Raw genomic sequence first — 51,025 nt, forward strand, 5'->3', positions numbered from 1 at the left:
TGTTTCTTGAAGCTGAAGCTATTATTTCCTCCACCTGCATAGCAGGTGGTTTATTTGTTTCAAATGTGCCATTTGAAACGCACTAAAGTGACCAACAAAAAATCGCCGAGGCATTCTTTATGAATGACTCAGCGATTTAAATTAAACCAGACAAAATCCGAAATCTTTATTGTGGTCAGGTCAGACTTGTAAGATCAGGTCTGGCAGGGTCAGGCATAGATGGTACTTTTTCTTTAAGCTGCTGTCTTCAGATTCATTTTTGCCTTCATGGAATTGAATACTCCAACAAGCTTTCCGACAAAAAGGGCAGAAAGCACAGTGCCTTCCCTTACTCCCAGTATATGTCCAGCAAAAATCAGGCCTACGGCAACAGAAATCATGACCACGGCAGTGTCGAAAATCATCTTCACCTTATGGAACGATATCCCTGTCAGTTGGGTTATCGCAAGCATGACACCTTCAGCTGGCATAGGCATGAGGTCAGCGCCCATGTACAATGTTACGCCTAAGGCTACCAATATTATGCTCACTACAAGGTAAGCCAGCTGGAGCGGATAGAAGTCCGCAACCGGGAATGTTAGCATTGAGTTGCTGAAGCTGACAAAATAGCCGAATATGGACGAGAATGCTATCTGCAGCAGGTATTGCGGCTTGAACTTCCTTCGAAGAAGCACCAGCTGAAGCAGTACATAAACAGAGAATATTACGGTTATTACCTTACCCTGGTCGATTCCCATTATAACGCTGAGCACATAGCCGATTGAATTTACAGGCGATATGCCAAGGTTCGATTTTATCGAAAATGTTACTCCAACAGCAAGGAATAGTAGTCCCAGGCAATACTTCGGGATTTTAACTAACAGCTTCATGAACATTGTTTGTCGAGCTCATCGATTATCGCCGGGATTACCTTGAACAGGTCTCCAACTATGCCATAATCTGCAACTTCAAATATCGGTGCATTTTCAGCTGAGTTTATCGCGATGATCTGCTCTGAATTCTGCATCCCGGCGATATGCTGTATCGCTCCTGAGATTCCGCAGGCAATGTATATCTTTGGCTTAACGGTGGTTCCTGTCTGTCCTACCTGGTAGGCATGGTCCATCCAGCCGGCATCGACTGCAGCTCTTGATGCTGCTACGACTCCGCCAAGCCTGTGTGAAAGCTGTCTCAGGAGTTCGAAGCCCTCAGGCCCCTTCATTCCCTTGCCGCCTGAAACGATTATTTCCGCATCAGTCAGGGATACCATTTCCTTAAGGTGCTTCACTACATCTACAACCTTAGTCCTTATTTCTCCTTCAGAGAATGAAACTGACAGCTTTACTGTCTCTCCCTTTCTTCCGGAAACTTTCGCAGCCTTGTCCATTACACCAGGCCTTACGGTCGACATCTGTGGTCTATGGTTCGGGCAGACTATGGTTGCCATAAGGTTTCCGCCGAATGCCGGACGGGTCTGCTTTATCTTCTTGTCATCAGGATCAATCTCAAGCTTTGTGCAGTCTGCAGTTAGGCCAGTATTGGCTTTTACTGCGAGGCATGGTCCAAGATCCCTTCCTATATGTGTTGCGCCAAGAAGCACGATTTCAGGCTTGTATTTGCCTATGGCTTCGAATATCACTTTTGTATATCCATCCGTAGTGTATTTTTCAAGCTCCGGTGAATCTGCAACATAAACCTTGTCAGCACCATACTCGAAAAGCTCGTCAGCAAGGTTTCCTATGCCAGATCCGCAAACAACCGCTGACAGCTCGCATCCGATCTCTGCAGCAAGCTTTTTTCCCTCGCCAAGCAGCTCGATGACAACTGGCATTATCTTCTTATCCCTCTGCTCTGCGAATACCCAGATACCGCTATATTCAGACAGATCGGTAGTTTCTTTCTTCTCTTCAATCTTCTCTATTGCCTTGAACGGGCATTTGTCTACACATACGCCACAGCTGGTGCAGGCCACGCCGATTACGGCAAGCTTGCCTGACATTGTTATCGCACCAAAAGGACAACTCTTTACACATATGGTGCAGCCCTTGCATTTTTCGTTAATTATATTTACAGACATGTTATCTCAGTCCTTTCAATTTAGATGTAATGTTTCTGCTTAAGCTTAGTTACGAGATTCCCCGCCATGACCTGTATGGTTCCGTCGAGCATCTCTCCCTTTCCCTTAGGAGGAGGAGTGAATGAACGGAATACCTGTGTCGGTGAAGCACTGAGTCCGCAGCAGGATGGGTCTAGCTCAACATCCTTGTGTCCCCAGACCTCTATCTGCTTCTGGTATGCGTTCATGACTCCACCTATGGACATGTACCTTGGTACGTTGAGTTCCTTGACTGCAGTCAGAACGCAAGGAGTTTTGACTTCAACAACCTCGTAGCCGTCCTCCATCTGTCTGTGTACGACCGCCTTGTCCTTATCTATGCTTACAAGCTTCTCCACATAGGTTACCACTGGAAGGTCCAGCCTCTGTGCAAGCTGAGGTCCAACCTGTGCAGTGTCTCCGTCTATGGCCTGCCTTCCGGCGAATATGATGTCAACATCCTTGACCTTCCTGACTCCTGCCGCAAGTGTAGTCGATGTGGCACATGTGTCGGCTCCGCCGAATGCCCTGTCGCTCAGAAGATATGCTTCATCGGCACCCATTGCGAGGCACTCCCTGAGCATGTATGTTGCCTGAGGTGGTCCCATCGTAAGTACTGCAACAGTCGTGTCAGCCATAGTATCCTTCAGGGCAAGCGCTGCCTCAAGTGCATTGGCATCATCCGGATTAAGGATACTTGGGACTCCGTCCCTTATCAGCGTACCCTTGACCGGGTCTATCTTTACTTCGTTTGTATCAGGAACCTGTTTTACGCAAACTAGAATCTTCATTGTAAATTACCTCCCGTTACTTCTTCAGCAGGGTGCCAGCTATTACCATCTGCTGTACCTGCGAAGTGCCTTCATATATTGTGAATATCCTTGCATCCCTGTAGAATCTCTCTACCTTGTACTCCTTGATGTAGCCGTATCCACCATGGATCTGAACGGCCTTGGCGCAAATTTCGTTGCATACCTCTGACGCGTAGTACTTGGCCATGGAAGCGCTCTGGCCGGATGGCTGTTTTGTATCCATCAGGTATGCTGTCTTGTAGACAAGCTGCTTGGCTGCCTCGAGCTTTGTCGCCATGTCAGCGATCATGAAGCTTATGGACTGGAAATCAGCTATCCTTCTACCGAACTGCTTTCTCTCTTTGGCGTACTTTATCGCCTCATCGAGAGCTCCCTGGGCAACTCCTATCGATTGTGCCGCAACCCCCATTCTTCCTGTGTCGAGGGTCTTCATGGCGTTCGTGAAGCCCTTGCCTTCTTCACCGAGAAGGTCGTCCTTGTGCACCCTTACGTTCTCAAGTATGATGTCGCTTGTTGCGCAGCCTACGAGGCCCATCTTGTGCTCGGCTTTTCCGCAGGAAACGCCTTCAAGAGTCATGTCAACTATGAAAGCTGATATTCCTTTTGTGCCCTTTGTCAGGTCTGTCTTCGCGTAGATTATGGCGTAATCGGCCAGCGGCGCCATTGTGATGAAGGTCTTCCTGCCGTTAAGGATATAGTAGTCGCCATCCTTCACTGCAGTGCTTGTCATTCCGCCAGCATCAGATCCTGCACCTGGCTCGGTCAGTCCGAAGGCAAGTATCTTCTCTCCTGTCACTACAGGTCTTAGATATTTCTCCTTCTGCTCGTCAGTACCCGCAAGAAGCAAAGGGCCGCCTGACAGAGAGTTCGGTGATGATACATAAAGGCTGGCAACAGCGCTTACCTTTGCTACCTCCTCCATGACTATGGCGTAGGACCTGGCGTCTGCACCCTGACCTCCGACTTCCCTGGGGATCTTTATACCGAAAAATCCGGCTTTTCCCATCTTATCCAGGATTTCCTTTGGAAACACACCGGACTCCTCAACCTTGTCAAGTACGTCGTTTGTAAGCTCCTTCTCGGCGAAATCCTTCGCAAGCTTTCTTATGAGCTCATGCTGTTCAGTAAAAAACATTTCATTTCCTCCTCAATCTCTTTTCAATATGTATTGCTCTGTTTGCTAGTGTCTTTATGATCTAATACTTTAGTGTTTTTATAGCCTCAGCCCGCCCCAGTCTTCACAAAACAGGCTGCTGTCCATAAGCTTAAGGTCCTCTGCTATTTCCGGAATGAATTCCATCTGTCCTATGATGTCCTTTTCAAGGTCCACACCGGGAGCAATCTCGATTACTGTCATCTTTCCTTCGATCAGCCTGAAGACGCAGCGCTCGGTAACATACAGAATCTCCTGCCCGCTCCTAGCACCATACTCCCCGCTGAACGTGACCTGCTCCACTTCCTTGAGAAACTTCATCCCCTTGCCAGCTTCATGGATCACAAGTGCTCCGCCTGAAATCTCCATCCTGCATTTTGCTGAGAAGGTACCAGCGAATATAACCTTCTTGGAGCTCTGTGAGATGTTGATGAACCCACCCGGGCCAGTCAGCCTGTCCCCGAATCCCGGTATGAAGAACTTACTCACATTGATGTTTCCATGCTGGTCAGCCTGTGCAAGGCCAAGCACCGCAACATCTATACCACCACCGTCGTAGAAATCGAACATGTAGCCATGGTCGATGTTTGCTTCAGCATTATAGGAGCTTCCAAAGTTCGGCTGGCTTGCTGGAACTCCGCCGAAGGCACCGCTCTCTGTCGTCAGGATGATGTCTTCGATGTGCCCTTCTTCAGCAGCCACACTTGCAACATCAGCTGGTATCCCGACTCCAAGGTTGACTATATCGCCTTTCCTCAGCTCAGCTGCGCACCTTCTGGCAATTACCTTTCTTTCAGAGAGTGGAACTACCGGAATACCGTCCAGAGGCTTCTTTATGTTTCCTGCAAACGCAGGCTCATAATAAGTTCCCTCTGTCTGCCAGCAGGCTCTCTTATCAGTTGCAATCACCACATAATCCACAAGGGCTCCGGGTATCTTTACATTCTTCGGGTGAAGGGTTCCCTTGGCTGCTTCGTACTCTACCTGGACGATTACGATTCCACCACTGTTCTTAGCAGCCTGAGCCACTACCAGGCCTTCATTTATCGGACCTTCGTTCTCAAATGTTATGTTCCCGTTCCTGTCTGCTGTTGTTCCCCTTAAGATGGCGACATCGAGAGGGAAGGATTTGTAGAACAGGTACTCTTCTCCATGCAGATTTACAACCTCAACAATGTCTTCATTTGTGACCTTGTTCATCTTTCCGCCTTCGATGCGGGGATCAACGAAGGTCCCGAGTCCAATCTTTGTCAAAAGGCCCGGTCTGTGCGCCGCTATTTCACGCCACAGGTTGACGATCACTCCCTGCGGAAGGCAATGGCATGCGATCTTGTTTGCCCTGACAAGGTCATTCATTGCAAAGGCAGACCCGATATGTGCAGCCGACCATTTTGATACAAGGCCTTCTACGCCAAACCTTGTCATACCTCTCTCTTTCCAGTCTCCCAGTGCGCTGCCCTGCTTCATCGAGAGGTCCCGGGGATGGCCTGTGGCTTTATAGTTTTCTGCAATTGCCACTGCAATTTCCTCAGGCCACCCTGAGAGACCCATGCCTGCGACTCCTACAGTCGCATTGTCTGGAATGAGTCCTGCAGCTTCTTTCGCCGTGATGAATTCAACCATGACTTTGATCACCCCTACATGTTTTCTTACTCGTTAATTTCATAACAATAGTATAACATGTTAATTTAATCACGTAAATATTTACATGTTTGAATTTACGTCTTTTTCTAAAATTTTCACAAACATATTTTTACTTATCCTGATTTTTTTCTGTTTGCTTAGATGTTCAGTTTTAGAAGATGTTATGGTATGATTGCATCAATATGTAGGAGGTAACATGTATGCGAACACTTAAATATGCCATACTTGGGCTTATCAACCGCGAACCGATGACAGGTTACGATATAACCAAGGAATTCAACTCAAATGTTCTGGCCAACTTCTGGTATGCAAACCACAGTCAGGTATACCCCGAGCTCAGCAAGCTGATCGATGAGGGCTCCATAAGCTTTGAGGTCGTGATCCAGGGTGAAAAGCTCGAAAAGAAACTGTACACCATCACCGAAAAGGGCAGGAAGGACCTCATGAAGTGGCTTGTCAAGGATGATCCGCTGGAAGCTACTCCCAAGGATATATTCAGGTTAAGGGCTTACTTTTCAGATTTTCTGGACCTTGATGAGCTTTCTGACCTTGTGAAACAGCAGAAGCTGAAGCATGTTCAGAAGCTTGAATCCCTTCAGAGGATCATGGACCGAACCTATCCTGTACCACCTTCTGTGAAAACCAGGGAATTCGGCGACTTCATCGTCCTTGAGAGTGCCATCATGCGCGAGAAATACTACATCAACTGGCTTGATGATTATCTCTCCCATATTTCACGGGCTTGATTTGAAAAAAGAAGGTACGGTCATACCGTGCCTTCTTTTCATTGTCAAACGGTCAGGGGTTATTTTACTTGAGTATCTTTACAGTAGCCTCTCCATCGATGACAATTGTTCCATCCTGGTTTACTGCATAGTTGTGTACCTTGAGTATCTTCTTCTCTTCTATCTTCTCAGCGACTTCAACATAAGCTGTTATAGTATCGCCCATCCTTGTAGGTGCCTTGAATTTCTGAGTGTGTCCCATATATACTGAAGCTCCTCCGAAGAATGGTGCTCCTGCTGGTCCGAAAAGGCTCTCAACAAGCATTCCATGGCAGATCCTCGACTTGAATACAGTAGTCTTTGCATATTCCTCGTTCATGTGGAGAGGATTGAAATCCCCGCTTATTCCTGCGAACAATATTACGTCTGTCTCTGTTATTGTCTTTGTGAAGGAGTTCTTGTCTCCTACCTTGAAATCGTCAAAGCTCTTCATTTCATATGCCATTTTTTTATTCCTCCAAATTTTGATTTATTCTTGTATCATGGATTAGCTGCAGTAGGTTCCGCCATTGATGTTGAGTGTAGCTCCGTTTATGAATCCGGCTTCACCAGATGCAAGGAATGCTACTGCTCCAGCGAGCTCCTTAGGATCTCCGCCTCTTCCAACTGGTATCTGTGAGATGAGGTTATCGATTATTTCCTGCTTCATTGTAAGTGTCATTTCAGTCATCATGAATCCAGGTGCGATTGCATTGCAGGTTACACCCTTTCTTCCGAACTCCTTGCTCCAGGTCTTTGTCATTCCGATTACTCCGGCCTTTGCTGCGCCGTAGTTAGTCTGACCGAAGTTTCCTGCTACTCCTGTAAGTGAGCTTATGTTTATGACTCTTCCGTACTTTCTCTCGAACATGTACTTAACAGCTTCCTGTGTGCAGATGAACATGGACTTCATGTTGGTGTTGATTACTAAGTCGAACTGGTCGTCAGTCATCTTCATGAAGGATGCATCCCTTGTTATTCCTGCGTTGTTGACTAGTACATCTATCTGTCCGTAAGTCTCGATGACAGTCTTCATCATGTCTGCAACCTGCGCCCTGTTTGTTACGTCGCATGCGATTGCTATGGCTTCTCCGCCTGCAGCTATGATTTCATCTCTGACTACGATGCAAGCCTCTTCATTGATGTCTGTAACGACAACCTTGGCACCTTCCTGTGCGAACCTTTCAACGAAAGCCTTTCCAAGGCCTCTTCCTGATCCGGTTACAACTGCTACCTGATTTTCAAAACGTCTCATTTTCATATCTCCTTTATTCCTAAGCTTTTTTAGTATATCTATTTGATTAGCCGACCTTTATTACTATGGAGGCTCCAATGTCACCTGCTGCACAGCCTGTGAATGCTCCATATCCGCCACCCTGCTTCGCAAGCAGCTCTACAAGCTCCATTATTGACCTTCCTGCTGTAGGACCCTGTGGATGTCCGTAGATCATTGATGATCCGCAGTTGTTTATTATTTTCTGGTCGATGTTCAGCATCCTGCCAAGGTTTGCATCGTTAACTGCAAAAGGATTGTGTGTCTTTACCTGGCTGAGGTCGCTGATCTTTATTCCTGCCCTCTTGGCTGCAAGCTCAAGAGCTGGTACTGGCGCAGCTGCCATACGGCCTGCTCCGATCCTCACTATTCCATATGACAGGACCTGAACTGTTATGTTCTTGTCTGTGCTTAGTTCCTTTGCCTTGTCCTTGGTAGTGACTATAAGTCCGCAGTTTCCGTCAGCTGGGTGAGTCTGGCTTCCGTAGGAAAGTACTCCGCCCGCTTCGATTGGCTTGAGTTTTGCAAGTTCCTCTGCTGTTACAGGCCTTACTCCCTCATCCTCTGAAATGTATTTGACTTCTCTTTTGCTTTCTCTAACTTCAACAGGGAACATGTACTTCTTCTGGAACTCCCTGTCATTTGCAAGTGCATCAAGGTACTGCTGGTATCTTAGGAGCGCAATTTCGTCACATTCCTGTTTGGTGATTCCAACTTCCCTGGCTACTGCCTCGGCTGTCTGGTACATCTGCAGTCCTGCTCCCGGCGACGGATCCCTTTTGAAATTGTCAAGGACCACGTTCTCTATATCAAGGCTGCCTGTCCTTGGGTTTGGTGCTACAACGATAGGAGTGCTAGAGCACCTGTCGGTCGAGAGGCAGAATACAGAATCAAAATTTCCAAGCTCGATGTCATTTGCCGCGAGTCCGAGTGTAGTGGTTGAAGTCGCGCAAACCTGGTTCATCGAAAGTGCAGGTATCTCCTTTTTCCTGTCGAGGATAACTGCAGCCGCATATGCATGTCCGTAGAATGACAAAGGATTTACAACTGTTGATCCCATGTACAGGAAGTCCAGTACTGTCGGGTCAAGCTTCTTGTCAGCGAACCAGCGTTTTGCTGTTTCTGCGCTGAGGACTATCGGATTTTCAGACTTTAGTGATCCGTTCCATCTTACGAATGGTGTCGAGTAATATCCTCCGTAAGGTATGTATGCTTTGGTATATGCCATTTCTTTGTCTCCTTTTCTTTGTTTTATATATGATTCTTTTACCTACCTGTTAAACCCTTAAAGTGACTTCTATGGTTCTCTATAATCATTCTTTTCTTTTCTGGCAGCTATACTATGCTCTTCAGGCTGCCCCAGGTCTCTTTGAAAATCTCTTCATCCATGGTCTTAAGGTCCTTGCTCACAAGCGGCTTGAATTCCATGTTTGCCAGTATATCCTTTTCAACGTCAATTCCTGGTGCAACTTCAATCAGCTCCATTCCATCCTTTGTAAGCTGGAATACGCATCTTTCTGTCACATAGAGGACTGTCTTGTTGTTTGCCGCAGCAGTCTTTCCGCTGAAGGTGATCTGGTCGACCTTCTTCATGAATTTCTTTTCTGTGCCTTCCTCGACGATGATGAGTTTACCATCCTCGACTTTAGTCTTGGCACCGACCATGAAGCTTCCGCAGAATACAACCTTCTTCGATGCCTGCGATATGTTTATGAATCCGCCGGGTCCCATGAATTTCGGACCGAACTTGCTCACATTCAGGTTACCGTCTTCATCGACCTGTGCCAGTCCAAGGACTGCAAGATCCAATCCGCCGCCATCGTAGAAATCAAACATCTGGTTATGAGGAATGATGGCCTCCGAATTGTATACCGCACCGAAATCGGGCTTTGCTGCAGCTACTCCGCCAAAGCTTCCACCTTCCACAGTCAGAGTGATCTTATCTATACAATCTTCCTCTGCTGCTATGGAAGCCACGTTGGCGGGCATCCCCACTCCAAGGTTTACTATCATGCCGCTCTTGAGCTCCCTGGCGCATCTTCTTGCGACGATCTTCTTTTCATCCAAAGCGAGTACGGGCATGGATCCTGTCGGAACCCTATGCTCACCTGAAAATGCAGGACTATAGTATCTTCCTTCAGTCTGCCATGATGCCTCCTCTTTAGTCGCTACGACAACGTAGTCGACAAGAGCTCCTGGGATAATGACATCCTTTGGCTTGATTGCTCCATTCTTGACCTTGTATTCAACCTGGACTATGACGATTCCTCCGGTGTTTCTCGTAGCTGCTGCCAGCGAGTAGCCTTCGTTTAGGAACATCTCCCTTTCCATGCTGACATTTCCATTTTCATCAGCTGTGGTTCCCCTCAATATACATACGTTCACAGGGAAAGTTGGAAAGAAAAGGTAGTCTTCATTGTCGATATTGAGTATCCTTACTATGTCTTCAGACTTTCTGGCTGCCTCATTCATCTTTCCGCCTTCAATTCTCGGATCGATGTAAGTTCCAATACCGACCTTTGTTATCAGTCCTGGTCTGTGAGCTGCGATCTCTCTCCAAAGGTTGATTATTACTCCCTGGGGAAGAGCGTATGTAGCAATCTCCTCTTCAAGTGCCAGCTGGCACATTTTCGTAGAACCGCCTATATGTGCACCTGTCCAGCTTCTTACCATGCCCTTGATGCCGAACCTTGTGGTTCCTCTCTGTTTCCAGTCTCCGGTATGGCATGCCTGCTTGATCTTCAGGTTTGCAGGATGACCTTCCTCTTTGTATCTGTCTGCCATCGCTTCCCCGATTTCATCAGGCCAGCCGGCGAGACCCTGTGCTGCTATACCTACTGTATCGAAGTCGTTTACCAGAAGCGCAGCTTCCTTTGCCGTAATATACTTAGCCAACTATGTTTCCCCCCCTTTAATCTTGTCTTCATCATATATCCACTTTGAGTTCATGTATAATACCGGTGTCTTATTGCCAGCTATCAGAAAAATCTATACCTTAGCGAGTGTCCCGGTGACCATTTTCTTAAGCTCTCCTGTGTTAACCTTGCCAGTCCGTCCGATTGGAAATTCGCTGAAATACTCGATACTCTCAGGTATCTTGAATTGCGCCAGATGTTTCCTCATATGGTTTATGAGAAGCTGCTCGTTGATCCGCCAGCCCTTCTTGAGAATGATGCAGGCTACAACCTTTTCCTGAATGACTTCTGCAGGCACACCTATCACCTTCACGTCCTCAATCCCCGGATAGTTCCGTATGCAGGCCTCCACCTCAACTGGCGATATGTTCTCACCGCATCTTATGATGAGCTCCTTCACACGTCCGGTGATATGGAGATTTCCGTCTTCATCCAGCATCCCAAGGTCTCCTGTCTTCATCCAGCCATCATCAGTGAATGTCTTTTCACTCTCATCCTTCATCCTGTAGTAACCCTTCATGACATTGAAACCTTTGATCTCAATCTCCCCGGAAATCCCAGGCAGCCCTTCAGCTCCGCTGATCCTAAGGCTAGTTCCCTCGATTGGCTTCCCTACATGGTGCGATTTGCTTTCAAGGCTTTCATCGAAACCTGAGAAGGTTATGCCGGCTGTCGCTTCCGTCTGGCCATATGACATCTGCAGGTGAGGTATTGAAAAGTTCCTGCTTATCTCCATAAATTCATTTGGGGATACATAAGACCCAGCAACCGTCCCTGTAATCAGCGAGCTGATCTTGTAGTTCATCCGGTTTTCGTGCCTCATCATGGCGAGGAACATTGTCGTGACTCCGTTGAACACGGTGCATCTGTTCTTTTCAATGCATTCAAGAACATCTGCCGACCTGAAGGCTTCAAGGATATAAATAGTCCCTCCTGCTGTCAGCCCCGCAAGCAGGTCAACTGAAAGTCCGTAGCAATGATAAAGGGGAAGCACAGAGCATATCCTTGTATCCGGTCCCAGCCTCATGTGCCTCGCAGCCTCAGCGGCCGCTGTCAGCATCTGGTATCCGCTTGTAAGGACACCCTTTGGCTTGGCTATAGTCCCCGACGTGAAAATGAGGTTCACAGGGTCCGCCGGATCAACTGACGCCTTCCTGCCTCTGAGGTATTCAGCCTCCAACTCGCTTGGCTCCTTGTAACTCATTAGCAGAGGTCCAAGCTCATGGCCAATGTGGAATATCCGCTTCAGCATAGGGGCTGACTCCCTGTTTATCTTATCCAGGCATACCTTGAATTCTGCCTTTTCAGCTCTATCCCCGCACGTGAGATATGTTACATCAGCATAATTAAGTGCATTTGCCAGCTCTTCGCCTGTCAGGTGGGTATTGAACAATACTGCTACTGCACCAATCTTGCAGAGTGCCAGATAATGTATTATCCATTCAGCTGAATTTGATGCCAGAAGACCCACATGAGTACCTTTGCTTATTCCGTTGCCAAGGTAGAAAAGCATTATTCTGTCCGAAAAGTTGTCAAGGTCCCGGTATGTCAGCTCTTCGCCCCTGAATACTATTGCAGTCTTGTCGCCATATTTACTTGCAAGCTTTTCTGTGAATCCACTAAATGTAGTTCCCATTTTTCACCTTCACCAATCGTCATATTGACTTCTCAGGTCCCATTCTATTGATGAAGGCATGGTCTGTCTAATACGGAAAATCTATTACCACGTATAACCATTTTTTATTTTACATGTGAATGTTTACATGTTATAATTGACATGTCTACATGTATGCCTACATGGATTTCAGGTGGTGTAAAAAATGGAAATAAGGCAATTGAAGTATTTTTTGGAGATCGCACAGGTCAGGAACTATTCCATGGCCGCTGAAAGACTGTATGTTTCCCAACCTGCACTTAGCAGCTCTATTAAGCAGCTCGAGCGTGAAATCGGCGAACCGGTATTCGTGTACAAGAACAAGACACTTTCCCTGACTCCCGCAGGAATGGACCTGCTTGGAAAGACAAAGGAGTTCATGGAGAGCTATCACCATTTTCTGGATTCGTTCCAGAAGACCGGGGAAACCCTGTCCGGAAGGATCCGGCTTGGCATAACTCAGCTTCTGGCAAATAGCGAATATATACCGAATCTCGTGAACTTCATCCAGGATTATCCAAACATAAACCTGGCACTCAGGGAAGAAGGTTCAAGCGAGGTACATAACCTGCTTATAAATAACAAGATAGATATCGGCCTGGTAGTCAATCCAACCGAAACACCGGTTATAGGAGTGACATACCTTCCATCAATAAGAAGCAAGAAGGTACTTGTCTGCAGGAAAAACCATCCAATAGCCACCCTGAGCAGGATAACCTTCGATTCGATACGGGCAGAACGTTTCGTTGAGCTGTCCGAGCGTTTCAGCTTCACATCATCGTTAATTCAGGAGTGCCTTAACTACCACTTCACGCCCAACATACTCCTGAAGTGCACATCCAAGGAGCTTATCCGTTCAGTTCTAATGCACTCTGACCTCGTTGCGATCCTTCCGGAGATGTTCCTTTCGCCTGACGACTACGCCAGCTTCCACGTAATTCATATCGAAGATAGCGTGGAAGAAGAGATAAAGATTGGCCTGATCTACAAGAAGGGCTACAACTACAAGCCAGGAACATTATTCGTGAATTACCTGGAAGAGAGGATGCTTCCTTCAGAAGCAACCTTATAGCCGCTTGCCTGGATGCCGACTGTAGAGGGAGTCTCTTAATTGGGGGGTTATTATGCAAAATATACATTTGCTTACAAATAATCCGAAATTGTCCTTTTTTGACACGCATACAAATTTGCGGGAATTCGAATCAATTCAGAAGATAGAGTTCATGACAGCAAGTACAAAAATGCAGGAAAGGACCCTTTACATAGTCACCTCTCAGAGGGATATCGACAGTATGAACATTTTCAAGCTGCCGTTTCCTTCAATACTTGTGCTTACCAGTGAGGTGAAGCTTCAAGAGACATCGGTCCGGCAGTTCAATGGCACCGTCCTTCATTCAGCCATGGACCCCTTCTGCCTGTATAATAATCTTAGCGAGATCCTCAGCTGCTATTCCAGCTGGGAAAACAGGTTCAGGATCCTTGAACTCGAGTCGGCAAGCTGCCAGCAGCTCATCGACAAAGGAGCTGAAATGCTGGGCTGTCAGCTTGCATTTGTCTCCTCTGGCTACTCAGTGAGAAGCTTCAGTGCAAAAGGAGAGAAATCCAGCTCCTTCATGGATGAACTGACTAAGGTCGGATATCTGGCAAGTCCGTACATGGACATGGTGCTTGAAGCAAGGAAGGCTGCCGAATTCGAGGATTCGACGCTTACAATTCCCTGCATGGACGGCACATCAATAGTCGTCTCATCAATCAGCTATCATCTGAAGAATATCGGGTATCTCTTATTTGTATCCCATGATGTTGAGAGCATGTATAGGATCCTTAATTTCAGCTCGATCCTTGGCTCAGCCTTAAGGAATCAGTTGACCACCGGCACCAGCATCATAAATTACAGCGGAAACTCGGCTTTTCAGAGTATGGTATCGGACCTTATCGAGCTTAAGATCGAGAACATGGATGAAATAAAAACAAGGCTTGAGATCATGAATCTCAAGCTGAAGAAGATATATCTCATATTGCTGGTCGAATTTGATTCAGTCCCCCTCTCACCGGCTCCTATAAACTTTATAGTAAACCAGCTCGAGAGGCTCATACCCAATTCGATAGTAACTACTTATCTTGACGACATAGTAATATGGTGTCAGCAAGCTCAGTTCGACAGATGCTCCTTCGACCAGGAGGCAGTCACAGGTCTTCTCAGAAAATATGGTGCACGTATCGGAATATCCAATCCTTCAAAGCACTATCTCTTCATGAACACCTTCTACCTCCAGTGCAAGAGTGCAATCAAGTTCGGAAAGAACTTCACAGCTGACAGCAACAAGCTCATTTATTACTACGAAGAGTTCCGGCTAATGGACATCATAGACATGTGCAGCGTAAACTTCAGGACGAAATACAACCATGGAAACCTGATTTATCTATGCGACCCTGCCATACTTTGGCTGGTACACTATGACCGAAAGCACAATACGAATCTTGCCGATGTTCTGTATGCATACCTGATGAATGACTGCAACTCAACAAAGACAGCAAAGCAGCTGAACCTTCACAGGAATACCATGCTCTACAAGATCGACAAGATAGAGTCGCTAGTTAACCATAGCCTGAGTGACGGAACCTTCAGACTTAACCTCATGTTTTCATATCTTGCGATAAAGTACCTTCAGGATTACAAGAAGATAGACCCCTGGGAAATCAAGTTCAACTAGAAAAGACAAAGCAAAGGATTCGGGCGAGCCCGGATCCTTTGCTTTTCAAATTCACTGGTTAAGTTTTCAGACTGATAATATAAGGAGAATCTGCTTCCTATATTATATGCTTCGCCTTGAGTGCCTCGTAGTCCTCGTCGGAAAGACCAGCATATTCCTTGAATACCTTCTCGCTGTAACTTCCAAGCTCGGGAGACAACCTGTACTCCACATGGTTCTCTGACATTCTCGGTGCAAATCCTGGTATTACAAGCTTGCCTCTCTTCGAATGCTCGATTTCAACCATTGTGCCTCTTCTTCTCAGATACTCATCCTTCGTTATATCGTCGCAGTCGAAGACTGCTCCGGCCGGGATATCCGCCCTGCACAGTATGTCCATGGCATCCTGCTTCGTATGTTCCCTTGTCCATCCCTCTATGATTGGATTAAGGATGTCCTTGTAGAGATATCTGGACCTTGGCGTCTTGAATCTGGTATCCTCGATCAGGTCGCTTCTTCCGATCACATTGCAAAGGTTCTCGAACTGCTTGCTGCCAGGATGCCTGGAGCAGTATATGTGAACATAATCGTTCTCACCATAGGGCTTGCAGGCATACATCCCTGCAGGTGCAACATCCTCGAGAGGCATTCCGTTGCCGACCCTTTTCGGAGGCTTTCCTGTCCTGTAGTACGGCTCCCAGTTTGACCTTCCGAAACCAATGACCACGTCCTGCATCGCGACTTCGATTTTCTGGCCAATCCCTTGTTTTTCCTTCTGTAGAAGAGCAGCGATTACCGAAAGTGCGCACATGTAACCAGCCCCTGAATCCGCAATATTCAGGCCTGACTGTACAGGCATTTCGCCAGGCTGTCCTGTTACCGCAGGCATGCCTCCAACAGCGGCTGCTATTGGATTGAACGCCGGGTATTCAGCGTATGGTCCGTCTGTTCCGAATCCCTTAATCTGCGCATATACGATCTTCTCGTTGAGTTTTTTACAGTCTTCGTATCCAAGCCCGAGCTTATCCATGGATCCGGGACCCATGTTCTCAACCACCACATCGACCTGTTCGACCAGCTTCCTTATGAGCCTCAGTCCTTCAGGGTCCTTTAGGTTGCAGGTTATCGACTCCTTGTTCATGTTGAGTATTACGAAGCCTACAGCATCGACAGAAGGCTCTTCCACCGAATACCTGCCAAGCTCACCCTTTACCGGTCTTTCGACCTTCCATACCTCTGCGCCAAGCCATGCCAGAGTCTCGGTGCAAACTGTTCCTGATTCGAACTGTGTGAAATCAAGTACCTTATATCCTGAAAGTGGTCCTATTCCTGCCATTTTAAACCTCCTGCCTGTTAATTCTTGTCTCAATGAATTCACTTACTACCCTTGTCATGCTGTCCTGGTTCCATTTCCTCGGGTCAACAGGGTCAGCCTTCAGCTGAAGCACCGGTATACCTGCATCCTCCATCATCTTTGTTATGAAGTAGGAGCCTTCGACCGCCTGCATGCAGTTTTCAGGTACCAGATACACCACTCCGTCAATCTTGTTGTGCTGAGCCTCAGATATGAACCACTCAGCGTTCCATGGAGGCATATGGAGAAAGTCTTCCATGCCTATGAATCTTGCCGCAAGAGCCCTTAGCGGGTCCTTCTCGACTCCGTTCCTAATGTATGCATCAGCACCCATCGCCAGGTACATTGACCATACGAATGCCGCACCGTACTTCTCCTCGAAGTACTGATAGAATCCCAGGTTGAACCATAGTCCGCGTCCTATCCACATGAGTCTGATCTTTTCATTTGGGACTGCCTTGTAGTCGTCCTTTACCCTTTGCTCAATCTCATTATAGAAGAATTTCGCATGGTCCGCTGCCCATCTTGTACCCCTCTGCCACTGGGCCTGCATCACCGCATTGATAGTGTCAGTTATCACAGCCGGTGCCGGACATCTGTCCGCAATGAGGTTCCTGGCCATCTTGTAGTATCTTTCCTGCTCGTTCACAAGGTTCATGACCTCGATGAGCTTGTTCTCATCGAACATCCTGCCTGTCTTTATCTCAAGGAAGGCAATAAGCCTCTTAAGCTCATCAACTGCCGCATCAAGCCTCTCCTCGGAATAAAGCTCCTCCCATCTGTCTTCCGCCTTCTCCCACCATTTTTCAGGCACTGAAAGAGGCACGGTATTTTCCATCGGATAGAATTCGGCACCGTATCTGTTTGCAAACAGCTCGAATATCTTACCCTGTGAGTCGCAGGTTAGCCTTGTTATTGCCATAGTGGGCTTTGGCAGTCCATTCCAGGGTGCGTCGCTCTTGTCCGGGTCAAGGGACCCTGCGAAAGCAGTTGCACAGTATGAGCACAGGTCATCCCTGTAATTAGCTTCCTTAAGCAGAGCGAAATACTTGCTTGACATCTGCTTGGCGGAGCATATTGCAGCCCACCACTGGTTGACTACGAAGGGGATGTCCATGGCTCTCAGGATCTCCATCGGCACATCCGCATTGATGTATGCGAAATCCTCTCCTGAATTTACCCTGTCATGTATTCCGGCAAACCATTCCTTCTGGTATGTACTTGCAAGCCTCGCTGCTTCCATAGTCTTCACTGATCGCATTGCGCCATCTTGAGTCGTCTTTCCCTTTTCCATGTCAGCAGCCTCCTTTCATGTCCGATATGAATGCGGTTATATCCGCCCTTAGCTTTATATTACCTGTAATTTCCGTTCCCTGCTTCGCAAGGTAATCGACTTTCTTGCCCATGGCTTTTAGCCTCTTGTTCTGCTCAGGGAAGTCCCACGAAGGTGAATCCTCGTAGATCCTCAGATAGAACAGTACGCCTTCGGCTCCTGATGCTTCAACTGCATCGGCAAGTGCCTCCACCCTCTGGGAAACGAACGCCTTCTTGGAACTGAACATCCTTAGCATGTATCTGTCGACAATGCCCCTTACAGGATCTAAACCTGTATTGACATCCCTGTCCATATGTCTGTCGCCCCAATCATGGTCTTCTGAAACGATGAGTCCGCCGGAAGCTTCAACCAGTTCGTAAAGCTCGGTATTTTCCTGGACGCTGCCAGTCATGTATACTTTAGGACCCGAGAGCTTTTCCCATGATCTGGCATCCTCGATCACCTGATTTACCAGCTCAGTATGCTCCTTCCTGTCCATGAAAAGAGAGCTTCCGATTACAACCAGGGCCTCACTGGAATTTACAGTCGCATTCTCTCCCTTTCTTAGTGCGGAGAAACTTCTTAAAGCCGCTCTGTTTTCGTTGCAGACTTCGCTTGCAGCCCTTATCTCAGAGTCAGTCAATGCCGTTCCGCTCCAGCTCTCTACCTCTTCGATGAACCTTTTTATGGTTCCCTCGTTCCTGACCTGATGCATCCTGGTCCTTGTGAACAACCAGTCTATGAAGTAAACCGGGGGCACCTTCTTCTCGGGCTCGATATGATGCACCTCGCGCAGATAGAAGTATATCCTTATCAGGGCATCAGTCGAATTGGAGATGACTATCCTGTCAACCAGATCATAGTATGTCCCATCCACAATCTTCTGGAATTGTGCACGTATAACCGGATCAAACGAAAACTCCAGGTACTGGTTGGCATCCCTTAAGTCCGGGTCCTTGTCCGCATATAGCCTTACCGGCAGATATCCTGCTGCCATGAGTATCTCGTCAGGCACGTCACAGCCCAAGGTTCCGACGACTTTCCTGCCTCTTGCCTTCGCATCTACAATATAGCTTTCCCTGTTGTCATAAATATTCTTCAATGCAGCAAAGGCTCTGCTCTGCAATGCTTTTTCCCTTATCGCCACAACAACACTTCCTTTCACTTTTCCCTTATCGCTATCTCGTCATCCACCCAATCAAATGTGGCGTTGAGATTAGCGAGCTCTGTTATTCTGTCCATGTACTCACGGACCCTGTCCCCGCCGTTTGATCTTTTTACCGCTTCGGGTATTCCGGCTTTGTTTACTATGAGAGGTATGAACCTTGTCTCCACTATCTTCCTGTCTTCAATTATGCATTTGGCAATTATCGAATATATGGAATCAGGGTGGAACGGATACGTGGGATATTCAGGATCCGGAACAAATCCGAATCTCTCCACCCTCGCCCTGGCCCAGGCCTCCGGATCGAACACCTCGGTTGCCTTTCCTTTAGTGCGCCTCCAGTTCGGTCCAAGTGAAGGCACCCAGGCAATCAGGTTGTTAAGTCCGTGGAAAATGGTCTTTCCCTTGTAGATCTCTATTCCGTGCAATATATGGGAGTGACTGCTGAAAATGATATCTGCACCGGCATCAATTGCGCCTCTTGAGACGAATTTCTCATAGTCCGCTATTTTGACGGCCTTATGGACTATGCCCTTGTGAAGATATACCGACAGCACATCACATTTTTCTCGAAGGTCTTCAATATCCCTGATCATTCTTTCATATGATGTAAGTTCCGGAAAAGTGTAGATCCTGTCAGGATTTCCTCCCGGATTTGCAACATCTCCAAGCTCATAATGCGTGATTACATCGACGTAAGCTGCTCCTGCCTTTTTAATTCCTGCATTCATGGCCTTAATTCCAACGCAGTTGTAGTTGAGGAATCCGAACTTCACAGCATCCTTTTCGATGATTACCGGTTTTACCGCTTCATCTAAGTTTCTGCCAGCGCCCGCATGAGGTATTCCATTTTCATCAAGCCAGTCCAGTGTATCATGAACACCAGTCTCGCCTGCATCATAGATGTGATTCCCCGCCATGGTCACCAGGTCGAACCTTCCCTTAAGCGGCTCCAGATTCTTTAGTTCCCTGTGCAGATCGTCAAGCTCAGGTGCGGTGTCGCTGTAAGGAACCTCTAGCTGAGCGAGGACTACATCTCCACTGCCAAGTACGCTGTCGATTCCTTTAAAATACAGCTCTGGGTTTTCGCCAAGAATGGTGTCTCCACCAACCAGCATGGTCATTCTTTTTTTCATACACTTCCCAGCCTTTTCAAATATGGAGCAGCATGTTGACAATGGATATCAGCACTGTGAATAGCACCACTCCTATGATAACAAGCCTTTTCTGATTAATGGTCATTTTCGTCCCTCCTCTGGAGGAGAATGGCAATCCTTGAGGATCGCCATTTCCAACTCATGATCAGTCTAGAAAGGTATGATATTAAGAACTCCGGCAGCTACTGTGACGATTATTCCAATTGCCCATACATACTTGAAGCTGTACTTCAGGTGCGCTCCCATTTCAACGTCTGCAAGTCCAAGAGCCAGGTACGGTGTAGGTCCTATGAGTGTAAGGTTTGCTGCAAGGCATGAACCCATGAGCAGCGCAGCTGACAATATAAGAGTACTTATTCCGTAAGTCTTTAGTATGGTTGCAAGTATCGGAGCAAGAACCAGGTATACTGTATCGCTTCCGATAATCATGGAAAGCGGTACTGAGAAGAACGAAAGCAGTATGGGGAGACGTTCTCCCATTCCTTCAGGTATTATGGAAATGAATGCATTTGCCATTCCGGCTATCATCCCCGTTCCGCTTGTTATACCAACCAGTACGCCAATTGCGAATATTATTATGATCATGTTGAGTGCAGCTCCGCCATATTCTCTTATCTTGGCACTCTGTTTCTTTACATTCGGGTAATTTACAACTAGTGCTATACTGAATGCCAGCATGAAGCCGAGGTTTGTCTTTAGGACACCAGTCAGAAGCAGGATAATGAGTACAAGTGTCATTACCATGTCAAATGCAAGTACACCCTTGCTTACAGATATCTTTGCAGGCTCGTCGATAGTCTTCTTGAGCTCTGCGAACTCTTCATCAGTCATTCCTGCGCCGTTCTTCCTCTCAACCTTTCCTACTACAATTACGCTTGCGTAGGTAAGGAGCAGAGCGATTACCTGCAGAGGTAGTATGTACATCCAAAGCTCCTGGGGATCCCCTCCGACTGCTGAAGTAAGTCTAAGTACTGATGAACACCAAGGTGTAACGTTCATCGAGCCAGATGCGAGAGCCGCCATAAGAAGAAGCGCTTCAGGTCTTATCTTCATCTTCTTGAAGATTGGAAGCATGGTAGGGATCGTTATGAGCATCGTTGTTGCTCCTGATCCGTCAAGATGAGAGATTGTAGCAACGAAGGCCGCCATGAGAAGCACCATTTCAACCTTGTTGCCCATATACTTCATGACCTTCTTGACTATGACGTCGAACATGCCGACATCACTGAGCAGACTGAAGTACATGACTGCGAAGGCAAAAAGAGCAGCTGTATTAAGGACTGATTTGAGGCCGTCTCCCATAAATGTGTTGATCTTGTTCAGGTCATAGCCGCAAAGCGCTGCTCCGATTATCGGTATGATGACGAATACGGGGGCTATTGAAACCTTTCCCCAAAGTAAAATAGCAACTATGATGGCAATCATCAGGAATCCTACCAGTGTCACATTCATTCTCTTTAATCTCCTTTTATTCTTTCATTTAACCGGTTGACTCAATTGTATGCTCCGGGATTTTTTTACTGTAGGTACAGAATGTATAGATTTACATCTTTTTTTATGTGCAAACTGCACATATGGAAAAATCGTTTACTTCACATCCAAAACCTTTTAACCTATCCTTGCCAGTGCCCGTGAATTCTTTGGATACGAGACTATCTTCTCATCAGTGCAAAAAACGGCCTGAGCGAACTCAAGCCGAATATAAGGTGGTATTGCGGTAGCTTCATATATGGCAGGCCTCTGCCTGTCAAATTACCTCTATCCCATATGAACGTATTATGGTTCTAAGGTTCTCCATCTCGCCCGATCCCGGCGCATGGCTGATAAACGAAGGTTCTTCCTCAAGCTGGCTTTTCTTGCCAACTCCAAGGTTATGGTATGGCAGGAGGTTAACCTCCTGACAGGTCCTTACGTTGTCTCTCAAGAAGGCTGCCATAAGGCGCGCATTATCCTCAGTGTCATTGTATCCGGGGATTATCGGGGTCCTTGCTATTATGGGAATACTCATCTCACTTGAGATCCTTGCGAGGTTCTCAAGTATCCTTTCATTTCCCACTCCAGTGCCCTTTCTGTGCATCGTGCTGTCCATATGCTTTATGTCATATATCACCAGATCGACGTATGGAAGGATCTCCGAAAAGGCCCTCCAGTCTGCGTAACCGCAGGTCTCGATTGCAGTATGTATGTTGTTTTCCATGCATCTTCTGAGGATGTCCCTGGCAAACAGCGGCTGGAAAAGCACCTCGCCTCCGGTAATGGTAACACCACCGCCAGAATTTCGGTAGAAAAGCGCATCCTTCGATACCTCTTGATACACATCATCCGAGGTCATGGTTTTCCCCATAATGGTCCGTGATTTCGAAGGACATACCGCTGAACATTCACCGCAGCCTGTGCAAAGTGCCCTATCAGTAATTACCTTGTCAAAGTCTTGCCTTATTGCATTCTGTGGGCAGGTTCCGATGCACCCGAGGCAGCCTGTACAGGTGTCCCTGTTATACATGAGCTGCGGCCTGACAGAGTTCGACTCCGGATTCTGGCACCATAGGCAGGATAACGGGCATCCCTTCAGGAACACGCTGGTGCGGATGCCCGGTCCGTCATGTATTGAATAGTGCTGTATGTTGAATATTGTCCCCTTCGAATCAAGCGTACTCAAACGAAGTCCTCTCTATGACCTCATCCTGGATGGCTTCGCTGAGCCTCGTGAAGTACGCACTGTAACCTGCGACCCTTACTATCAGCTCCTGATGTTCCTCTGGATGGGCTTTTGCGTCAATCATGTCCTCTTTTGTCACCACGTTGAATTGGACATGCTTTCCTCCGTTAGTAAGGTAGGTCTTCACGACATCCCCGAGCTTTGCAAGGTCGTCATCAGTCTTTAGTGCGCTCGGATGGAACTTCATATTCAGAAGAGTCCCCTGATACGGGTCCTGGTTGACCTTCATGGCGCTCTGCAGCACTGCAAGCGGGCCGTTCTTGTCTTTTCCATGGTCAGGCGAGAGCGATGCGTCAGCAAGCACTTCTCCTGTCTTTCTTCCGTCAGGAGTTGCTCCTGTGCTTGCTCCTCCGGGCTGATGGGCAGATATGGAAATTGCGTTTGGTACTACCTTGCCGCCATATGCTGTGTCCATAGTACTGCAGGTATCTGCAAAGAACTTATAGACTTCAGCTACCAGCTGGTCCGGCATGTCTTCATTGTTGCCGTACTTTGGCACTGCGATGAAGTCTTGCCGCATGTCGTCGTAGCCCTCCCAGTTGGCGTCAAGCGCCTTGAGAAGCTCCTCCATGGTGTATTTCCTCTTGTCATATACCAGTTCTTTTATGGCTGCCAGGGAATCTCCTGTATTGACTCCTCCGACTGCTCCAAGCAGGCTTCCGTTCTCGAAATCAAACTGCCTGTCAAGCATGTCCTTGCCGAGGCTCACCCCGCCTTCCATAAGGGCCGAACGGAACGGATCAGGGAATAGCTCCCTTTCAGCGATGAGCTCAACGTTGTTCCTTTCTGCTGCCAGATGCAGCAGATAGTCGAACTGCCTGAAGAACGCCTGTTTAAATTCATCAAATGTAGCCATCTTTGTCACATCGCCGCTTTCTATGCCTACCTGCTCCTTGGTGTACCTGCAGTACCCATTGTGCATGAAGATATCGAAAGCCTGTGCAATTATGAAGAAAGTTACAACCTGGCTTCTTGTCTTTGCAGGAATATTTCCGTCGACGCAGCCTGTAGCGCAGTAATCCCTTGCGTCAATGAGGTCCATTCCGCCGTCTGTGAAGAACTTGATATAGCTGTTGTCGCCAAGGAATGCCGGCATCCCCATGCCTGTTTTGACTACCTGAAGAGCCTTGAGCAAAAATTCCTTGGGGGAATTCTCATGGACCCTTACAGTAACCGTAAAGTGAGGGAGGTTGGTATCCCTTGCAGACTCAAGCAGCAGGTACGAAAGCTCGTTTGTAGCATCGTTTCCATTTTCGTCAACGCCGCCGATTGTCCAGTTGTACCATTTCGCCATTCCTGAGTTTTTAGCCCTGTTGGCTTTTCCGGATACCCTGTTTATCTTCATGCACTTGCAGCGCATGATCTCTATAAGCTCCAGGACCTTCTCATCAGTCATTGTACCGGCTTCGATGTCCTTCTTGTAGTACGGATACATATACTGGTCGAAGCGTCCTGCAGTTGTTGTTGGTGATGGGCATGCCAGGAGGAATGTGAACCAGAAGGACTGCATGGCTTCATGGAAGCTTTCAGCAGGCTCGTAAGGAACCTTGCGGCAGATCCTTGCCATTTCGAGGAGTTCCGATTTCCTGGTCTCGTCCTTTTCTTCAGCTGCCATTTTTTCAGCAACATCAGCATAACGTCCTGCAAACCTCACCCATGCCTCGTAGACACGGATGACCGCTTCCCAGAAGTTCTGCTTCTCTATGCTGTCAGCTGAAGTATATCTCAGTTCACTGATGTTTCTTTTCGCCTCTTCGATTATCGATTTTGCGCCTTCTCTTATGATCTTCTCAAAGTCGATGCATACCAGGAAGAAGCCTGGCCCGAGGCCATAGCCTGACATAGCAAAGCCACCGCCTGAGCCGCCCTTCTTGTCCTTCCAGGGAGGAAGGATGCAACCTGATTTCATGAAAGGCCACATGCGTTCGTTCATTCCCAGTGACTTCGACAATGCATCTACCAGGTTGCTGTTCAGTGCATTGTCTGCAAACCTCTTGTTCAGCTCGTACAGCTCGGCTTCGTCCTCAGGAGTAATGGTGTATATCTCGCTCTTGAGCGACTCCACTTCATCCTTGGTCCAGACGCCGTATTCATACTGCATCTCCATGCCGAACGGCTTGCTAGCTCCGGATCCGCAGAGGAGGTCATCCTCCTCTATGAATATGGTTATATTGTCGAGTATGTGCTCATGGAGCTTCGCTCTTCTTGTGATCATCGGCTCGCCGACAGTCTTGTCCAGGGATTCGTTAGCAAGCCTGAACAGCTCAATGCAGAGCGGATACTTGCTTATTCTTAGACTTTCCTTCATTTTCTGTATTCTTAAGTTCATATTAATGCCTTTCTTCTATCAAACTGAGAATAATCCGAATAAACCTACTGTTGCAAGAACTACGCAGACTGCCGGTACGACCACAGCAGACACTGGAATCATCCAGGTTGTAAGCTGTTCTTTGATCTTAGGGTCAGGACAGCCGGAAATTACCATTGCACCGCCTGTTGAGAACGGTGAAAGTGATGATGCCATAGCTCCTATGAATATGCATGAGAACAGCATTACCGGGTTCAGGCTCAGCGATGTCGCAAGAACAGGCACCAGTGGGTACATCAGAGGGCATACGACGGATGTTCCACTTGAGAAGAAGCTGAGGAATGCAGCGAAGAGAACAAGCATTGCAGGCACCCAGAACTTCGGTATGTTATTCGTGAGTATCGAAGCAATCTGATCTACAAGTCCTGCTTCCTTGGCTATTCCAAGAAGAAGGGCAACACCCGCTATCATAAGTATCGTGTTCATTGGGAGCTTCCTGATTATGTCTTTCTCATCTCCGAGCTTCAGGGCTCTTGCAAGTATTGCTGCAATAACCATGATTACCTGTGGCTGAGAGAATGTAGCCAGTGCTTTTACCAGCTTGATTCCTGGTACCCATGTGTTTATCACTGCAGGCAGTACCATGAATGCGAATGCAGCAAGAATCAGCCAGAGAGTCTTTTTCTGAATATCGTCGAAATCCTTTGGCTTCTGAATTTCAACGCGCTTTGCCTTATAGCACTTGAATACGATATAGAATATGGCGATTATGAAAATCTGTTTGAATGCGCTGTTGATCCATACATAGTTCGCTATTGCAAACGATGCATCGCCATAGCCAGCCTTTTCAATAAGGTTCTTTGAAATGACTCCGCCGAATCCGTTTATCGGATTGTCAGCTCCAATAAGTGTTGCGCAGCCTACTGTCACTGCGATCATTATTGGATGTATGCCTGCTGGAATTCCAAGTGCGAATGCCAGTGGTCCTACGATTGCAGGAGTTGATGCTCCGGCACCAAGGAATGCTACAACTGCGCTGACTAATGCAATAACCCATGGTATCAGCTTCGCATTGCCGTTCATTGCATAGAGAAGCTTTTCTCCAACAAGGGTCATGGTTCCGTTGCTTGTAGCATAAGTAAAGAACAATGATATCGCGATCAGGAAAAATACGATGTTGGTAGGCCAGAAGCTGATTATCTCAGATACCTTCAGCCCCATAACCAGGTTTCCGATTATGAATGCAAAGCCCATGGCAAGGATTCCAGTGTTGAAGTTGAATTTCCATCCGATTACAATCGCTGCCAGGATGGCAAATAAGCATAAGTATAATGACATGGCTTAATCTCCCCTTTTATCTTTTATTGAAAGTACTTTTCGTGATAAGGTTATCATCGCCAAATAATTAACACAATTACGTTTTCATATTTTGCTGATTCTTAGGCGGTGCGCATAATCTATTCCAGTTGCCATGTGACAAATGCATACATATTCCTTAGTATCAGGGATGCAGACCAGCGTCCCATCCCTGTGCCTTACACGCAGGAAATCTCTTCTGATTAAGACGCTTGTTGGATGGAGGCCTTGATGTAGCAAAATTATCTGCTTTCGTTTATAATTCAATTGTCTGTCAGCAAGATACGATATGGAAGTTGAAGCTGTCATGACAAATACCAACTTTGCATGCATATCATGGAATAAGAAATGCTCGATCATCACTTACTCACCTTCATATGAGCTTGATATTTTTACAGCAATAATTCGCAACGTGCCATTACGGAGGAATTTCAGATGCCCAATATAAATTTCATTGTCAATGTGCTTGGAAAACATGTAGTTTCCAAATCGATTGCCCATGAGGATATGCCGGAGCTCAACGGGATACTCTTCTACAAGAAGAGCGTTCCTGTGTCGGGTTCTTTCATATATATCAGTAACGCTTCATCGCTAAAATCCCTGATGGAAAGTGATGGCTCTGATGAAAGGCTCACTATATTCGTTCCAGCTCAAACTGAAAAGACATTCATTGAATCATCCGTAAAACATAACATAATCCAAACAGATTTGGAAATCACTTCATTATATAACAGACTCACAACCCTGGTTCATAGCTACAATCACTGGCGTACGCTGCTGCTTCAGGCTATGTTCGATGGCAAGAGCCTGTCAGGGGTCCTTTCCATAGCTTCGGATCTGATAAGAGCTCCTATATTTCTTCTTAATCCATACGACAGGGTAATATACGGCAGCGAGAGGACTTATTTCAGCGATGCCTGCATCGATGCCCTTACTTCAGAAGGACATCTTCCTCAGAATGATGCCGGTAAATTCAAGGCATCGTGTATCAGCATATATAAGAAGGACTTTTATGAGGTCTATCACTCGCAGAAGCTGAACCACTATTATCATTTCCTGAAGATCCATGAGAATGGTGCTACAATAGCCAAACTCTTGATTGTAACGAATCCTTCGCACAGGAATGTAGATGTGAGCTATATGCTCTACAAGCTGTCCCAAATAGTCGTCAAGTTTCTCAATGATCTGAACATCGACAATCCTGAGAACGACATTCTTTTCTCATCATTCATTTCCGATATCATTGAATCCAGGCTGACTGAATCCAGAGAAATCGAAGAGCGTTCGAAATACCTTCGTTACCCTCTCATGACTTTCATGGCTGTCATTGTTGTAAGGCATGCAGATAATCATGAGTTTGCAAATACGCACCTCATTGATGATCTGATGGAAATCTTTGAAGGTGATAACATTACCCTGCATAATAATGATATTGTAATACTCCATACTCAGGAGGCTCGCAACTTCGAGAAACTGGATTTTGACTATGACAAATTGGAGGAGCTCATGACTCGCTACAATGCATATGCCGGAATCAGCAACTCCACAAGAAACCATGACATGCTGCGGACGCTGCATCTCATAGCAAGTGATACGATACGCCTTGCTACCACCCTTCATCGGCGAAGCCTTTCAGACAGGGTTTTCATACATGAGGATTACAGCTTCTATTACCTGATAGACCTGGCTGCCCGGAAGTTTATCGAGGAGCACCACCACGACAACATCATATACCTGATCCATCCGGCTATAGTAGCATTATACAGATATGACACGAATAACGACTCAAACCTTCTTGATGTGCTGTTCTACTACATCCTCAATGAAAGAAGCATTTCTCTAACCGGAAAGGCTCTGTACATGCACAGAAACACAGTACTTAACAAGATCAAGAAAATTACTGAGATTATCCAGATTCCAATAGAAGACGGTCACACTGATTTCCGCATCCTGTCATCCTGCCTGATTGTAAGATACTATCAAAGGTATCTGAACCAGAAAATCAAGATATGACATTATGTCATCATACTAAATTTTATGGCTATGTATAACGAACAGACCCCGGTCACAACCGGGGTCTGTCAATTTCTATATTATTTACTTGCTGACATCATTTACTGAAGTCAAACCTTTGATATTCCTAGTCTTCGAGTCCAAGATGAGCTTTTGCTGCTACATCAGGCTTCTCGCTTGTGTTCTTTATGACCTTCTTGTAGCCGATGACCAATATCGGGATTATTACAAGTGGAAGGCACATGTAGCCGAGCATTGTGAATCCTGGCCCTACTATCTTTGTAAGTCCGAGGAGCGATACAGCTGTCGCGCCCATCATGAATATCACGTTAAGAACTACATTCTTGACCATAGGGTTGCTTATCTTTACATATTTCTGAATCCTGGTTACAACTCCGTTGTTGAGACCTATTACTGTTGATACAACAGCCAGCTCAACAAGTGCAACATACATCCAGTAAAGAACTGGTATATTGAGGAGCTTCAGTATTTCATAGTTTGGCATCTCAGCCTTAGTCAGCTGTGGGTATCCGTACTGCATCACGATGATCATTATGATCAGAACTGAATTCGTGAGGAATCCGAATATGGCAGCAGCCTTTGATTCAGCCTTGCTGTTAAGTCCGCTTGTGACAGATGCAACTGATCCGATTGCTCCGGTAACCTGGAAAGAAGCGTAGATTACAGCAGCCTTGAGAGCCGGGAAGAGTGTTCCTGAATCCCATGTCTTTGCAGCCCACTCTGTGGAGAACTGAGACTGCGGGCTTCCAAGTGAGAAGAAAAGAAGAGAAACGATAATTGCAAGCATCAGCCATGTCATTACACTGTTTGCGTTACGTATGAGAGCTTCTCCGTAGATGATGAGCATGAGTGCGATAACTCCGATGATAGCGGCGCAGACAAGATACGGAAGGCCAATCTGATTAGCAAGTATCTTTCCGCCTGTTGCAAGTGATGCACCAACAACCATAAAGTAAGTGAAGAAGAAAAGTATATCGAAAAGTATGCTGAATATCTTCTCGTAAGGGGAGAAGAAATGGTTGAAGAAATCCTTATACTTTGTAAGACCGTTCTGCCTGCAGTACTCAACGACGATGTAGATTATGAATCCAAGTATTCCCATAGCAAGCAGCGGAGTGACGAGCCCCCAGTTTCCGTAGGTGCTGTAATAGGTTGAACCCTGTCTGCCTGAAGCAGTTCCGGGTCCCATATGAACTCCGAACCAGGTCGCACCAATTCCCATTGATGTGGCTAGATTAAATTTGCCTTTCCTTGAAGTTTTTTCTGCCATGATTAATCTCCTCTCGATATGATTATAATAATTTTATTGAGATACAATCTACATGCCCGGTATGGAAATTTTCTTGTTGCCTGGAATGTCAATCTACCAGGTTACCATCTTCGTCGAATTCCATATCGAACGGTTCGCCAATTATTTCTATGTCCTCACGTCCCTCAAGTTCTTCGAGGTAAGCTTCGGACATAAGTATGTCCTCCATCTCCGCGGTATTTTTTATTCGTACTATCCTCGCATTGCTGAAGTCGATGTTGTTGCAGGTACGGATACAGACCCTTATCGCTTCCTTGTCGCTATTCACATACATTGGAAGCTTGGCACCATTCAGCATTGTTGCTGTTACAACATTAGTCCATGTTACATCGAGGTCTATGTCGTTCATAACCCTGCGGGTAGTGATATCTGCTGCAGAAAGTCCGCATGCATTATGATGGGAGACTTCCGTGATACCTCTGACAAACATTTTCTTGCAATCAAGGACATCTTCAAAACCCTTTGAGTTAGAACGTCCTGTAATATTTGGGTCATGTCCGTTGCCGCTGATATTCTTTCCAATCTCATCGATTATGAGAACATCTATTTCCTTCATCTTGAAATTTGCAATCTTGTCTTTCGCTGCTTTAAGAAGCTCTGCATCCCTTTCCATTATCTGGTCGTTAGGGACTACCTCAATTACACTGATCTCGTCGTATGCATTCTGTACTACTCCGAGTCCAAAGGCAATTGGAGCCTTCTCAATGAACATTCCTGCAACTTTTGGAATTCTTTCAGCAAAAGTCGGAAAACCCATCATGTGGAAATATGAAGCACCAACATGTTTAGCAAGTCCTATGGCACACATCTTCGCCAATCCGCTCTCATGTTCACCACGAAAATCGGTGTGCGGCTTGATCTTATTGAATACAATTATCCCATCGGATTCTGCTGCGTATTTGTCGCAGTATACTGGCGTACCATCTTCGAGTTCTCCTAGTTTCACGGTTTCCATCGATGATAGGATTGGAACTCCCATCGATTCCTCAGTAATTCCGTAACCTGCGATAAACTCTTTCTGGCCTTCAGCTGTTCCTCCTCCGTGGCTTCCCATGGCTGGCACGATAAAAGGATTGGCACCCTTCACCTTAAGCCATTCGAGTACTGCTTTTACAATTCTGTCAATGTCTGGTATTCCACGGCTTCCGACAGTAATACATATCCTCTTGCCTTTGTAGGATAACTTCTGATTTTCAGGAAGCTTTGTCTCCAATTCCTCCCATATCCATCCCTCGATATCCTCAATTCTGTTCTTGTCGTATATCTGGCGGACTTTCATCATTTTTGGGATTCTGACGTCCTCCATACCTTGGATTGTGAGTGTAATTTCCGGAAAATCTACAAAATTCATTCCGTCCTCCTAAAATCCAACTTCTCAATAATCGCACCATCAGTATCTGTTAGCGGCATCAGCAAGCTTTGTCAATTTACGGCAATAACTTTCACCTACGCCGGTTCAGTCTACATAACCTCTTGTCGTCAGCTGCAGCATCTGCAGTCACTATCCTTTTCATTTGAATGGCCGAGCTGGAGCCTCGATTTATCAACTGTAAAAATATGACCACATCCATCGGGGTGCATTAAAGTTATTGAATCAATATCATCCCCCTTAACTAACCATACTTATCACTCATAGATTACTGGTAAGACCAGGTATCTAATTGAGAGTATAACGTTTTCTTTTTCTAAAGTCAATATGGAAAACGATGACATTGTTAATATATTTTCAAAGATTTTATCCAATTCCATTAAGCCCGACCAATAGAAATTGCTTCATCCATGCTATGCACCTTCAATTCATTTGTGTTGTGTACCAATACATTTGACCATGGACGATTAAAATAGTATAATCTAGTGTAATCATAAGCGAAGTTAAATGGGGGAAACATAGTGACAAACAAAGATGGGCTTCTGGCAAATGCTGTAAACCTAAAACCAATACATACACAGCGTGCCAGTGAAGCAATTTACGACCAGATCAAGGATATGATCCTCAGTGGACAGCTGAAACCGGGAGACAGGCTGCCTTCAGAGAGAAACATGATGGATATGCTCCAGAGGAGCCGCCCTACCATACGTGAAGCGCTAAGAATGCTTGAGCGCGCAGGTTTCATCAGGACGATAGCCGGAAGCAACGGTGCCATAATACAAGAACCGAATACCAAGGGTGTTGAGCAGTCACTTGAAGCAATGCTTCAGTCAAGCCAGATAACCCTAGAGAAGATGTCGGAATACCGTTCACTCAACGATGTTGCCATAGCCGGATGGGCTGCAGAACGCCGTACAGATGAAGACCTGGAAGCATTAGATGTTTTACTTGCACATGCTGAAGCTACCGTAGATAACTATGAGGATTTCATCCTTATCGACCCTCAATTCCATGGGCTACTGGCTAAGGCTTCAAAGAATGAAGTTGCCTATATCATGACCCAGGTATTCAGCAAACTGCTGATCAACATGATGCATACCAGGATGGAGCCAATGACTACTCCTGAACGCATCGATATGTGCATGGGTATTCTGAAGATGCATAAGGATGTCGTTGAGGCTATCCGTGCCAAGGATGTAAGTGCTGCAGAGGATGCTATGCGATACCATGTCCATGCATTCCTTGTTGATCTCAGGGCAACATATTAGATCCGCGAATTATACACAAGGACCTAATTGATTACTGAATAATTGAATATTAATGTGAGGACAAGGTGATCTTAAGACTTCAGATCATCTTGTTTTTTTAGTGGTTAATAACCCTGCAGAGGAGCGGACGGCTCCTTTGCAGGGTCTGTTCAGCTATTTAATTGGTGAAATTTTATTGTGCCTTATGAGGCATTGCATCTCCAGCCTCAATCATTGCCTTAACCTGTTCCTTTGAATATCCGAGCTGTACAAGGATATCCTCTGTCTGCTCGCCAAGGTAAGGTCCTCTCTTATATGGAGGAAGTTCAGTCGACTCAAACAATACCGGCGGTCTTACCAGTGTACGCGTTGCTCCTGTAGGATATTCCATTGCATGGAAGCAGTCGCTGGCCCATGCCTGCTCATCGACAAGAAGTTCATTCCATGTCTTTGCCACAGCGAACGGCAGGTCGGCAACAGTGAGCTTTTCAACCCACACGCTGATATCTTCTTTAGCGATGCTTTCCTTTATGATTTCGTAGAACTCCTCAAGATTATCCTGGAGTGCTGATTGAGGATAGTACCTCGGGTTTCCGATAAGGTCTGTCCTTCCGATCACTTCCATGAATTTCGGATAGAAGAAATCATATCTTGGCATTGCTATCTGAAGCCATCTGTCATCCTTGGACTTATGTGCTACCTGAAGAGGGTTCGCGATTTTCTTCCTTGAAATCGGGTACTGCGTTGAAGGATGTCCGTATTGCGCGCTCTGAAGCATGATTGCAACATCCCAAAGTGCAGAATGGAACAAGCTGACTACTACCTTGTCTCCGTATCCTGTCTCTCTAGCCCTGTAAAGCGCAGCAAGGATTCCTGATGAAAGGTTCATTCCGACCTGATGGTCTCCGAATCCAGCTATTACATTCATAGGCAGGTTATCCTTGTCAAACATGGTGCCCATTACGCCACCGCGTGCAAAGAAGGCAGTGAAATCGAAGCCTGGCAGGTCCTTGTCAGGTCCCTTTTCGCCATAGCCACTTACTATTCCGAAGACAAGCTTCGGATATCTCTCTTTTAGGCTCTCGTAATCAAGACCTGAACGCTCGAGAGCGTTCTGTCTCCAGTTAGTTATGAATATATCCGCACTTGCGATGAGCTTTTCCATGGCTTCACGGCCTGCCTTGGACTTCGTATTAAGGCATATGCATGTCTTGTTTGCATTTTCAAGGTCATAGCTTGTATTTTCAGCCTCTCCCGCAGGACGGCCTTCATTGACAGCTGTAAAACGGAGTGGATCACCCTGGAATGACTCCACCTTTATAACTTCAGCACCTAGGTCTGCAAGATACCTTGCGCAGCATGGACCTGCGACAAATGTTGCAAGTTCAATTACCTTGACTCCTTCTAATGGTCTTTTCATTGCGCTCATTCAAATCTCCCTTTTGTTTTATTAACTCTAATTCTGATTCTCAATTCAAGCCGGTCACCTTTTCGGTGCTGGCTAAATTGCACTGATCAATACTTTCTCATTTTCCTGGGTATTGCTTTCTATGAGATCCCTGAAGGTCTCAATTATTGTTTTGGCCTGCTCATAATTGACCATCTGGCGATCCACTTCTAATAGAGCCAGAGGGATATTAGCTGCTTCACAGGCTTTTTTGATCATCACATAGTCAAATTCTTCCGGGTCACAGAACTTTGTAAGTACAACCACGACACCATCTGCTGCCTTCTCTTTGGCGGTCCTGACAATAAGGTCAGCACGCTTCTTCTCGACATCATAAAGTACGCTGCAGTTGTCCATCAGACCGAACTTCTTTGTAAGCCTGTCAAGCGGATTGGAGGCTTCTGGTGCATCAGTCCTGTACTGTCTGCTTTCTGCTGCGACATCGTCAGCAACGATATGCATTCCGAATTCATCGAATATGGCATTCAATGATGGATTGTCTGCTATTATTCCGCTCGTCATTACCTTGAACCTTGCCTCGCCTGGCGTTGCTGACTCCAGTGCCAATAAGAGCTCGGAAACAAGTGCAGTATGGTCCTCTTTCAGCATCAGTGTCGCACTCTTGAATATGTTGCTGCGGTCAGCAGCCGAAACCTCCGGATGAAGTGCAAGGACCTCTGATACCTTTCTCATTGCCTCATTGTGCTCATTGTATATTTCAATCGACTTCGACAGTGATTCAGCGTCGAATTTTGTGCCAAGCACTTCTTCAAGGGACTTGATTACTGTCTCGTAGCCGGCTTTGGTGAATGCCAGGCCGCCCTCATTTGCCCTATTCTGAGGATATGTCATTGGAATGAATGGAATTGAAGGTACCGCGTACTTCCAGTTTTGTCCAAGTGTCTTAAGGCTGTCGCACAGTGAAGGAATGATTATACCTGATGCCCCTTCGTATGTGCCCTTGACTCCAAGCTCCAGAATGCTCTGCATTATGCTGCAGATGAACGATGGAAAGTACTTCTTGGCTTCCTGCAGCTCGCAGTCAGCACCCCATGCTCCCATTGGTACTGCACCCATAGAATGCACTATCTCTTCAGGTGTATATAGTGGAGCGACAAGAACAATTTTGTTTCCCGCTGCAAGATATGCATCCTTTTGTGCAGAGGGATTTGAGGCTATTTCACTAAACTTTGCAAGAATTTTCTTAACAGACATTACATCATCCCTCCCTTGTTTGATTCCATGATTTCAGTAAGACCCTGTACCCTTGTTTCATACTGTGCGGCAGAGAAGTTTCTCGGATCTGCCTGGTCACCGTCAAAGCTTGTCACTGGAATCTCGCATGCTTCGCCAATCTGTCTGCTCATCTCATACATGAATCCGCTCCACAGTTTGCATGAACGGTTTGTATGAACCAGCAGTCCTTCTGCTCCTGTCCTCTTTGCGATGTCTATTCTCATGTCTCTCGAATGCTCAAGGTTCATGGCATTAGGCACATTGCAGTAGGACCTTATGAGTCCGTCAAAATCATCATAGATGAATCCGAATGCATCGGCATAAATGGTGGCAACCATGTTGATGTTCCTGCTTTTAAGTCCGGTTGCTGTTGTTCTGAGGTGAGGCCAGCAGGCGATTCCCTCAAACATGATCCTGTGTTTCTCTTCTCCACGGAATGTGCTTGTGCCTTCAACAACTGCTTTGCTGTATTCCTCAACAAGTGTCTCGAAAGCTTCTGCAGCGTCAACAGTACCTCTTGCACAGACTGCAACAGCCATGTGGTTAAGAAGGTCGAAGCCATTCAAAGGACTTGGCTTGTATTTGGTATATGCAGTCGCATCCAGCCATGCTCTTGAAGTACGGTTTGAAATTGCCATGACTTCCTTGAATTTTTCGTCACTCCAGACCTTTCCGGTTATCTCTTCAAGCTGCTTTATCGCATCAAGGAACTGGCCCTTGACATACTCGACCTGGGCAGGTGAAACCTTGTAATCCGGGTTGAATGGAATATCTATAAGGATCATTGGTATCGAAAGCTCTTTTGCTATATTCTCGTACCACTTCATCATAGTGTTGCAGATATTGTTGCAGCACAGCATGAAGTCAGGCTGAGGCATATTCTGCTCAGGCGCATCCTTGACCTCCATATAGGCAAGGCTTATTCGTGCATAAGCACATATGTCATTTGAATACCCGTTGGATTCGGATATCTCACACATCTTTTCACCTGCACCACGGGCTGAGATCGCAGCCGCCTGGTTTTCAGGATAACAAACCTTTATACCGAGAGTCTGGAATATCTCCTGTGGGAAATTGCTGGCACACCAGCCTATCTTTTCACCCCTGTCCTTCGCTTCCTGAACCTCTCTGTAATGTTTTGAAACTATAGCATCGAGCTTGTACTTGGCTGAATTTGGATCTGGTACTTTTTGAACCTTAGTTTCTGCTGCCATATTTTTTCCTCCTTCTTTTACTTTTCATGTTGTAGTTTATTGTAAGCATAAATGGCTGCACCCAGGGCACCAAAGAGCTGCGACAAAGGAGAGTACGCAATCGGCACCCCAAGTGTCTTTTCCAGAGCTCTTCGAACTCCTCCGTTCTGTGCTACACCGCCACTCATACAGACCTGCTCTGTAACTCCTATCCTCTTCACCATTGAAGCAGTACGTGATGCTACTGACTCGCATATTCCTGCTACGACATTGGGTACGGTTGACCCATGAGCCAGCTGGCTTATCACTTCGCTTTCGGCAAACACGGTACATGTGCTTGAAATTGACGAAGGCTTGTCAGCCATCGCTGCAAGCGTTTCAATGTCACCCAATTTAATCTGGAGTATTCCGGCCATGACATCAAGAAATCTGCCAGTACCAGCAGCACATTTATCATTCATTATAAAATTGGTCATCTTTCCGGCCTCGGATAACGAAACAACCTTGACATCTTGCCCGCCGATATCGATGATCGTACGAAGCTTCGGAAATACAAAACGTCCGCCGAATGCATGGCAGGAAAGCTCGCTTACCTGCATGTCCGCACCCTTATAGTTACTGCGGCCATAACCAGTAACAACCGTGTAGGAAATATCACCTGCACTGAGTCCGCTCTTTGCTAACACCTCAGCCATAGCCCTGTCGGGGCTGTTAGTTCCAATGCCTCCAGGCACAAGCGATGTAGCAACGATATCCGTTCCGCCTCTAAGCATTACGCATTTTGAGGTTGTAGAGCCGATATCAATTCCTAAAGTAACCATATTTTCACTCCCTAAATTGGTTAAGCAATTGCTAAACTGAATGATAAGTTACCACACTTATCATTCATAGATTACTGGTAAGACCAGGTATCTAAGGAGAGTATAACGTTTTCTTTTTTAGAAGTCAATAAGTAATAAATCGACATTGTTAATTAGTTTTCAAGGCTAATTTGAAATTGAATCAACAATCAAGATATATATTCAAGCTTGCTATTCAACAATTTCGCATGTATACTCATGTTCTTCAGACGCTAAGAATCTTTAAGCCTGTGATTTATATGCCTTCACTATGATCGAATTTTTCACGAATAAAAAAGATCCCGGCTAACAGCTGAGATCTCAAATGCTTTATTTCAATGTAATGTTTGAGCTACCTATTCATAACTATATAATTGAAGACCTAAAATCTTAATATCACGGCAACTTAGTAATACTTTTGATTTATCTTATGAGACATTGTTCGCACTTACATGTTTATCAAATTCTGCAGATATTCTATTAGCGAAATCAAGCGACATCTTGAAAGCACGACTATTCAGCCTCATAGGAGTGGATGCTACAACTATCTCTTCTTTCTTTCCATCCGAGTTGAAAGCGAGTTTTACGCTCAATGACTTTATGATCTTGTCCGAATTACCAGTCGGAAGCTTTAATTCTTCAGCGGACAGCTTCGGTATAGTAATTATTTCGTGGTGCTTAACATCATCAAATCTGTATATCCTTGATATGTCAAAATCATTTTTTCTACTGACGATACTAAATTTCCCTCTTTTCTTGTCTATAAGGATGAAGTTGCCAATTTTGGCAGATACCTGAAAATCCTCATCAAGTGATACTCTCATAGAATTATCAATGATACTGGAAATATCCTCCAAACTCTTTTCTCTGACAGTTTCAGTGAAGTTCCTGCTTGCAGCCTTGTAGCAGTCTTTGCAGATGTGTCCGTCAGAGTATCTGAACTTTATCAATCCTAGATTTTTCCCGCATTGATCACATGTTTTTTTCATTTCATTCCCCATCTTCCTTATACTAGTCAGTGATTGCTTTTAGCGCAGTGTAAATTTTCCTATACTTTCGATATTGGTCATCATATAGTGAAGTGTTATAACTTCTTGGATAATATGTTTTATTCGCTTTAATAGCTTTACCACCAATTTCATCTAATGAGGTGAACTCTCCATTTGCATATGCACTTAGCAATGCAACTCCCTGGGAAGCACCTGAGCCAGCTAGAATAGTCTCAACCTTCACGTTCAATATGTCGCTTAATATCTGCATCCACACCGTACTATTGGAACCACCACCTGTTACTCTGAGGACATCTAAATGTGCAAGCTTCATCTCATCCATCAGCTGCCTTATTCCAAAAGATACACCTTCCATAACAGCTATCAACAAATCCATTCTCTTTGTATCCAGGGTTAGACCGATGAATGCCCCCTTTAATGCTGGATCACCATATATTGTCTTTTCCCCAGCAAGATGGGGATAAAACAACACTTGATTCTCTCCCAGCCTATCTATGGATATTTCCTCGGTACCTTTCCCAAATTCTTCAATTTCTAATATTTCCTTGCTTATCCAGCTGTAGCTATTGCCTGCAGACTGTACTACCCCTTGGTTCAGGATATGAACCAGCTTTCCATCTGCTGAAAACAGGATATTCTTTCCCTTAGCATCCAAGTCTAGCTCGGATCTTCTGAACATAAGGACAGCAGATGTTCCAAGAGAAAGTATAGGCGATGTATTGCTGAAACAGCCTGATGAAACCCCTGTAGCCGGGTTGTCTCCAGTCCCTGTTATTATTGCTAAGCCCTTCGAAAGTCCCAGCTCCTCGGCTACTTCATCCAAAATCAATCCAGCCTGTTCTGAACTTCCCTTTATCTGCGGATATACATTTTCTGACAATCCTATCAGTTCAGCTACAGCCTTGGACCAGACCCTTCTCTCGATATCATAAAGTGATGATGTCGATGCTTCACAATAATCAGTTGTCATTTTACCAGTAAACCTGTACACAAGGTAATCAGGACCAATCAGGAATTTGTGCAGGAGTTTAAAATTGTCAGGCTCGTTTAGCTTTAACCAATAAAGATTTGCAGCAGGACTTCCAGTAGAAATTATCTTCTCTATAAAAGGCTGATCTCCAACCTTTTTAATATTTTCTTTCAATTCCGCAAGGCATTCCTTTGTCCTATTGTCATTCCACATTATGGCAGGTCTTATGGATTTACCGTCTTTTCCCATAAAAATGACTGTATGCATCTGACCAGTGATTCCTATCCCTTTGATTCTTTTTCTGTCAACCAATGCTAGCATGTCCTTCAGTCCCTTCATGACCTCAACATACCATACATCAGGATCTATCTCCTTCCAACCTTGCTTTGGCTGGTCAAAGGAATATTCACGGCTGCATTGTGCGATAGTATCGCCTTTCTGGTCAATCACAACCATCTTTGCTGAAGATGTTCCGATGTCTACCCCAAGATAGCAGTTCATTTCAGGTCTCCAAATTTGAGAACTACCTTATATGTGTCAGGCCTCATTGCTGTTTTCATTGCATGATCGAACTCTTTGTAATCGAATATTTCCTCTACAAGTACAGATGGATCCAGTAAGTTTTTAGCTATAAGCTCCACAGCTTGTTGGAAAGATTCTATTGTTGGACTAACCGTACCAGTTACTGTCTTCTGGAAGGAATGAATGGTTCCCCCATTTACAGCTAATGGTCTATTGGGATGAATTGAGCTGAACAGAAGGCAAATACCGCCAACTGCGGTCATTTCTATAGATTGCTCTGCAACTGAAGGTATAGCTGTGGTGTTAAAGACTACATTCGCACCTCTCCCAGATGTAAGCTCCTTGACTCTTTGAATTGGGTCACACTCCAATGGACTGAATGCTTCTGAACACCCAAGCTCCATTGCTTTATCGCATCGTTCCTTTAGAGGTTCGCTGAGTATGACTCGAGCTCCCTTTAGCTTAGCTGCCATTACGTGAAGCAGACCCATTGTTCCACCGCCGATGATAAGGACATCATCACCGAATTTTATATTTGCTGCATTGACACTGTTTATTACGCAAGCCAGAGGTTCGGTTAGCACCATCTTTTCAAAGGGTGTGTTATCTGGATAAAAGCAAATATCATTTGATTTAACCTTAAGGTATTCTGCAAAGCCTCCGTAACCTGACATACCTTCAGGATTAAAGAATATCCTCGATTTTGGAAATTCCTCGCAAAGGTTCTCCATACCGTGCTTACAATAGTAACATTCCTTGCAGTCCTCGATGATATATGAAACAACTCTGCTGCCTTTTTTGAACCTATTTTTATCTACGCCCTTACCAGAATCTTCAATGACTCCGCAATACTCATGCCCACCTATTCTGGGAAACGTATAATTTGATTCGCCTTTGAAGTCTCTCATGTCGTTTGTGCATATTCCTGATGCAGTAATCCTTATAAGGACCTCATCCGACTCAAGAACCGGGAGACTGATTTCTTCTATCTTAAAGTCATTAGGATTTCTATATACTATCGCTTTCATAATACCCTCCATATCAAAGCAGCCTTGCTGCTATAGTGAAAGAATTATTGATGAAGAAACTCTCCATCAATAATTCTTTCTCCTTATATCTATGCCAATATCCCTGTGAATCCTGCAATTATGCCTATTGCTACGAACAAAGCAATAATCTTTATTGAAGACCATCTCTTCTTGAGCAGACCGTATGTCATCATTGTAGCGCCCAACGGAAGAATGCTTGGGATTACCTTATCAAAGAAATCCGTCTGAAAATTGAATGTAGATGTTGAAGTTACAATTTCAATACCTGTCTTAACCTTGACATAATTGACTATCAGACCACCCATAACCATGCAACCCATGATTGAAGCTCCCTTTAGTATCTTATTCAAAGTACCCTTTTCCAGGAAATCCATTATTGCTTCACTACCAGCATTGTAACCGAACATGAAGTTTACATAGCTTAACGTGTAGGCTCCAGCAACTATGACAATGGCATATATTACTGAACCCCATATGTTTCCGCTTCCGGATCTGGTTATGTCAATACAGATTGCAAGCATTATGGGTATTACTACTCCCTGCCATATAGTATCGCCTATTCCAGCCAAAGGTCCCATGAGTGAAGTTTTGATGTTAGTAATAAATTCTGCCGGTATATCCTCACCAAGAGCTTTCTGTTCTTCAAGTGCGACAACCATTCCAAGTATGCATGCTCCAAATTCGATATGTACGTTAAAGAATTCTATTTCACGCTTCATAACCTCTTTGCGCTTTTCAGGATTATTTGCATAAAGAAGATATATTATTGGAACAAACATGTGTGCAACAACCTGGCCCATCATTCTTTCATAGTTGTAGCAGGTCTGAGGGAACGTCTCCCAGATTAACCAGGATTTTATCAGTGCTTTCTTGGTGATCAGTTTTTTAGTTTCAGCCATTTTAGTCTTCCTCCTCAATTGCTACTTTGTTGTTATTGGAAGAAACTTGCACATATATTATCGCCACGATAAGCGATATCATACCCAACGGAAGAAGGCTCAGCTTTGAATAAACTGCAAGAAGGAATCCGAGGAAGAGGAATATTTTGGACTCGCCCTTGAATATGTACATCAGTGTTATTCCAATACCAAGCGCAGGCATCAGGCCTCCGATTATCTGGAATACTGTAAGTACTCTACCGCTAAGAAGGTTAAGAGCGCTCTGTATGTATGCTCCACCATAGTATGCTGCCAGTGTGCAAGGTATCACTGTCATGAAGAAGGCCATTATCTGCGGGTATAGTACATTGGCTTTCCAAATCTTGTTGTATTCTCCATTTTCAACATACTTGTCTGCCATATGAACGAATATTGAGTCAAAGGTCATTCTCAAATACCATACTATTGTTCCGATTATTCCTATTGGAACCGCTATTGCCATTGCTGTCTGAGCATCAATTCCACCAACTATCGCATAGGTTGTACCAAGTATTCCTGCTATAGCCATGTCCGCCGGCATACTTCCACCTGCTGACATAAATCCAAGGTATACAAGATTAATCGTACCGCCGACAACTGCACCTTTGATTGGATCACCTAAAATGAATCCGGCTACAAGTCCACATACAAGTGGTCTTTGAAGCGACCACAGACCTACGAATGGAAGATTTCCAATTGCGAGCCAATAAGTAACTCCGAGTAGTACTGCCTGTAAAATTGTCACAGTTTATCATTCCTTTCTTTTCTTTATTACTTCTGAAACCTCTATAATCTGCTGTTCAGGTACTAGCTGATAGTATACATGCACCCCCTTTTCCATCATATTCTTGATTGAATCTACCTCTTTAGGGCTGCAGGCTACATTCTTTACAAATGGAGTCCTTTCGTTCCTTATGCCCATGCCACCCAAATTCACATGTTTAAGTTCAACTCCAGCTTCAAGCATCTTCTCAAATGTGATCGGTGTCTTAACAAGCACTATGATCTTTTCTTCCTTCTTGAACTCTCCCGCCAGTTTCTCACTTGCTTCGCTTACTGTATATACATTCACCTTCACGCCTGCTGGGGCAAGTAGCTTAAGCAGCTTCGAATTGAATTTGTCGGCAGCTACTTCATCATCTGCAATAACAATGCGGTTTGCACTTAAGCTCGGCGTCCACACTGAAACTACTTCTCCATGTATCAGTCTGTCATCGACTCGAGCCAATACTATATTTTTCATTATTTTACCTCCTCTGCTAAAAGCTTCTTGATATCCTTTACGGAATCCCTGGATATTTCAACGATTTTGTTGCAGACTTCTTCAGGAGTAGCTCCTGAATTTCTTGCAAGTGCAGCTTCAAGTACCAATGGCATGCTTACACCTGTAACGTGATAAAGATCATATTTTTGCATCAGCCTTACAACAGCGTTGAACGGACTTCCAAAAAACAAATCTGACAGAAAGAGACATTCCTCATTTTCATCCTTGACTATTTCGCTCTCCAATTTTGCAACCAGGTCATCTGTCGTCTCCTGTGGATAAAGTCCGTATGCGATGATTCCCTTTTGTTCCCCTATAATCATTTGAACACTTTCAAGCAATCCTTTTGAAAAGCTGCCGTGCGACACCAGTATAATCTTCACCTTTTGTTCCCCTTTCCAAATATGATACTTATTCAACGTTGCATTAATTTGCTGCAATATTCATGTGGTCGGTTATTGACTACCTAAAGCTTATCACAAGAAAAACCTAAGGCTTTTTAATCATTTGCATTAATATAGCGCAATTTGATAACGTATTCTTTTTAACCGATTGCACGATATAACGGTAAATAATTAAAATTTGCACAGTTTTCTCATTGCTATAATGAAATTGAAAAAATAGTAAGGAGGAAGCAGAGAATACATGCTCTGCGTGACTAAAATGAAACTAGTTAACGGCTTTGACCTAATGGAGTTTGCAACAAAGAACGGATACATATTACCTGCCTTCAACACCACAAACCTCGAAATGACATATGCAATTGCCGAGGGTTTATCTGATGCAGGCCTTCCAGGCTACATCCAGATATCATCAAATAACTTGCGTCTTTCCAATCCAAAGATAATAACTGAAATTGCCAGAGATGCTGTCAGAAATCTGGATGTCCCAATAGGACTTCACCTTGATCATGGCAAGAGCTTTAAGGATGTCAAGGATTGTGTTGATGCAGGATTTACTTCAATCATGATTGATGCATCACATCTTTCTTTTGAAGAAAACATAAATGAAGTGAGGAAAACAGTTGAATACTGCCACTTCTATGGTATCCCTGTAGAAGCAGAACTGGGCGCTCTGCGTGGAAAGGAAGAGGATATAGTCAATGAGTCCGATTCAAAGACAGACCCTGATATGGTAAATGAATTTGTAACACGCTCCGGCTGTGACCTTCTGGCAATATCGGTAGGAAATGTCCACGGGCTCGATATCACACCAGTCATTGATCTACCCTTGTTGGAGAAGATATCAAAAATCTCACCTGTACCACTTGTACTTCATGGTGGTTCAGGAATACCTTTCGAAACAATTAGAAATGCAAAGAAATTCAACCTGATAAAGATCAATTACGGATCAGATCTCAGGAAAGAATTTATCAGAACCTTTGGTGAGGCTTACGAACTTGACCACAATGCACATGATGTCATCCACCTTAGCATGGATTCAAAGGCCAATGTAAGGAATAAGGCTAGAGAGCTAGTTACTATGATTAATTCCTGATTTGGGACTATTACCATTCTCCTTTCACATAGTCTCAACATGACATATTCCGGGCATTGTTTGCCTCATACCTGAAAGAGTTCCAGCAATCTGCCTTATAAGCAGATTGCTATTCAAGGCTTCGAATCCAACAGTTAGGATACGTAGCTTGCACTTATCTACAGGGTATTACATATGAATTTGACAGTATATTTAGCATATGCAAGAATAAGTTAACAGGGTGCTTCTGACCATGCGTGTTATTCATTTTTCTGTCGGATTCTGGCAATCGCAATGAAATCAAAAGGAATGGAGAATAGCCATGTTGAGCAGAAGACAAGTAGAGATTCTTTTTGAATTATGCAATAACCCGAATGTCTTTTATACCGCCTCATATTTTACCGAAAAACAGCAGGCGAGTTTACGCACCATCCAAAGTGACATCACCCAGATAAAGGATGACCTGGCGGAAATCAAATGCTTAACTTTCGAGTCATTGCCGCGCAAAGGTTCAAGGATAATCATCAATGACAAGAAGGAATTTGAGACTTACCTTGGAAACCTTCGCCTGCAGATGAGCAATTTGTCACTTAACTACCAGTCTGAGCGTACTAAAAGTATTCTACTGTTTTTGCTTTATCAGTCACGTTCCTTATCACTTAATATGCTGGCTGACAACTTCTTCATATCGTATTCAACATTACTTAACGACTTGAAGAAAGTCAGTGAAATGAGTTCTAAATACAGCCTTGAAATACTCAAAGCAAATAATAAGGTAATCATCGATGGTTCAGAGATCAACAAGCGCCAATGCCTGCTGGACATGGAAATATATTCAGTGCCGCTGATTAGCGAACAAACCAACCAGGAAGAGCAAAGAGTTTACAATATAAAGAATATTCTCAATGACATCCTTCTTTACTACAAGTATTATTTGCCTGATGCCGAACTTGCCAGGTCAATATACTCCCTGAACATCGCGATTAAGAGAATGCAAAAAGGATTCTATATAAGTAGTGAAGATATTTCGATAACCGAGGATCTTGGGATTGAGAAATCCATAGCAGAGACTCTTTTCGACCAACTTAGCAAGAGATTCCTGATAAAGGCAACCGGCAATGAGATTGACTTTTTTGCTCTACATCTAAAGGGATTTGGAGTTGACCAGAGCACTTCAGCAATCTCATCAGAAATTGATGAATTCATATATCAGGCTCTCGTCAAGATTAATTCAATATTTGATATTGACCTCACTGATAACCTGAATCTTCGAGCTTCACTTGCGCTACACTGTGTCCCCTTAATAATCCGCGTTAAGTATAATATGCAGGAAAGCGAAGGAATGATGGAGTACATAAAGCAGGCTTATCCATTGGGATATGACATTGCTGCTTATTTTTCTTCGTTAATTGAAGCAAAATATGGAAGTAAGGTTACAGACAATGAGACAGCGTTCATCGCAATATACTTCTTTTCTGCACTTAAAGAACTCAATGAGCATAAAAAGAATAAAAAAATTCTTATTATATCCTCACTTAAAACTAGCCGAACGATATTGCTGAAGCAGACTATCACAAAATGGTTCGCTAACGATATCTCTGTCTTGGATTTCGTGAATCCAGGACAGATGAATCTTGATTTGCTAGATTCGTACGATATCTTCCTTACTACAGAAAAAGGAGAATACTTCGATAAGGGTTTGGCAATGCATATCAATATGGTACCTTCAACACAGGATTATCTGAATATCAAGCTTGCGATTGACGGATTCCAAAATGTCGATGATATAATAAGAATTTTCTCAAACAAGCTTTTTGTCAACTTGAATAGCTCAAATAAAAATGAGATATTGAAGGAACTATGTGGGTTAGCCAACACTTATTACAACCTCGATTCACTGTACAATGAGGTTCTGATTCGGGAAGACATGCGCAGCACATTTTTTGCTAACAACATTGCACTCCCTCATCCTATGTCATCGCTTTCGTCAGATACCTTCGTAGTCATAGGAATATGTAAGAATCCAGTTGATTGGGATAACGACAAGAACAAGGTTTCACTGGTACTCCTAGTATGCATCGGCAAGAACAATCCTCAGGCATTTCAGCTTTGGAACTACCTTGCTTCACTACTCGCGGACGAAACATTGATAGAAAAGATTCGCAAAGATTCCTCTTTTGATGGTTTCATCTCATCTGTTAGCGATTCTCTAAGATCTAAATTACCTGCTGGAGATAGCTATTAATATTCCAAGACCGGCGTCTATCTCTATCGAAAGTGAAAACCAAAGAGCACAATGAAAACAAGGCTTCCTGACCAAACCCATTGACTTAGCAATTGGTCTTTGTCAGGAAGCCTTGTTTTTTATATATCCAACTGAACAAGTACTTTAAGAATGATTGATGCAATAATTACCGCACACTAATCAATGTGCAACAAAAACTGAATGTACCTAATTTAGTTCAATTTCAGTAACACACTCAGTCTTAATTTTTTGTACAAGGAACTGAAGTGCATCAATTACATTTGGCCTAATATCTCCACCAATAAGAACATACATGATGTCGTCACCGACCTCAAGCTGGCCTTCATTAAGCCATGTCCTTACATAATAGACCCCCTTAAGTTTATATGTCTCCTCAATTGCAGCATTAACCTTTGTTTCGTCATACGAAAATACCATACCTGTAACAGGTGCAGTTCCCTCTTCACCTAAACGAACTTTTGCTTTTGCAGTCATTCGAACAGTTCCGTTATGCACAAGGAACATTCCGACCTCTGAATACCTTGGATCTAGTTTAGCTTCTTTGAGCCACTCATCCATTGATGGTGATGGCTTCTTTGTTTTCATTTCCAATCTGCTTCCCCCATTTCAAATGTTAAATCTGTTTTTAACTACATTATATACATAATGCATGAGACACTTCAAATGTCATGGGATCAGTAGCTATTCCTTTACTCTCTTTTTCGATTTATTTTATAACTACATTCGGGCAAATATTAGAGGAAACGCAAAGGTAACGAATGCAGCCCAAGCTCCATAAAACGGAAGATACTTCGTGACTGCGTCCTGCACTACCGCCGGTCCCTTCTTATTGCCGATGAACCTAATGTATGCTGATATTATCCAAATCAGGTTCACAAATATCAGGATGTTCACTCCAAGAACGGCTACCCTGTTTGGCGTTATTCCATAGGATGTCAGCCTGAAAACAATGGCCGAAAGGGCTACTCCGTCAATAATCAATGCAGCCGCTATCAACGCTAGATTAATGTAATCAGAGAAGTTCTTTTTATCATCCTTACCGCTTTCAGTAATTGAGTAAATAGTGACTGCCAAAACGCTAAAGAGAATTCCGTTGAATGCAAGAAGAAAGTTGCGGTCAATAAATGGGTTCTTGCCTGTTGATACTACAATTATCAGATATGCAATCAAAGTAACCAGAACCAACGGACTGAAGATCTTTGCGATATATGGAGCAATGCTCTTTGCGAGCTTCAGATTATTCGCAACAAGATATGAAGCTACTACTGAAAGTGCTGCTGCTCCAAATAGCACGATATTTTCAAAGTAGAACTCAGAAATATCGAATCCCGCAATTGAGAACAACTGTATGGTCAATGCTGCAAGTATCATTCCACATATGGCCATAGCAGCGTACAGTATGCAGAATTCCCCATTGAACTTTAGAAAGGACAATCTTGCATTTCCCTTTTTGAAGTCATTACCAGCATATGCCAGCCCCATGACCATCCACAAAAACACAGGAAGATGCAGATACGAAAGAATTATTGTGTCTTTGTTATCCATCGGAAGAAGGTTCATATATACAATTGAACCAGCCAATAAAGCTACAATGGTATAGACTATTTTCCTTTCGGGATTGCTCCTATATGCGAAATAGGCACATATGAATGGAAGAATCCCAAAAAGCAGGTTTACCGGCGCTATCATATCCCTGTCTGCAAAATGCATTATCAGTCTTGTGCTGATTCCTGCAAGAATAGCAAGAACTCCCATAACGTAAAAGTCCTTATGAATTACACCAGTCTTTTCAGTAGTTCCAGTTTCTCTGTAGTTCAGTCTTTCATACCAAACAACAAGTACTTCAGAGCTACTATTCTGTTCAAATGCAGTCAAAAAAGACCTCTTGAAAGCTTCAGGCTCATCTCTATACATTTTTTCAAGTTCATGAGGTTTTGTCAGGTTTTCAATAATCTCATTCCTATTTTCCATCTTTTCCTCCTGGTGTTGTGATTTGCGTCTGCTTAATTATTTTGATTGGTAAATCAATAAAGTCTGAAGAGATACATACACTCACTCGAAAAATATATCAGATTTTGTCACATCTTTAATTCCTAGTGATTCTCTAAGTATCTGTCAATGTGATTCTATCACGCAATTTATTGTTTATCAATATATTATTGCTGTATTTAGTTGTATTTTTATTGTAACGACCATAATGGGTACTTGCTTACCCCTTATTTGTAAACCGAGAAGCCATTTTGCAAGTCAAGATGCAACACTAATAACCAGAATAACAATGTTCAAAAACGAAATACAATTTTTGTAACCGAGATGCAGGTTTTGTGCAAAATGCTTAACCATTCTTCTACTTTTTCTCCTTCTTCATGGTTTTAATTTTGAATCCACTACGATGGATATTAAATGGTATATTAAAAAAAGATTTGAGACTTGCTCAAACCTTAAACTGAACTACGGATTATAAAGACACCTAGCACTTCTTATACCAATCAGCTTACATAAGCTTATCTCTATAGTGAATTTTGCTCCGTCTGCCGTCTAAGTTCATGTATCCATATGCCCGATGCATATCCAATTTATAAACTCAGATGAAGAACATGAAATCATTGGTTGACTTATTCTTCTTCGCCTCATGAACCATATCAAGCAACGTGACACCTTCAAGAGAAGCCTCAAGCGCAATATCAATTCTATCGAAAATAATCTCCTTCATAGCTTTCTCAATTTCCTGTCCTTTAGCAGGTACTGTCTCCTCAACCTTCTCAAACAGGGTTTGCTCTGTCGACTTGAATATCTCAAGCATCGTAATCTCATTTGCTGGCCTTGCAAGCTGGTAACCACCCTGGGCACCCTTAACAGAAACTACTATATCCCCTCTTTTCAGGAGTGAAAACACCTGTTCAAGGTATATCTTGGATATTCCCAGTGCTTCGGATATGCTCAGTATTGGTATTAACCTGTCTTCGCCGGAATTCTGTGCCAGATGTACAAGTGCTGCTATTCCATAACGGGTCTTTGCTGATATTCTCAAGATTCCCTCCATATCATACTAATCATATATGTATTAACCAAATTTTAAGTTCAATCATTCTCATTGTCAACATAATCCAGACTGTGTAGCAATGATTACGCCTTAGATTTTGCTGCTTTTCAGAATTTGCATGAAATCTATTGACAAATACCCCAAATAGGCGTAATTTTAATTCATACTATTCATATATGTTTTGTTTAGATTGAATTTATGGAGGACAATAGAATGTCAAAAATTTACAGTAATCTCTCTGATCTTATAGGAAGAACACCTCTGCTTGAGCTTAGCAACTATGAAAAGAAACATGACCTGAAAGCAAAACTCATCGCAAAGCTTGAATATTTCAATCCTGCCGGCAGCGTCAAGGATAGGATTGCGAAGGCAATGATTGATGATGCGGAGGCCAAGGGGTTACTGAATCCAGATTCAGTGATAATTGAGCCTACCAGCGGAAACACCGGAATCGGCCTTGCATCGGTTGGAGCAGCAAGAGGCTACAGAGTTATACTGACCATGCCTGAAACCATGAGCGTCGAAAGACGTATTCTCCTCAAGGCTCTTGGAGCTGAACTGGTGCTCACTGAAGGTGCAAAGGGAATGAAGGGTGCAATCGCAAAGGCCGAGGAGCTTGCAGGCGAAACACCTAACTCTTTCATACCAGGACAATTCGTGAACCCTGCAAATCCAGCTGTTCACCTGGCTACAACAGGCCCTGAGATATGGGAGGATACTGACGGTGAAGTGGATATATTCGTAGCAGGTATTGGCACTGGTGGAACAATATCAGGAGTGGGAGAATATCTAAAAAGCAAGAATCCTAATGTGAAGATTGTAGCTGTAGAGCCATTTGACAGCCCCATACTTTCAGAGGGCAGAGCTGGCGCTCACAAGATACAGGGTATCGGTGCCGGTTTCATTCCAGAGACACTTAACACTTCAATCTATGATGAAATCATAAAGGTCCAGAATGAGGATGCTTTCAAGACTGGAAGAGAAATCTCCAGAACTGAGGGGTTGCTGGTTGGAATATCATCTGGTGCTGCTATATTCGCGGCAGCAGAGCTATCAAAGAGACCTGAGAACGAAGGCAAGAATATCGTTGTCTTGTTGCCAGACACAGGTGAAAGATACCTGTCGACAGCCCTATTTGCAGAATGATACCAAATCACAAATTTAAACACCGGTAACTCACCATTAAATTGGTAACTACATACTCTTCATGCATCAACCTTTTATGATTTAAATGATTCAATAATTGAACACAGTCCTCCCAGATAAAACAATCCTGCAAATGTTGTGTCATTTGCGGGATTGTTTTATTAAATTGCTTGGTAATGGCTAAATGCAATAATCAGCAATTATTACTACTCGGTTCATAATCGTCCTACCCTAACCATATAATTTATTAGGAAAGAATCGTTGAGGGGAAAAGAATGGCCATCAGATGCAGGAAAGCATTGATGACCCGAATGCAATTTTTCCGATTGTAC

42 protein-coding genes are annotated in these 51,025 nt (G+C 44.5%); 8 read left to right on the top strand and 34 right to left on the bottom strand.

Annotation, left to right across the window (positions count from 1 at the left end; genetic code table 11):
- Positions 1-233 precede the first annotated feature (233 nt).
- The 5 genes from J2Z34_RS14595 to J2Z34_RS14615 form a co-directional block, all read right to left on the bottom strand.
- Positions 234-869: a YczE/YyaS/YitT family protein gene (locus J2Z34_RS14595; protein WP_209460608.1), complete on the bottom strand. Its 636-nt coding sequence runs from the start codon at positions 867-869 to the stop codon at positions 234-236.
- Positions 866-2,056 (bottom strand): electron transfer flavoprotein subunit alpha, encoded by a 1,191-nt coding sequence (locus J2Z34_RS14600; RefSeq protein ID WP_209460609.1) that lies wholly within the window; start codon positions 2,054-2,056, stop codon positions 866-868. Before J2Z34_RS14600 ends, J2Z34_RS14595 begins: the two co-directional genes overlap by 4 nt.
- Positions 2,057-2,076: 20 nt before the next feature.
- Positions 2,077-2,865, bottom strand: a complete 789-nt coding sequence (gene etfB, locus J2Z34_RS14605; protein ID WP_209460610.1) for an electron transfer flavoprotein subunit beta — start codon at positions 2,863-2,865, stop codon at positions 2,077-2,079.
- Between the two features lie 16 nt (positions 2,866-2,881).
- Positions 2,882-4,021, bottom strand: a complete 1,140-nt coding sequence (locus tag J2Z34_RS14610) for an acyl-CoA dehydrogenase family protein (RefSeq protein ID WP_209460611.1) — start codon at positions 4,019-4,021, stop codon at positions 2,882-2,884.
- A 78-nt stretch (positions 4,022-4,099) separates the two neighbouring features.
- Positions 4,100-5,662 carry an acyl CoA:acetate/3-ketoacid CoA transferase gene (locus J2Z34_RS14615; protein WP_209460612.1) on the bottom strand — a complete coding sequence of 521 codons (1,563 nt, stop codon included), beginning with the start codon at positions 5,660-5,662 and terminating at the stop codon, positions 4,100-4,102.
- 221 nt (positions 5,663-5,883) lie between these two features.
- Here J2Z34_RS14615 and J2Z34_RS14620 point away from each other — a divergent pair, with 221 nt between their 5' ends.
- Entirely contained in the window at positions 5,884-6,429 is a 546-nt protein-coding gene (locus J2Z34_RS14620) for a PadR family transcriptional regulator (protein WP_209460613.1), read from the top strand.
- Between the two features lie 64 nt (positions 6,430-6,493).
- On the opposite strand, the gene J2Z34_RS14625 is transcribed toward J2Z34_RS14620, so the two are convergent.
- From J2Z34_RS14625 to J2Z34_RS14645, 5 genes are all read right to left on the bottom strand, one after another.
- Positions 6,494-6,913 carry a MaoC family dehydratase gene (locus J2Z34_RS14625; protein WP_209460614.1) on the bottom strand — a complete coding sequence of 140 codons (420 nt, stop codon included), beginning with the start codon at positions 6,911-6,913 and terminating at the stop codon, positions 6,494-6,496.
- A gap of 42 nt (positions 6,914-6,955) precedes the next feature.
- A complete protein-coding gene (locus tag J2Z34_RS14630) occupies positions 6,956-7,702 on the bottom strand; it encodes a beta-ketoacyl-ACP reductase (RefSeq protein ID WP_209460615.1) in 747 nt (248 codons plus the stop codon).
- 46 nt (positions 7,703-7,748) lie between these two features.
- Entirely contained in the window at positions 7,749-8,948 is a 1,200-nt protein-coding gene (locus tag J2Z34_RS14635; RefSeq protein ID WP_209460616.1) for a thiolase family protein, read from the bottom strand.
- Between the two features lie 107 nt (positions 8,949-9,055).
- Positions 9,056-10,615, bottom strand: coding sequence for an acyl CoA:acetate/3-ketoacid CoA transferase (locus J2Z34_RS14640; protein ID WP_209460617.1), 1,560 nt, complete (start codon positions 10,613-10,615; stop codon positions 9,056-9,058).
- A gap of 93 nt (positions 10,616-10,708) precedes the next feature.
- A complete protein-coding gene (locus J2Z34_RS14645; protein WP_209460618.1) occupies positions 10,709-12,271 on the bottom strand; it encodes a class I adenylate-forming enzyme family protein in 1,563 nt (520 codons plus the stop codon).
- Positions 12,272-12,455: 184 nt separating this feature from the next.
- Here J2Z34_RS14645 and J2Z34_RS14650 point away from each other — a divergent pair, with 184 nt between their 5' ends.
- On the top strand, positions 12,456-13,361 hold the full coding sequence (locus tag J2Z34_RS14650) for a LysR family transcriptional regulator (RefSeq protein ID WP_209460619.1): 906 nt from the start codon (positions 12,456-12,458) through the stop codon (positions 13,359-13,361).
- Positions 13,362-13,530: 169 nt separating this feature from the next.
- Positions 13,531-15,003, top strand: coding sequence for a PucR family transcriptional regulator (locus J2Z34_RS14655; protein ID WP_209460620.1), 1,473 nt, complete (start codon positions 13,531-13,533; stop codon positions 15,001-15,003).
- A 97-nt stretch (positions 15,004-15,100) separates the two neighbouring features.
- Here J2Z34_RS14655 and J2Z34_RS14660 read toward each other — a convergent pair whose 3' ends face one another.
- The 8 genes from J2Z34_RS14660 to J2Z34_RS14695 all read right to left on the bottom strand — a co-directional run bounded on the left by J2Z34_RS14660 (position 15,101) and on the right by J2Z34_RS14695 (position 26,338).
- On the bottom strand, positions 15,101-16,318 hold the full coding sequence (locus tag J2Z34_RS14660) for a CaiB/BaiF CoA transferase family protein (RefSeq protein WP_209460621.1): 1,218 nt from the start codon (positions 16,316-16,318) through the stop codon (positions 15,101-15,103).
- 1 nt (position 16,319) lies between these two features.
- Entirely contained in the window at positions 16,320-17,630 is a 1,311-nt protein-coding gene (locus J2Z34_RS14665) for a 2-hydroxyacyl-CoA dehydratase subunit D (RefSeq protein WP_209460622.1), read from the bottom strand.
- Between the two features lies 1 nt (position 17,631).
- Complete coding sequence (locus J2Z34_RS14670; RefSeq protein ID WP_209460623.1) at positions 17,632-18,816, bottom strand: 2-hydroxyacyl-CoA dehydratase subunit D; 1,185 nt, start codon at positions 18,814-18,816, stop codon at positions 17,632-17,634.
- Positions 18,813-19,952 (bottom strand): CapA family protein, encoded by a 1,140-nt coding sequence (locus J2Z34_RS14675; protein ID WP_209460624.1) that lies wholly within the window; start codon positions 19,950-19,952, stop codon positions 18,813-18,815. Before J2Z34_RS14675 ends, J2Z34_RS14670 begins: the two co-directional genes overlap by 4 nt.
- A 171-nt stretch (positions 19,953-20,123) precedes the next feature.
- Positions 20,124-21,425, bottom strand: a complete 1,302-nt coding sequence (locus tag J2Z34_RS14680) for an SLC13 family permease (RefSeq protein ID WP_209460625.1) — start codon at positions 21,423-21,425, stop codon at positions 20,124-20,126.
- Between the two features lie 295 nt (positions 21,426-21,720).
- Entirely contained in the window at positions 21,721-22,632 is a 912-nt protein-coding gene (locus tag J2Z34_RS14685) for a glycyl-radical enzyme activating protein (RefSeq protein ID WP_209460626.1), read from the bottom strand.
- Positions 22,619-25,021 carry a glycyl radical protein gene (locus J2Z34_RS14690; protein ID WP_342453201.1) on the bottom strand — a complete coding sequence of 801 codons (2,403 nt, stop codon included), beginning with the start codon at positions 25,019-25,021 and terminating at the stop codon, positions 22,619-22,621. Before J2Z34_RS14690 ends, J2Z34_RS14685 begins: the two co-directional genes overlap by 14 nt.
- An 18-nt stretch (positions 25,022-25,039) precedes the next feature.
- The gene (locus J2Z34_RS14695) at positions 25,040-26,338 is read right to left on the bottom strand and encodes an SLC13 family permease (protein ID WP_209460628.1); all 1,299 of its coding nucleotides are present in this window, start codon (positions 26,336-26,338) and stop codon (positions 25,040-25,042) included.
- Positions 26,339-26,791: 453 nt separating this feature from the next.
- Here J2Z34_RS14695 and J2Z34_RS14700 point away from each other — a divergent pair, with 453 nt between their 5' ends.
- Positions 26,792-28,369, top strand: coding sequence for a PucR family transcriptional regulator (locus J2Z34_RS14700; protein WP_209460629.1), 1,578 nt, complete (start codon positions 26,792-26,794; stop codon positions 28,367-28,369).
- A gap of 127 nt (positions 28,370-28,496) precedes the next feature.
- On the opposite strand, the gene J2Z34_RS14705 is transcribed toward J2Z34_RS14700, so the two are convergent.
- Positions 28,497-29,660 (bottom strand): YkvI family membrane protein, encoded by a 1,164-nt coding sequence (locus J2Z34_RS14705; protein WP_209460630.1) that lies wholly within the window; start codon positions 29,658-29,660, stop codon positions 28,497-28,499.
- 88 nt (positions 29,661-29,748) lie between these two features.
- Complete coding sequence (locus tag J2Z34_RS14710; RefSeq protein ID WP_209460631.1) at positions 29,749-31,050, bottom strand: nickel pincer cofactor-dependent isomerase, group 22; 1,302 nt, start codon at positions 31,048-31,050, stop codon at positions 29,749-29,751.
- Positions 31,051-31,589: 539 nt separating this feature from the next.
- On the opposite strand from J2Z34_RS14710, the gene J2Z34_RS14715 reads away from it, so the two are divergent.
- Entirely contained in the window at positions 31,590-32,336 is a 747-nt protein-coding gene (locus J2Z34_RS14715; RefSeq protein ID WP_209460632.1) for a FadR/GntR family transcriptional regulator, read from the top strand.
- A 172-nt stretch (positions 32,337-32,508) separates the two neighbouring features.
- Here the strand turns inward: J2Z34_RS14715 and J2Z34_RS14720 are convergent, their stop codons facing one another.
- From J2Z34_RS14720 to J2Z34_RS14770, 11 genes are all read right to left on the bottom strand, one after another.
- Complete coding sequence (locus J2Z34_RS14720; RefSeq protein ID WP_245250808.1) at positions 32,509-33,744, bottom strand: CaiB/BaiF CoA transferase family protein; 1,236 nt, start codon at positions 33,742-33,744, stop codon at positions 32,509-32,511.
- Between the two features lie 72 nt (positions 33,745-33,816).
- The gene (locus J2Z34_RS14725; RefSeq protein WP_209460633.1) at positions 33,817-34,977 is read right to left on the bottom strand and encodes a 2-hydroxyacyl-CoA dehydratase subunit D; all 1,161 of its coding nucleotides are present in this window, start codon (positions 34,975-34,977) and stop codon (positions 33,817-33,819) included.
- Complete coding sequence (locus J2Z34_RS14730; RefSeq protein ID WP_209460634.1) at positions 34,977-36,212, bottom strand: 2-hydroxyacyl-CoA dehydratase subunit D; 1,236 nt, start codon at positions 36,210-36,212, stop codon at positions 34,977-34,979. Before J2Z34_RS14730 ends, J2Z34_RS14725 begins: the two co-directional genes overlap by 1 nt.
- A gap of 17 nt (positions 36,213-36,229) precedes the next feature.
- Positions 36,230-37,012, bottom strand: coding sequence for an acyl-CoA dehydratase activase (locus J2Z34_RS14735; protein WP_209460635.1), 783 nt, complete (start codon positions 37,010-37,012; stop codon positions 36,230-36,232).
- A gap of 446 nt (positions 37,013-37,458) precedes the next feature.
- Positions 37,459-38,031 (bottom strand): DUF4428 domain-containing protein, encoded by a 573-nt coding sequence (locus tag J2Z34_RS14740; protein WP_342453203.1) that lies wholly within the window; start codon positions 38,029-38,031, stop codon positions 37,459-37,461.
- Positions 38,032-38,041: 10 nt separating this feature from the next.
- Positions 38,042-39,511, bottom strand: a complete 1,470-nt coding sequence (locus J2Z34_RS14745; protein WP_209460637.1) for a xylulokinase — start codon at positions 39,509-39,511, stop codon at positions 38,042-38,044.
- Positions 39,508-40,560, bottom strand: coding sequence for a zinc-dependent alcohol dehydrogenase (locus J2Z34_RS14750; RefSeq protein ID WP_209460638.1), 1,053 nt, complete (start codon positions 40,558-40,560; stop codon positions 39,508-39,510). The genes J2Z34_RS14745 and J2Z34_RS14750 overlap by 4 nt, the downstream gene beginning before the upstream one ends.
- An 89-nt stretch (positions 40,561-40,649) precedes the next feature.
- Positions 40,650-41,480, bottom strand: a complete 831-nt coding sequence (locus J2Z34_RS14755; RefSeq protein ID WP_209460639.1) for a PTS system mannose/fructose/sorbose family transporter subunit IID — start codon at positions 41,478-41,480, stop codon at positions 40,650-40,652.
- Between the two features lies 1 nt (position 41,481).
- Positions 41,482-42,243, bottom strand: coding sequence for a PTS mannose/fructose/sorbose/N-acetylgalactosamine transporter subunit IIC (locus J2Z34_RS14760; protein WP_209460640.1), 762 nt, complete (start codon positions 42,241-42,243; stop codon positions 41,482-41,484).
- Positions 42,244-42,249: 6 nt separating this feature from the next.
- Complete coding sequence (locus J2Z34_RS14765) at positions 42,250-42,741, bottom strand: PTS sugar transporter subunit IIB (protein WP_209460641.1); 492 nt, start codon at positions 42,739-42,741, stop codon at positions 42,250-42,252.
- A complete protein-coding gene (locus tag J2Z34_RS14770; protein WP_209460642.1) occupies positions 42,741-43,145 on the bottom strand; it encodes a PTS sugar transporter subunit IIA in 405 nt (134 codons plus the stop codon). The genes J2Z34_RS14765 and J2Z34_RS14770 overlap by 1 nt, the downstream gene beginning before the upstream one ends.
- A gap of 280 nt (positions 43,146-43,425) precedes the next feature.
- On the opposite strand from J2Z34_RS14770, the gene J2Z34_RS14775 reads away from it, so the two are divergent.
- Together J2Z34_RS14775 and J2Z34_RS14780 are read left to right on the top strand one after the other, a co-directional pair.
- The gene (locus J2Z34_RS14775; protein ID WP_209460643.1) at positions 43,426-44,259 is read left to right on the top strand and encodes a class II aldolase; all 834 of its coding nucleotides are present in this window, start codon (positions 43,426-43,428) and stop codon (positions 44,257-44,259) included.
- A gap of 301 nt (positions 44,260-44,560) precedes the next feature.
- On the top strand, positions 44,561-46,483 hold the full coding sequence (locus tag J2Z34_RS14780; protein WP_209460644.1) for a BglG family transcription antiterminator: 1,923 nt from the start codon (positions 44,561-44,563) through the stop codon (positions 46,481-46,483).
- Between the two features lie 207 nt (positions 46,484-46,690).
- On the opposite strand, the gene J2Z34_RS14785 is transcribed toward J2Z34_RS14780, so the two are convergent.
- From J2Z34_RS14785 to J2Z34_RS14795, 3 genes are all read right to left on the bottom strand, one after another.
- A complete protein-coding gene (locus J2Z34_RS14785) occupies positions 46,691-47,089 on the bottom strand; it encodes a molybdenum cofactor biosynthesis protein MoaE (RefSeq protein ID WP_209460649.1) in 399 nt (132 codons plus the stop codon).
- 132 nt (positions 47,090-47,221) lie between these two features.
- Entirely contained in the window at positions 47,222-48,475 is a 1,254-nt protein-coding gene (locus J2Z34_RS14790; RefSeq protein ID WP_209460645.1) for a DUF4153 domain-containing protein, read from the bottom strand.
- Positions 48,476-49,088: 613 nt separating this feature from the next.
- Complete coding sequence (locus tag J2Z34_RS14795) at positions 49,089-49,535, bottom strand: RrF2 family transcriptional regulator (RefSeq protein ID WP_209460646.1); 447 nt, start codon at positions 49,533-49,535, stop codon at positions 49,089-49,091.
- A gap of 225 nt (positions 49,536-49,760) precedes the next feature.
- On the opposite strand from J2Z34_RS14795, the gene cysK reads away from it, so the two are divergent.
- Entirely contained in the window at positions 49,761-50,693 is a 933-nt protein-coding gene (gene cysK, locus J2Z34_RS14800; protein WP_209460647.1) for a cysteine synthase A, read from the top strand.
- The last annotated feature ends 332 nt before the right edge of the window (positions 50,694-51,025 follow it).

The sequence above is a fragment of the Youngiibacter multivorans genome, assembly GCF_017873395.1.
Classification (GTDB): Bacteria; Bacillota; Clostridia; order Clostridiales; family Clostridiaceae; genus Youngiibacter; species Youngiibacter multivorans.

What these genes read in the sequence shown, in the direction of transcription:
- J2Z34_RS14765 (WP_209460641.1), bottom strand. Translation starts at nt 42,741, where the DNA reads ATGAAAAATATAGTATTGGCTCGAGTCGATGACAGACTGATACATGGA.
- J2Z34_RS14600 (WP_209460609.1), bottom strand. Translation starts at nt 2,056, where the DNA reads ATGTCTGTAAATATAATTAACGAAAAATGCAAGGGCTGCACCATATGT.
- J2Z34_RS14775 (WP_209460643.1), top strand. Translation starts at nt 43,426, where the DNA reads ATGAAACTAGTTAACGGCTTTGACCTAATGGAGTTTGCAACAAAGAAC.
- J2Z34_RS14755 (WP_209460639.1), bottom strand. Translation starts at nt 41,480, where the DNA reads ATGGCTGAAACTAAAAAACTGATCACCAAGAAAGCACTGATAAAATCC.
- J2Z34_RS14630 (WP_209460615.1), bottom strand. Translation starts at nt 7,702, where the DNA reads ATGAGACGTTTTGAAAATCAGGTAGCAGTTGTAACCGGATCAGGAAGA.
- J2Z34_RS14645 (WP_209460618.1), bottom strand. Translation starts at nt 12,271, where the DNA reads ATGGGAACTACATTTAGTGGATTCACAGAAAAGCTTGCAAGTAAATAT.
- J2Z34_RS14705 (WP_209460630.1), bottom strand. Translation starts at nt 29,660, where the DNA reads ATGGCAGAAAAAACTTCAAGGAAAGGCAAATTTAATCTAGCCACATCA.
- J2Z34_RS14720 (WP_245250808.1), bottom strand. Translation starts at nt 33,744, where the DNA reads ATGAGCGCAATGAAAAGACCATTAGAAGGAGTCAAGGTAATTGAACTT.
- J2Z34_RS14780 (WP_209460644.1), top strand. Translation starts at nt 44,561, where the DNA reads ATGTTGAGCAGAAGACAAGTAGAGATTCTTTTTGAATTATGCAATAAC.
- J2Z34_RS14700 (WP_209460629.1), top strand. Translation starts at nt 26,792, where the DNA reads ATGCCCAATATAAATTTCATTGTCAATGTGCTTGGAAAACATGTAGTT.
- J2Z34_RS14650 (WP_209460619.1), top strand. Translation starts at nt 12,456, where the DNA reads ATGGAAATAAGGCAATTGAAGTATTTTTTGGAGATCGCACAGGTCAGG.
- J2Z34_RS14610 (WP_209460611.1), bottom strand. Translation starts at nt 4,021, where the DNA reads ATGTTTTTTACTGAACAGCATGAGCTCATAAGAAAGCTTGCGAAGGAT.
- J2Z34_RS14615 (WP_209460612.1), bottom strand. Translation starts at nt 5,662, where the DNA reads ATGGTTGAATTCATCACGGCGAAAGAAGCTGCAGGACTCATTCCAGAC.
- J2Z34_RS14625 (WP_209460614.1), bottom strand. Translation starts at nt 6,913, where the DNA reads ATGGCATATGAAATGAAGAGCTTTGACGATTTCAAGGTAGGAGACAAG.
- cysK (WP_209460647.1), top strand. Translation starts at nt 49,761, where the DNA reads ATGTCAAAAATTTACAGTAATCTCTCTGATCTTATAGGAAGAACACCT.
- J2Z34_RS14655 (WP_209460620.1), top strand. Translation starts at nt 13,531, where the DNA reads ATGCAGGAAAGGACCCTTTACATAGTCACCTCTCAGAGGGATATCGAC.
- J2Z34_RS14745 (WP_209460637.1), bottom strand. Translation starts at nt 39,511, where the DNA reads ATGAACTGCTATCTTGGGGTAGACATCGGAACATCTTCAGCAAAGATG.
- J2Z34_RS14740 (WP_342453203.1), bottom strand. Translation starts at nt 38,031, where the DNA reads ATGGGGAATGAAATGAAAAAAACATGTGATCAATGCGGGAAAAATCTA.
- J2Z34_RS14675 (WP_209460624.1), bottom strand. Translation starts at nt 19,952, where the DNA reads ATGAAAAAAAGAATGACCATGCTGGTTGGTGGAGACACCATTCTTGGC.
- J2Z34_RS14620 (WP_209460613.1), top strand. Translation starts at nt 5,884, where the DNA reads ATGCGAACACTTAAATATGCCATACTTGGGCTTATCAACCGCGAACCG.
- J2Z34_RS14680 (WP_209460625.1), bottom strand. Translation starts at nt 21,425, where the DNA reads ATGAATGTGACACTGGTAGGATTCCTGATGATTGCCATCATAGTTGCT.
- etfB (WP_209460610.1), bottom strand. Translation starts at nt 2,865, where the DNA reads ATGAAGATTCTAGTTTGCGTAAAACAGGTTCCTGATACAAACGAAGTA.
- J2Z34_RS14595 (WP_209460608.1), bottom strand. Translation starts at nt 869, where the DNA reads ATGAAGCTGTTAGTTAAAATCCCGAAGTATTGCCTGGGACTACTATTC.
- J2Z34_RS14730 (WP_209460634.1), bottom strand. Translation starts at nt 36,212, where the DNA reads ATGGCAGCAGAAACTAAGGTTCAAAAAGTACCAGATCCAAATTCAGCC.
- J2Z34_RS14695 (WP_209460628.1), bottom strand. Translation starts at nt 26,338, where the DNA reads ATGTCATTATACTTATGCTTATTTGCCATCCTGGCAGCGATTGTAATC.
- J2Z34_RS14790 (WP_209460645.1), bottom strand. Translation starts at nt 48,475, where the DNA reads ATGGAAAATAGGAATGAGATTATTGAAAACCTGACAAAACCTCATGAA.
- J2Z34_RS14635 (WP_209460616.1), bottom strand. Translation starts at nt 8,948, where the DNA reads ATGGCATATACCAAAGCATACATACCTTACGGAGGATATTACTCGACA.
- J2Z34_RS14690 (WP_342453201.1), bottom strand. Translation starts at nt 25,021, where the DNA reads ATGAACTTAAGAATACAGAAAATGAAGGAAAGTCTAAGAATAAGCAAG.
- J2Z34_RS14785 (WP_209460649.1), bottom strand. Translation starts at nt 47,089, where the DNA reads ATGAAAACAAAGAAGCCATCACCATCAATGGATGAGTGGCTCAAAGAA.
- J2Z34_RS14725 (WP_209460633.1), bottom strand. Translation starts at nt 34,977, where the DNA reads ATGTCTGTTAAGAAAATTCTTGCAAAGTTTAGTGAAATAGCCTCAAAT.
- J2Z34_RS14750 (WP_209460638.1), bottom strand. Translation starts at nt 40,560, where the DNA reads ATGAAAGCGATAGTATATAGAAATCCTAATGACTTTAAGATAGAAGAA.
- J2Z34_RS14660 (WP_209460621.1), bottom strand. Translation starts at nt 16,318, where the DNA reads ATGGCAGGAATAGGACCACTTTCAGGATATAAGGTACTTGATTTCACA.
- J2Z34_RS14735 (WP_209460635.1), bottom strand. Translation starts at nt 37,012, where the DNA reads ATGGTTACTTTAGGAATTGATATCGGCTCTACAACCTCAAAATGCGTA.
- J2Z34_RS14665 (WP_209460622.1), bottom strand. Translation starts at nt 17,630, where the DNA reads ATGGAAAAGGGAAAGACGACTCAAGATGGCGCAATGCGATCAGTGAAG.
- J2Z34_RS14710 (WP_209460631.1), bottom strand. Translation starts at nt 31,050, where the DNA reads ATGAATTTTGTAGATTTTCCGGAAATTACACTCACAATCCAAGGTATG.